Source organism: Virgisporangium ochraceum, assembly GCF_016863655.1.
GTDB classification, from domain to species: Bacteria; Actinomycetota; Actinomycetes; order Mycobacteriales; family Micromonosporaceae; genus Virgisporangium; species Virgisporangium ochraceum.
Window position 1 is genome coordinate 1 of record NZ_BOPH01000086.1, and the last position, 57,671, is coordinate 57,671.

The following is a 57,671-nucleotide window of genomic DNA, read 5'->3' on the forward strand; positions in this document are numbered from 1 at the left end:
GGTTCGGGCACGGTCGGCGTGAGGCGGATGCGGGTCCACGGCCGGCGGCGCTCCTCGAGAAAGCGTCGCAGCAGCATCCGGTGGACGTACGCGTCGACGTGCTCGACGGCGCGTACCCGGTGCCAGTTGGTGTAGACCCGCACCAGCGTCTCCTGGACGACGTCGGCCGCGAGATGCCTGTCGCCGCAGAGCACGTAGGCCATCCGGCGGAGCCGGTCGAGGCTCGCACGGGCGTACTCGACGTACTCGCGTTCCAGGTCCGCTCGCATCCGACCGCCTCCTCGCGGGTGCTCCCCGAGGGGAAATGCGACGAGTGGGTCGCCGGGTTGCACGGCGACCGGCATCAATTCATGTGCGCCTCCACACCAGGCCGCGCACGACCCACAGTCCACCGATGATCACACCACCGACGACCGCGGTCGGCGCGACCGTGATGTCGAGCGCGGCCAGCACGGCGATGATGGCTCCGTACAGGATGGACAGCCCGACGAGGATGCGGGCCGACGTTTCTTTCGTCATGGCCGTCGATCCTGGTTCACCCCGCCGCCGCGCCGTAACCGCCGCCAGACGGGGACGTCCCTCCCCCTACAGTCGGATGCGCGCCGCCCGACCCGCTGGGATGCTGTGCCGATGGTCGACGGGGAAGCCGATGCCGGTGTGCACGAGTGGCACCGCACCGTCCGCGGCTGGCACGTCGCGTTCGCGGTGCTGGCCGCGCTCACGTGCGTCCTGGTGACGACCAACGACGAGCCCGGCGGGTCCCGACGCTACGCCGCGCTCGGCGTGCTTCTGGCGCTGGTCGGGTGGTACGTGGCGGTCGGTGCGCGGGCGCTGCTGCGTGAGCCCGGTCCGGTCGGGCGGTTGTACGTGCTGGGCGCGGTGCCGCTCACCGTCGCGTTGTTCGCGCTCGACCCCGTCGGGTCGATCATGCTGTTCCTGTTGTATCCGCACGTGTGGGCGCTGCTGCCGATGCGGCGGGCGGTGGTGGTGACGGTGGTCGCGGTCGTCTCCACGGGTCTGGTGATGGTCGGCGGCAGCGGATGGTGGCTCGAGGTCTCGGTGACGGCGGTCGTCGGGCTGGTGGTGGCGCTGGCGCTGGGCGTGTGGATCACGCGGGTCATCGAGCAGAGCCGGCAGCGGGCGCAGCTGGTCGCCGAGCTGGAGGCCACACGTGCCGAGCTGGCCGAGGTGAGCCGGCGGGCCGGCGCGATGTCCGAACGCGAACGGCTCGCCCACGACGTGCACGACACGCTGGCGCAGGGCTTCGCCAGCGTGCTGCTGCTCCTGCAGGCCGCGGAGACGGCCTCCGATCTCGACGCCGCCCGTCACCACATCTGCCGCGCGCAGACCACCGCCCGCGAGAACCTGGCCGAGGCGCGGGCACTGATCGCCGACCTGGCCCCGCCCGCGCTGCACGGCGGGTCGCTGCCCGACGCGCTGGCGCAGCTGGTCGAGCGGCTCAGCGGCGACCTCGACGTGCGCCCCGAACTCACGGTGGTCGGCCGGCCCCGGGTCCTGCTGGCCGACCACGACGTGGTGCTGCTGCGGGTCGCGCAGGAGGCGCTGGCCAACGTCCGCCGGCATGCGGGCGCGTCGTGCGTCGACGTATCGCTGCGCTACGAGGAGGAGGCGGTGGTGCTGCGGGTGGCGGACGACGGGCGTGGCTTCGATCCGTCCACTGTGGTCGGTGGGTTCGGGTTGCCGGGCATGCGGTCGCGGGTGGAACAGGTCGGCGGGGCGTTCTCGGTGACACCCGGCGCACCGGCCGGAACCGTCGTGGAGGCGCGGCTGTGAGCGCGGCTGTGAGCGGGGCCGGGGGCGCACCGGGCGGCGCGGCCGGCAGCGCGGACGGCGGCGGGAGCGCTGTGCGGGTGCTGATCGTCGACGATCATCCGGTGGTCCGGGAAGGGCTGCGCGCCGTGCTCGGCGCCGAGTCCGATGTGGAGGTGGTCGCGGAGTGCGGAACCGGTGGTGACGCGGTACGGCTGGCCGCCGAGCTGCGTCCCGACGTGGTGCTCATGGACCTGCGCCTGCCCGACCTCGACGGGGTCGAGGCCACACGGCGCATCGTGGCGGCCGCGTCGGCGCACGTGCTGGTCCTCACCACGTACGACACCGACGGCGACATCGCCCGCGCTGTCGCCGCCGGCGCCACCGGCTACCTGCTGAAGGAGAGCCCCCGCCGGGAGCTGGCCGCGGCGGTGCGCTCGGCGGCGCGGGGCGAGACGGTGCTGGCCGCGACGGTGGCGGCGAAGCTGGTCAGCAGCGTGCGGGCGAGCCGGCCGGCGCTGACCCCGCGGGAACTGGAGGTGCTGCGCTGTATCGCCGACGGCCGGTCGAACCCGGAGACGGGGCGCCTGCTGTTCATCAGCGAGACCACGGTGAAGAGCCACGTCACCCGGATCTTCGAGAAGCTGTCCGTCAACGACCGCACGGCCGCGGTGACGGTCGCCATCGCGCGGGGGATCCTTCCACCGCCCGTGTAGCAAGCGCGACAGATGCCGCGCCTGCGCGCGACCGAGGTCGCGCTGCACCGTGGCGACGCCGGTCCGCGGGCGGCCCTGTGGTCGCACGACGATCTGGTGACGCTGTTCGGTGCCGAGACCAACCGCAGCGGCTGGACCGAGCTCGGTTCCTGGTGTTCGGCGCGGGCGCTGTACACCGACGTCGGCCCGGCGATCGTCGCGGCCGGGCGCGACCTCGTCGCCGGCCTGGAGCGGGTCGACTACGTCCACGGCGACGCCACCGACCTCACCGGCATCGAGCGGGCCGCCGCCGAACGGGTGCTCGACGGACCGCCGGTCGGCCTCGTGGTCCTCGGGCTGGCCGCGTTCCTCGACGACGGCACCCTGGCCCGGGCGCTCGACGCGATGTACGACGCGGCCCCGGCGGGGAGCTGGCTGATCTTCGAAGTGCCGGTCGCGCGATGGCGCCCCGATCCCGCGCAGGAGCCGGAGTCGCGCCCCGATCCCGCGGAGGAGCCGGAGTCGCGCCGCGTCGGGAGCGGAGTTCCGCACCGACGCACCCGTGCCGGACGCGTTCTGGGGAGGAATAGCCACCAAAGCCGCATACACCAAACTCGAAACGCACTCACAGTGCGTTTCTGATCTTGTCCACTTGGCTCTACGCCACCTGGCCGATGTCTCTACGCCCCCCGTCGCAAGAATCAAATCTTGTGCAAGCAGCCGACTACCCGGCGCAACAGGGCGCCGGGTGCGGCACTGCCACCCGGGTGATCGGTACCAGGCATCGCCGCCGAACCGCGCCGACACCCATAGACGTGGGCCAAAGGGGGCGTGGCGGCGTTGCTGGCTGACCAGTTCTTCCTTATCGCACATGAGGACCGCACCGGAAAGTCGCGCCTGCATCCGCGCGCGACGAGCCTGGGACTCGCCGCCGGGTTGCTCGGCGAGCTGATGATGCAGGGTCGGGTCCGTGCCGTCGACGGCGAGCTGTTCGTCGTCAACCCGGAACCGCCCGGAGACGCGCTCGCACACGACGTCCTCGACCTGCTCATCGCCCAACGACACCACCGTGAGCTGCGGACCTGGCTGGCCTTCCTGGCCCAGGACGCCGCGGAGCGGGTGGGCGAACGCCTGATCCGGGCCGGCGTGCTGGAACCGGTGGTGCGCCGGCGCCTGCTCAGCACCACGACCTACTACATGCCGATGAGCTCCGACCAGCGCAACAGGGCCGCGTGGATCCAGGTCCGGTTGGCGAACATCCTGGTGCAGGGCCGCGTCGTGGACATCACCGACCGGGCCCTCGCCGGCCTCGTCGCCGCGACCGGCCTGACCCGGCACGTGCTGTGGGACCTTCCCGTGCACCGGCCCGGACTCGGCCACCTGAACAACGTCGTCGAGTCGCTGCCGACCGACCTGCGCGAACTCGTCGATCACACCGAGGCGGCCGTCGGGTCCGTACTGGCGGCCGGACGCCGATGAACCTACCGCCGTGCTGACGCGTGAACTAGTTACCGTGCGAGGTCGGGGAATCACCCTACGTTCGCGCGGTCGCCACCACCTCATCAGGCGGGGGCGAAACTCCAACATCCATGCCTGGAGGCCAGTGAACATGACGCGACCAGAACCTGCCGCACCCGACATCGTGACGCGGGCACTGGCCCGCGACCGGCTCGGAGTGCCCTCGGTGGTGTTCTTCGGGGTCGCCGGTGCGGCGCCGCTGACCGTCATCCTGGGCGCGGTCACCACGATCTACGCCGTCGTCGGCAGCACCGTGGTGCCGGTGTCGTACCTGATCGCCGCGGCGATCCTGGCGATCTTCACCGTCGGGTTCGTGGCGATGAGCCGGCACATCGTCAACTCCGGCGCCTTCTACTCCTACATCAGCCAGGGCCTGGGCCGGGTGACCGGCGTGGGCGCGGCCTTCGTCGCCCTGCCCGCCTACGCGGTGATGCAGATCGGCCTGTTCGGGCTGTTCGGGGTGGTGGCGTCCGGGATCCTGGAGGCGGCCGGCCTGCATTACGGCTGGTTCCCGTGCGCGCTGGTCGCCTGGTTGCTCGTGTCGATCCTCGGTCTGCTCTGGGTCGACCTCAGCGGCAAGGTGCTCGCCGTCCTGCTCGTCGCCGAGATCACGATCGTGCTGATCTACGACCTCGTGATGATCCTGAACCCGGCCGGCGGCTCGGTCACGTTCGAGACCCTCGCGCCGACCAACGCGCTCACGCCCGAGTTCGCGGCACTGCTCGTGGTCGCGATCGGCGGCTTCGTCGGGTTCGAGGCCACCGTCGTGCTGTCGGAGGAGGCGAAGGACCCCAAGCGGACGATCTCCCGCGCGACCCAGTGGGCGGTGCTCCTGCCCGGCCTGCTGTGCGCGCTGTCGGCGTGGGCGATGTCGGTCAGCACCGGTCCCGACAAGATCGTGCAGTCGGCGCAGACCGACGAGACCGACCTGGTGTTCAACCTGGTCGCCCCCCACCTGCCGGCCATGTTCGTGCAGATCGGCTACATCCTGTTCCTCACCAGTGTCTTCGCCGCGCTGCTGGCCTTCCACGCCGCGGTCGCCCGGTACCAGTTCGCGCTCGGCCGCGAGCGCGTGCTGCCGTCGGCGTGGGGACGCACGCACCCGCGCACCGGCGCGCCGCTGCTCGGCTCGATCACCCAGAGCGTGGTGGCGCTCGGCGTCCTGATCACCTACGCCGCCTTCAAGCTCGACCCGCTGGTGCACCTGTTCGCGTGGCTGACCACCGCCGGCGGACTGGGCGTGCTGATCCTGATGTGGGGCGCGTCGCTCGCGGTCATGGTGTTCTTCCTCCGCAACCGGCTGGAGAACATCTGGCGCGGCCAGGTCGCACCGTTCATCGCGTTCCTGTTCCTCAGCGTCATCCTGCTGGCGACCATCGTCGGCCTCGGCGACCTGCTCGGCGTGCCGGACGACTCGATCTTCAACTGGGTGTTCCCGGCGTCCTACGCGGTCTTCGCGCTGATCGGGTTCGTGTGGGCGCTCGTCATGCGCGCGGCGCGTCCGGAGGTCTACGCCGCGATCGGTCGCGGCGCGGACTTCAGGCCGTCGTCGGCGAATCCGGGACCGGCGGGGAGCGGCGCCCAGCACGCGCTGACCCCGGTGAACGGCAACCGCCCCAACGGGACCCGCGTGAGCGTCGGCCACGAGGGCCGCAAGCCGCTCGGCTACGACATCAAGGAGGTCGTCATCCGCGACGTCGAACCCGTGGACAGCGCCGAGGTGTGCGCGCTCCTCGCCGGCACGATCGGCGAGCAGGCCGTCGCCCGGTGGCTGATGCCCGACGCGCTCGCCCGACGCGAGACCAGCCCCGCGTACTTCGAGATCTTCGTGGACCACGCCGTGCAGCACGGCGAGATCTACGCGACCGTCGACCCGGGCAGCGGCGAGCTCGTCGGTGCCGCCCTGTGGTTCCCGTTCACGCGGCCGATCCCACCCCCGCGCGACTACGACCTGCGGCTCAAGGACGTCTGCGGCCCGTCGTTCGACCGGGTACGCGAGCTCGACGCCGCGCTGGAGGTGCACCACCCGGTCCACCCGCACCACTACCTCGCGTTCCTCGCGGTGCGTCCCGACAAGCAGAACCTGGGCATCGGCAGCGCGCTGCTCGCACGTCACCACGCCCGGACCGACGCCGCGGACATCCCGGTGTACCTGGAGGCCAACGACCTCCGCAACCGCGACCTGTACCTGCGACACGGATACGTCGTCGAATCGATGATCCAGCTCCCTGACGGCGGCCCACCGATCTGGCCGATGTCCCGCTCGCCGCGCTCGCTGCGCCCGACCCAGCAACCGACCCAGCAGCTGGCGATCACGGCGGGAAGCTCGTTCGGCAGGTAGGCCGTTCACAGCGGGCGCCGGCTCCCTACGCCCTCGGGAGCCGGCGCCCGTTCCCGTGCACCCACCGCGACGCGCGCTCCGCGCAGGACGCACCGGGCCAGGCCACGCCACCGGGAGGCGCCGCGCCGCTGGCAGGGGCGGTGCCACCGGCAACGGCGGTGCCACCGGCAACGGCGGTGCCACTGGCAAGGGCCGCACCACTCGCAAAGGCCGCGCCACCAGCAAGGGCCGCGCCACCAGCAAGGGCCGCACTACCAGCAAGGGCCGCACTACCAGCAAGGGCCGCGCCACCCGGCTGCGCCACCCGGCCGCGCCACCGGCGGGGCGCGCCGCCCGCTCGGCCTGTCGACGGCCGCGCGCGCCGGCGTTTCGGGTACGGCCGAGCCCACCCACCACGGCTGGCCGCCGAGGAGCACCGCCCGCGACCGTCCTCCGCCCAGAACGCCGGCACCCACCAGGCAAGATCGCCGTCCGAGGACAGAACGCGAAGCGTGGCTCCAGGTTCGTTCCTCGGACGGCGATCATGACGCCCCGCCCCCATAAACGACGCTCGATCCAGTGCGCCCCGGAGCACCGGAAGCGCACTGGATCGAGCGTCGTCACACTATTAAAGGAAGCTCACAACGACACGACCACCTTGATCGACAGGGCCGGGTCGCCCGAGATCTGGGACTCGGTCCACTTGCAGTCGCGGAGTTTCTTCTGCGCGTAGAGCCTCGTCTGGTCGGCGAAGTTCGGGGACGCGGGATCCGTGGACTCGCTGAACGTCAGGATGCACTTGGCGTCCAGGCCCTGGGCCGTGTAGCCGATCGTCAGCAGGAAGCTGGTGCCGTAGTTGATGACGTAGCCCTTGGTCGTCAGGTCGGTGCCGGGCACCGGGGTTCCGGCGTCGAACACGGGCTCCAGCGAGGTGCCCGGCGCGGGCGAGTACTCGGCCATGTTCGCGATACCGACGTCCTCGGTGGAGCCCGGAACGGGGATGCGGTCGGAGCCCTTCAGCGTGTACTGCACCGCGTCCATCCGCACGTTCAGGGCGAAGCCCAGTGCGCGCATCCGTTGCATCGCCCGGCCCAGGCCTTCGAGCAGGGCGGCCGGGTCGTCGGGTGCGCCGCGCGGGGTGTTGGTCGGGCTCGCCGGGTTGAACGCGACCCCGAACAGCGGACCGGCCTCGTTCAGCGCGCTCATCGAGCCGCCGGTCACCGAGAAGATCGTCTCGCGCCACAGCACCGCGCCGCGGCTCGTGGTCTCGAAACGCTTGTCCCAGGCGGCGAGCACGTCGCAGCCGGGGCGCAGGTCGACCGGCGTGCCGTCGACGTCGATGGGCGTGCCGCCCTGTGCGCGGCAGGCCGACACCGTGGCGGCGGCCAGCTCGTCGGCCGTGTAGTTGCTGCCGGAGAGGATCGCGGTGCCCAGGCCGGCGACGCTGAAGCGGCCCCGCGAGTCGACCGTGCCCGGCTCGCGGCCCTGGATCAGCTTCAGGTTCTGCCTCGTCCGCACCGACAGCGGCGTGCCCTCCGGACCCTGCAGCGGGGAGAACCCGGTCAGCCGCTGCGTCTGATGCGGCACCCAGTGGCTGTCGTTGGAGTTGAAGACATAGTCGCGGCGGGTCGTCTGTGGTTGCTGTGCGAAAGGAATGAGACCGGGTGAGCGCGCGCCCGGCACCGCCAGCCACGCGTTCGAGCTGTCGGAGCCGTTGAGCGCGCCGAGCGGGTGGGCGGCCCACTCCTCGATCGACGACTGCCGCAGGGCGGGTGTCTGCGCCGAGTCGGTGTAGAACGCGTTACCCTTGGCGTCGCTGACGATCGTGTTCACCCACGGGATGCCCTGGTCGCGGGAGATCGCGTCGCGCACGCCGGCGGCGTCCTGCGCCCGCGCGATGGTGAACCACTGCCGGAGCATGCGGTCGTTGTCGAGGTTGGCGTCGTGGTAGGTCATCGCCTGCTCCCTCGTCCAGCCGAAGGACGGGTCCACGAAGGACAGGTCGATCACGGGACCGTACCGCGTCGACCACATCGTGCGGGTCACCGGCACCGGCGCACCGGACCCCGTGTTGACCAGCACCGTGACCTGCTTCCCGGTCATCGCCTCGGCCGCACCGTCGACGTAGTACGTGGTGGGCGAACCCTCGACCAGGTCGACGTAGTAGTAGGTGAAGCGCTGCCCGGTCGCGACGGTGTGCGTCCAGGCGACCTTGTCGGTGAAGCCGATCTGCACGCCCGGGAGTCCGGCGAGCGATCCGCCGTACACGTTCAGCTTGTTCGGGACCGTGAGGTGCGACTCCCAGAACTTCAGCTCGCCCTGCCACGGGAAGTGCGGGTTGGCGACGAGCATGCCCTTGCCGTGCACCGACTTGTCGGCGCCGATGGCCCAGCCGTTGCTGCCGAGGCCGGCCTTGCCGGACTGCTGTGCGTCGAGCTGCTCCAGGGCGTCGGCCGCGGCGGACGGCGGGATCGACAGGGCGGCGGTACCCGGGGGCGACGCGGCGGCGATCAGCGGGACGAGCGGGTTGCCGCTGGCGAGCAGCGCGAGGTCGCGCTGGTAGGCGAGCAGGTCGACGACCGTGATCGGGGCGATCCAGGGCGCGCCGCGGCACCAGCCGGGCACCCGGGCGGCGCCGGTCGTGGCGAGGAAGGCGTTGAAGCCGGCCACGTAGCCGGACGCGAGCTCGCGCTCCTCGGCGGTCAGCCGCGCCTCCTGGGCCCGGGCGAGCTCGACGAGCCCGAGCGCCTTGTAGCCGAAGTCGCTGGCCAGGTTCATGTCGCCGGCACCGGGCCCGTACCAGCGGGACCGTTCGCCGCGGACCTTGACGATCTGGTCGGCCAGGTCGCAGAACCGGTCCTGCGCGAACGCGTAGCCCTGGCCGAAGGTCACGTTGCCGAGCGAGGTGGCGAGCACGTGCGGCACGCCGTAGCTGGTGCGCCGGATGACGGCGGAGTATCCGGCGAACGCCCTCGCCTCGTCGGAGGTCGCCGGGTCGGCCGACGCCGGGCTCGGAAGGATGAGGCTGGAGAAGATCATGGCGGCCGACAGGGCCGCGGCGAGGAAGGCGGAACGGCGCTGAACTGGCCGTCTCTGGTCAGAGGAGGTGCTTCTCTGCACGGCAACTCCGATTTCATCGCGGGAACGGGTTGACGAAGGGTAGGGGAATCAAGACCCTCCGTGCAGAGACTGCCGTGAATGACGATCAACAACATCCGCCAAGTGGCCCGGTTTTTGACCGCTGGCTCACTGACCAGTGGCGGTTCGACGCGAAGCTGCACGTACCCGGGCACCACGGTGGGCGTCTTCTCGCTTGTGGCGCGAAAAACGACGGACGCCGCGCCACGCCGCGGCCTCGAACACGGCGACGACCAGCGCGCAGACGGCCTCGCCGGTGCACTCGGCGCCGGCGACCGCGATGCCGCGTCTGGGGAGGTCGATGCCGCGGTTGCGGCAGAGGGCGTCGAGGGAGTCCGAAATCAGGTGACGGAGTGAGCGCTCGTCGGGTGCGTGGTGCTCGACGAGGAGGCCGCGGCCGGACGCGTCCTGACCCCAGCCGATGCCGGCCCAGGCCTGTTCGCCGGGTGCGGACGCGCGCTCCTGGGCCATGACGCAGTAGAGGCGGTCGCCCCAGCCGCCGGGGGTGCCGACGACGCGGTCGACGATCCGCACGGAGCTGGCCGGCGGCAGCACCGAGCTGAGGTAGATCAGGTTCCGGTCGGCGACCCCGGCCCGCACCAGGGCCGCGTCGAAGGCCGACAGTTCGGTCGGTCCGCGACCGACGGCGCTCGTCACCGGGATGATCATCGATCCTCCTCCGCGCACCGTGCTGGCCGGACGCAAGGCATGTCGCGCATGCGCCCGGCCAGGGCAGGTGACCGCCGCCGTTACGCGGCGGGGAACTCGTACAACCAGAAGGACTGTTCGTCGAGGCGCTCGGTGCGGACCTCGCCGCTGAGGCGGTGCAGCATGAGCGGGACGACGCGGGACATGTGCCGGCTCTGGTCGTTGAAGCGGCACATGTCGAGCGAGATGATGCCGTTCTGGGTCGCGGCCAGGCGGTACATCGCCTCGACCAGTTCGGCGAACGTCGCGGTCGCCGCCTGTGCCTTCGGGTGGATCGCGACGAAGCCGCAGTACCAGATGCGCCGTTCGGCGTAGAGCTCCGGCCAGCGACGCTCGAAGTACGCCGGCGAGATCAGCGGCATCGAGTCGAGGTCGTTGGTGTAGGTCGACATTCCGCACAGGTCGTCGGAGTCGTCGAGGCACAGGTACTTCTGCACCCGTTGGTCGCGCATGACGTCGTCGAACTCGGACCGGTACATGAGGTGGCGCTGCACGGCGTACGCGTTCAGGTCTTTGAACGCCTCGTAGTACAGCGTCCAGGCCTCTTCCAGGAGACTCTCGTGGACTTCGTCGACTACCTTGACATTCATCCCTCAACCCCGATCAGCGGATGAAACCTGAATTGAACCGATGAGCTCCCCGTCACGTAGAGGATATGGTTAGCCACGCTCCGCTAACAACGATGTGTGCCGATCAAATTACTCTGCGCATCGACATCGGCACATATCGTAGCCGGCTAGCGATGTGACACATGGCAATTGGCTAGTCACTGATAGTCGCCAGCGACAGGACCAGCTTGCCGCGGGTGCGGCCGGTGCGGCCGCGGTCGTGCGCCTCGACGACCTTGTCGAACGGGAAGACCTCGTCGACGTGGACGCGGAGGAGGCCGCGCCCGACCAGGTCGGCGAGCCCGCGCAGGCCGGTGACGTCGGGTTCGACGAGGAGCTCGACGCCGTCCTCCCGTGGCCCGGCGACGGAGATGTGGACGCCCCCTTCCCGCAGCCTGATCCCTGACGAGCTGACGAGATCGACCACGATGTCGACGGGGTCCACGGTGGACAGGTCGGTGGTCGTGTAGTCGACGGGATGGTCGACGCCGAGGGTCCGCAGGAAGCCGTGGTTCTCCGCGCGCGCGGTCCCGACGACGAACGCGCCGCGGGCCTTGGCGATCTGCACGGCCAGGTGCCCGACGCCGCCGGCCGCCGCGGTGACCAGCACCCGCTGGCCGGCGGACACCGCCGCGACGTCGACCAGGGCCTGCCACGCGGTGAGGCCGGCGAGCGGGAGCCCGGCGGCCTCGACGAGCGGCATCCCGGCCGGCACGCGCGCGAAGTGCCGCGACGGCCCGGTGACGTACTCGGCGTACGACCCGGCCGGGTGCGGGAACCGCGGCATGCCGAAGACGGCGTCGCCGGGCTTCAGGTGCGTGACGCCGTATCCCACGTCGGCCACGTGGCCGGCGACGTCCCAGCCCAGGCGCAGCGGCGGGCCGTTGTGGAGCGCGGCGATCCAGCCGCCGGCGCTGGCATTCCACTCGACCGGGTTGAGCCCGGCGGCCGCGACCCGCACCAGGATCTCGGTCGGCGCCGGCGACGGGCGGTCGAGCTGCTCCTCGCGGAAGCGGTCGGGTCCGTCGAAGGCGTGCAGGACCATCGCTCTCATACCTCGACGCCTCCCTGGTACACGGCGCGGACGCGCTCCGCGAGAGTGTCCACTTCGGACAGGTCCCCGTCGACGAGAACGAGGTCTGCGATCTTTCCCGGCTCGACCGTTCCCAGGTCTGTTGTTCCCAGTAGTTGCGCGGCTTCCCGGGTTGCGGCGCGCAATGCCTGTGCCGGGGTGAGGCCGCACTCGACCAGCAGCGCCAGCTCGTCGAGGTTCCTGCCGTGCGGGGTGACGCCCGTGTCGGTGCCGAACGCGATGCGCACCCCGGCCTCGATGGCCCGCCGCACCGACTCGCGGTGTGCCCGGATCACCAGGTGCGCCTTCTCGAGCACGTGCTCGGAGATGGCGGCGCCGGCCTCGGCCGCCCGGACCACGCCGTGCGGCGCGATCAGCGTCGGCACCAGCCACGCCTTGTTCTCGACCATCAGCTCGACGGCCTCGTCGTCCAGGAAGATCCCGTGCTCGATGGACCGGACGCCGGCGCGCACGGCGGTCTTGATCCCGTCGGTGGCGGCGGCGTGCGCCATGACCGGGATGCCGGCGGAGGTCGCCTCCTCGACGATGACGGCGACCTCGGCGTCGCGGAAGTGGCCGTGCCGCGGGTCGTCCCGCGCCGACACGACGCCGCCGCTCGTGGCGATCTTGATCACGTCGGCGCCGGCGCGGACGAGCTCACGGACCTTGCGCCGCGCCTCGTCGGTGCCGTCGACCACTCCGGCGGGCCGCCCGGGGTGCGGCACGAAGATCGGTACGTGACAGCCGGAGGCCGCCCACGGGTCTCCGTGGCCGCCGGTCTGGCTGAGCATGCTGATGGCGATCTGCACCCGCGGCCCTTTCACGAGCCCGCGCCGCTGCGCCTCCCGGACGCCGAGGTCGGCGCCACCCGCGTCGCGGACCGTGGTGATCCCCACGTCGAGGGTCTTCCTCATGGAGGTGGCCGCGCGGTAGAACTGCAGCGAGAACGGGTCGTGGAGCCAGCCCAGCGGGTCCAGCCCGTCGATCATGAGGTGCACGTGGCTGTCGATCAGCCCGGGCAGGATCGTCCGTCCGGTGCAGTCGACGGCGTCGTCCCCGTCCAACCCAATGCCGACGGCGACGATCCGATCCCCTTCGACGACGACATCGGCGGGCGCGGGCGGAGCGCCGGTGCCGTCGAACACGGTGCCATTGGTGAAGAGGAGTCGTCGCATCTTCCTCTGCTCTCTTCTACGGGATTTGATCAATACTCTAGACATCGTTCGAGGTCAGGGTTCCGGTCCGACGCCGAAGCCAGGCGGCGGCGACCACCGCAACGGAGCGCGATCGTGCCGAGGACCGCGGATCGGCTGGTGATCGAAAGTGGGGGCGACTTTTCGCGGTTCTGGCGCGGGCGAAACAGCAGAAGGTCGCCACCACTTTCGATCTTGGCTGGCCCGTTGTCGGGGCCGCTCCCGTCGCCACCCCTGTTGATCATCTTCACTGGCGAGAAGGTGAAGTGACACTTCAGGTTTCCGCCAGCAGAGTCGATCATGGGGCTCGGCGGCCGGCGGAACCCTGATCCCGAAAGCTCTTTGGTGAGCGGGTTGCGTTGGGGCTGGACCGTTGCATGCGGCCTGGGCCGTTGCGTGCGGGCCGGGCCGTTGCGTGCGGGCCGGGCCGTTGCGTGCGGGCCGGGCCGTTGCGTGCGGCCTCGGGCTCATGATCGGATAGCAGCGGCATGACAATCGACCATCGCGGCCGTGCGGCCGCTTTCAGTGTCCAGTTGACCCGCGCGCACAACGAGCTGCGCCGCCAGATCAGGTCCCTTCAATCAAACCTGGGCAGCTCCGAGCCCGTTTCCCTGGCGACCCACTGCCTGGCGTTCTGCTCCGCGTTGACCTCCCACCACGAGGGCGAGGACACCGGCATGTTCGCCGAGCTGGCGAAGGCCCGCCCCGACCTCGCCGGAAAGATCGCCAAACTGATCGAGGACCACGAGATGATCGGCACGATCCTCCAACGGGTCGCCGACGTGGCCACGTCCGCCTCGCGCCTCCACTTGCCTGACGGCGCTCCTGCTCCTTCCGACGGTCCTGCGCTGGCGAAGCTGAAGGGTGAGCTCGACGGCCTGGCGGCGATCATGGAGTCGCATTTCCGCTTCGAGGAGCGCACGGTGGGCGCAGCCCTCGACGAGGGCATCACCGACACAGGCTGGACGGGACCGGTATTCCGCCTGGAGTGACCCGCCCGGGAGGAACAGCCCCACAATGACGCGTCGTCGCCCCAGGTGGCTGTCCGGTGTGGTGGAAACACTCACCTCGCTTCCGAGGTACGGCCGTCCCGGATCACGCGGGGCGGGTCTCCTCGGTGCGCCGCCGGACTCGGGACGCCTGTGGCACGAACTTTCCGGCGTTTCCGCGCGCTCTGATCTGGCGGTCTGCGCGCCCTCGATCCCGCGATTCAGCGCCCTGGGTCCGGCTTGTCTGCGCGCCCCTTTTCGTGTGGCCACTCGCGGCAAGACCCGGTGGCCGCTCGCGGCCGGAGGCGGTGGCTTTCAGTGGCCGATGTCGTGGGTGCCGGGCTCGACGAGGGAGCTCTCGTACGCGAAGACCACGATCTGCGTCCTGTCGCGCAGGCCCAGTTTGGTGAGCACGCTGGAGATGTGCGACTTGACCGTGGACGGACCGATCCGCAGCCCGTCGGCGATTTCGGTGTTGGTGGCGCCCCGGGCTACCGCCACCACGACGTCGCGCTCGCGGTCGGTGAGGCGCCGGGCCCGGTCGGCGACCGCGGGGTTGGCGCTCGGCGGCTCCGCGAACCGGCTGATGAGGCGACGGGTGATCGACGGGTCGATCAGCGCACCTCCGTCGGCCACCGTGCGGACGGCGGTGGCGAGCTGCTGGGGCGGGATGTCCTTGAGCACAAAGCCGCTCGCACCGACGCGGAGCGCCTGGTACACGTACTCGTCGGGGTCGAACGTCGTGAGGATGAGCACCCGTACGGGCCAGTCCGCCTCCCGCAGAATCCGGGCGGTGGCCTCCAGCCCGTCGAGGTCGGGCATGCGGATGTCCATGAGAATCACGTCTGGACGGTGCTGCCGGGCGGCGTCGATGGCCTCGTACCCGGTGCCCGCCTCGGCCACCACGTCGATGTCGGCGTGGGTGCGCAGAATCATCGCGAACCCGCCCCTCACCAGTGCCTGGTCATCGACGACGACGACCTTGATGCTCACGCTGTGACTCCGGGGTCCTGGGTTGCTGCCGTTCCGGTGGGGGTGGGAACTCCCGCGGGTGGCCCATGGGCCGCGGACTCCCCCGAGATCGCGGGCGACCCGGTGCCACCGAGCGGGCCCGCACTCCCGAACAGCTCCGTGCCCAGGGACGGCACCGCGCTCCCTGACAGCACCGCGCTCCCTGACGGCACTGCGCTCCCTGACGGCACTGCGCTCCCTGACGGCACCGCTGCCCTGGATGGTGGTGCGCTGGCGGGCGGTATCGCTGCCACGGCGTCGGTCAGGGGAAGGCGCGCGACGACGCGGAAGCCGCCGTCGGGGCGCGGGCCGGTGTCGAGGCTGCCGCCGAGCAGCGTCGCCCGTTCGCGCATCCCGATGATCCCGTGGCCCGGGGGCGACGGCCGCACCGCCGCCACGGCGTCATCGACGACCTCGATGGTGAGCTCCGCTCCGTCGTCCCGGAGCGTGACCTCGGCGTGCGTGCCGCGGCCGCCGTGCTTGAGCACGTTCGTCAGTGCCTCCTGCACGATCCGGTACGTCGACAGCTGCACCCGCATGGGCAGCGGACCTCGTACGCGATCGTCCACGGCGATGTCGAGCCCCGCCGCGCGGACCTGGTCGACCAGCCGGGGCAGGTCGGCGAGACCGGGCTGCGGGCCGACCACGTTGCGCCCGGACTCGGGCCGCAGCACGCCCAGCAGGTGCCGCAGCTCGCTGAGCGCCTGACGACCGGCCCGCTCGACCGCGGCCATCGCCTGACGTGCCGCCTCCGGATCGGTGTCGGCGACGGCCTGTGCCGCCCCGGCCTGCACCGTCATCATGCTGACCTGGTGGGCGACCACGTCGTGCAGCTCGCGGGCGATGTGCGTGCGTTCCTCCGCGATGATCCGGCGCACCTCGTCCTCCTGATGCCTACGCCGCTGAGCCGCGCGCTCGCCGCGCAGCCGCACCTGACGCCCCACGTACCAGATCAGGTACATGACCGAGACGCCGAACCAGATCTCCCCCCAGGCGGTGGACCGGACGAGGCCCTCCGCCACCAGCACGACGGCCACCGCCGCGACGCCGATGAGCCCCGGCCGGATCGCCGCGACGTACCTGCCCACGCTGTAGAGGACGACGACCACGATGAGGCCCAGGTCGTACTCCCCGGTCGGCACCAGCAGTGCCCACCCGACGACCGTGACGCCGAGGACCAGGAGCGGCCTATGCCGACGCAGCCACAGCGCGGTCGCCGCGGCAGCGATCACCAGTACGACCGCGACCGGAAGGTCGGTGACCGCCCGGGTCACCAACGAGTCCTCCGGACCTTCGGTGACCGTGACCGCCAGAGCGAACAGTATGGCCGCGAGTACCGCGTCGGACACCCGTGGCCAGCGCGCGAACGGGCCACGGATGCCGCGGGTGGCCAGTGTCCTCACGTTCGCACCTCCTCGCCGTCGTGTGCCGGGTCCCCACGCTAGGCCAGGTCGGTTGCGGCGTCATCCGCCGCGGGACGGAGGCGCGCACGCCGGTCCCCCGTCTGGAGACGGAGACGAAGCCCCGCCTCGCGCCGGGAGACCGCACGCGACGGACGCCGGACGATGCTCGCCATGGACTCCTTCACCCGACGCCTGGGCACGGCGAGCGCCCGCCGGCCCTGGATCACCATCGCCGCGTGGATCATCGGCGCGATCGTCGTTCTCGGGCTCGCGGGAACGTTCGGTGGCTCGTTCGCCGACGACTTCGTCGCGCCCGGAAGCCAGAGCGAGCACGCGATGCGGTTGCTCGAGGAGCGGTTCCCGGAGGCGACAAACGGCACGGCGCTGGCGGTGTTCGCCGCCCCCGAGGGCGAGCGGCTCGAGCTCCACCGCGCCGCGGTCGACCTCGCGGTACGGCGGATCGCCGATGTCGAACACGTGACCGCGGTGGGAGACCTGACGGTCGCTCCCGACGGGCGGATCGGCTATGCCGAGATCACCTTCGACGCGCCGCCGACCCACCTGGGCACCCACGTCTTCACCGCGATCACCGAGGCGTTGCAACCGGCCAGGCAGGTGGGCCTGACCGCCGAGACCGGAGGCGATGCCGCCTTCATCAACTCCGAGACGCCGACCTCCGGCGCGGAGGCGGTCGGGATCCTCGCCGCGCTCATCGTGCTGGTCGTCGCGTTCGGCGCGATCGTGGCCGCGCTGGCACCGATCGTGCTCGCGCTGGTCGTGGTCGCGGCCGGGCTCGGGGTGATCGCGCTGCTGGCCACGGTGATGGACGTGTCCACCGCGGCGCCGACGACCGCGGCGATGGTGGGGCTCGGGGTCGGCATCGACTACGCCCTGTTCATCGTGGCCCGGTACCGGGAGAACCGGGCGGCGGGACGGGGCAACCGGATCGCGCTCGCTGACGCCATGGGATCGGCGGGTTCGGCGGTCGTGTTCGCGGGCGGGACGATCGTGGTCGCGATGTCGGCGCTCACGTTGACCGGCATGGGGTTCCTCGTCTCGATCGGGTTGAGCACGGCGCTGGTCGTGCTCGGCGCGGTGGCGGCGGCGCTGACGTTGCTGCCCGCGCTGCTCACGTTGCTCGGCGACCGCATCGACCGCGGCCGGTTGCCGCACCGCCTACGTCTTCGTGGTCGGAGGGCGCCTCTCGGCGGCATGACGCCACTTCACGGTGGCGGGACGCCGCTCGGCGCCACGGCAGCGCTTCACGGTGGCGGGACACCGGGCGACGGCACGGCGGCGACGCACGGGTGGGGACGGATGGCCTACGCCGTCTCGCGGCGACCCTGGCCGTACCTCCTCGTCGCGACCGCTTTCCTGCTCCTCCTCGCGGCCCCCACACTCGCGATGCGCACCGGTTTCCCCGACGCCGGCGGCGACTCGACCGACACGGGCCACCGGCGCGCCTACGACCTGCTCGCCGACGGCTTCGGACCCGGGATCAACGGCCCGCTGCTGCTCGTCGTCGACCTGCGTGCGGGTGACACCGACATTCCCGCCCTCACCCGTCGGATCGCCGCCGACCCCGGCATCGCCTCGGTCGGTGACCCGTACTCCTCCCGTACCGGTGACACCGTGGTCCTGCGTCTGGTACCGACCACCGCTCCGGCCGACGCGGCCACGTCGCGGACGCTCGACCGGGTGCGAGACGTCGTTCCCGCCAACGCGTCGGTGTCCGGGCTGACCGCGATGACCACCGACCTCAGCCGGCGCCTCGAACGGATGCTGCCCATCTTCGTCGCGGGGATCCTGGCCGCGTCGTTCGTCCTGCTGCTGCTCGTGTTCCGGTCGGTGGTGGTACCGCTGAAGGCGGTGCTGATGAACCTGCTGTCGATCGGTGCCGCGTACGGGGTCCTGGTCGCGGTGTTCCAGTGGGGATGGCTGCAGGGCGTCATCGGGCTGTCGGAGACCACGGTCATCGCCTCGCCGTTGCCGACGCTCTTCTTCGCCGTCCTCTTCGGGCTGTCGATGGACTACGAGGTGTTCCTGCTGTCGCGGATCCGGGAGGAGTACCGGGCCAGCGGTGACACGGTCGGCTCGGTGGCACGCGGGATCACGGTCACCGGGCGGGTCATCACGTCGGCGGCGCTCATCATGACCGCGGTGTTCCTGGCGTTCGTCGCGAACCCGTCGCCGTTCACCAAGATGGTCGGCCTCGGGTTGGCGACGGCGGTGTTCCTCGACGCGACGGTGGTGCGGCTGGTGCTGGTCCCGGCGCTCATGACCTTGCTGGGCAAGGCGAACTGGTGGCTGCCGGGCTGGCTGGCACGGGTCCTCCCCCGGCTCGACTCGCCCGTGCGCGAGCAGTTCCAACACGACCACGGCGGCGGCGAGCGCGAACTCCGCGAACCACACGATGAGCTTCTGCCAGAGCTATCGCCAGAAGCGTGCCCGACACGGTGATGACGAGCGTCACCGCGGCCTCAGCGGCGTCGGCCTCGTGCGAGCGCAGCGGTCACCGCCGGGGTCGTCGATCATCGACTCAGCGTAGACCCGGATCGAGGGGCGGCCGTGGAGGCCGCGGCCGCCCCTCGAGCGTCAGTAGCGGTAGTGGTCGGGCTTGTACGGGCCGGCCACGTCCACGCCGATGTACTCGGCCTGCACCTTGGTCAGCTCGGTCAACCGGGCGTCGACCGCGTCGAGGTGCAGCCGGGCGACCTTCTCGTCGAGCTCCTTCGGAAGGCGGTGAACCTCGTTGCTGTACTGGTCAGGCTTTGTGTACAGCTCGATCTGGGCGAGCGTCTGGTTCGCGAACGAGTTCGACATGACGAAGCTCGGGTGCCCGGTCGCGTTGCCCAGGTTCATGAGACGCCCCTCGGAGAGCACGATGACGCAGTGTCCGTCCGGGAAGCGCCACTCGTGCACCTGCGGCTTGATCTCGGTCTTCACGATGCCGGGCACCGCCGCGAGACCGGCCATGTCGATCTCGGTGTCGAAGTGGCCGACATTGGCCACGATCGCGTTGTGCTTCATGCGCGCCATGTGCGCGGTCATGATGATGTCGCGGTTGCCGGTCGTGGTGACGAAGATGTCGGCCTTCTCGACGACGTCCTCGACGCGCACGACCGGCAGGCCCTCCATCGTCGCCTGGAGCGCGCAGATCGGGTCGATCTCCGTGACGACCACCCGCGCGCCCTGGCCCCGCAGCGCGTCCGCGGTGCCCTTACCGACGTCGCCGTACCCGCACACCACGGCGAGCTTGCCGCCGAGCATCACGTCGGTCGCGCGGTTCAGACCGTCCACGATGGAGTGTCGGATGCCGTACTTGTTGTCGAACTTGGACTTCGTCACCGAGTCGTTGACGTTGATCGCCGGGAACAGCAGGGTGCCCTCGGCCGCCAGCTTGTACAGCCGCTTGACGCCGTTGGTGGTCTCCTCGCTGACGCCGCGTACCCGGCCGGCGAGCTTCGTGAACCGGCGGTCGTCCCCGGCCAGGCTGCGGCGCAGCAGGTCCAGGACGATGCGGGTCTCCTCCGGGTCGTCGGCGGTCGGCTGGGGCACGACGCCGGCCGCCTCGTACGCCACACCCTGGTGCACCAGGAGGGTGGCGTCGCCGCCGTCGTCGACGATCAGGTCGGGCGTCTCGCCGTCGGGGAACCGGAAGATCTGGTCGGTGCACCACCAGTACTCGTCGAGCGTCTCGCCCTTCCAGGCGAACACCGGGGTACCGGACGGGCTCTCGACCGTCCCGTGTGGACCGACGACCACCGCGGCCGCCGCCTCGTCCTGGGTCGAGAAGATGTTGCAGGACGCCCACCGCACCTGCGCGCCGAGCGCGACGAGGGTCTCGATGAGCACGGCGGTCTGCACGGTCATGTGCAGCGACCCGGCGACGCGGGCCCCGGCGAGCGGCCTGCGGTCGGCGAACTCGCGTCGCACCGCCATCAGGCCCGGCATCTCGTGCTCGGCCAGGCGGATCTGGTGCCGGCCGGAGCCGGCGAGTGTCAGGTCGGCGACAGCGAACTCGACGCCGTTCAGGCGCTGGAGCCTGGTGTGCATGGTTCCTCCTGGGGACGGCATGCGGCCGTCCCGGCCATGCAGGAGGAGAACTGGACCATCCTGCCTCCCGCGAACGAGGAGGCGCCCTTGGATGGGGTCGCATGTCGAGCGTGGCGGACCTCAGGGAGTCCGTTGCAGCGCCTCTCGACCGCGACGGCGCCAGCGAACCGGCACCGCCGCCCAGTATCGGCACGACTACCCGCGCGTGTCAACGCGGTTGGGGATCGTCGTCGGGCGCTGCGGCGGACGTCACCGCTTCGAGTGCGGCCCGGCACTCCGCCACGTACCGCTCGTCGTCCTCGATGTCGGCGCTGCCCCAGGTGTTCGGCTGGTACGTCACGCGTACCGGATCCGCCAACTCCTGACACAGCAACGGTTCCGCGCCGGCTGCCGCCGGTCCCATGTCGGTCCAGCACCGGACGGTCCAGTCGTTGCGGTCGCGCTTGCGCCGCCAGTTCTCCGCGAGCGCGGGCAGCGCCGCCGCGGTGTCGCCGGTGATCCGCCACAGTGTGGCGAGGATCATCTCCGGCCAGCGCGCCGACTCCAGGGCCGCCCGCAGCCGGGGCACCATGGGCGCGGCGTCGGGCCCGATCTCGCCGAGTGCCTTCAGGTCGGTGTGGTCGTAGGCCGGCAGTACCTCGGCCGCCGGCACCCCGACGGCGCGCAACGCGTCGGCCGCGGCGGTGCGGACGGCGGGCTCGTCGTGGGTCAGCAACGGTCGCAGGTCGGCCTCGGCGGCGGCGCCCTCGATGGCGCCGAGTGCGGTTGCCGCGGTGGCGGTGGTCTCCGGGTCGGCGGCGAGCAGGTCCCGCACGAGCGGCGCGGCCGGTCGCGCCGCCGGTCCCATCGCCGCGAGCGCCCGCAACGGGACCCGGAACAGGCTCCTCTGCGGCAGCAACGTGACGACCTCGGGCAGCGCCTCCGCCGCGGCCGGCCCGACGAACGTCAGGTTCCACAGGAGTTCCTGGGCCTCCTCGAGAGCACCGGCCGCGATCGCCCGCTGGATCTGCCGGCGCAGCAACGGAACGAACGGCGCGCCGTCGGCTCCGTAGGCCCGCAACGGCGGACGGCAGTCGACCGGCAGGAGGTCCTCCTCCAACGCGCGGCGGATCAGCGGGAGTGCCCGCGGGTCACCGAGCCGCGCGAGCGTGGTGTTCAGCGCCCACGCAGGTCCGCCGGTGACGCTCCACAACCCGGGCGGCTCGTCGACGAACACCGTGGGCGAGCTCTCGATGAAACGGCTGATGTGGTCGGCGGCCGGTGCCGCGAGCGGCCACGCGTCGTTGGTGAGCAGGTGCAGACCGATCCGCCGGGTGCGGTCCCGCGGCAGCAGCTCGGCGAAGGCGAGCATCAGGTCGCCGTAGTCGCCCCGCCACCGGCTCATGGCGCCCGACGCCGCCCACATCGCGGTCGCGCGTCGGTCGTCGGGACCCTCACGGACGATGCGGGCGAGCAGGTCGTTGCGTACGGCGACCCGGTCGCCCAGCGCCTCACGCAGGTCGCGCAGGTCGATCGCGTCGGTCTCGGTGACCATCGCGTACAGCGTCGACGCGAGATCTCCGCCCGTGCCGTCGGTCAGCCGCAGGTGCTCCGCCAGGGCGGCCATCCGTACATCGGCATGTTTGGATGCGGACACCTGGCCGGCGATCCATGCCGCGAGGTCCGCGGCGTCAACGCCGTCCGCCTCACCCGCCCTTGCGCGCCGGGCGATCGTGCCGAGCGCCGCGACGATCGCCACGCGCACCGAGGCCTTCCGCTCGACCGTCAGCCGTTCCCGCAGCAGCGACACCGTGTCGGCGGCGTGTTCGCGCGACACCAGCAGCACGTCGGGAACCGCCCGCCGGACGCTGCGTCGCCGGTCTGCGAGCAGGCTCACGAACGTCGGGAACCCGCGTGAGACCGCCAACCGCGCCGCGCGCCGTAGCGGGTCGTCATCCTCGACCTCCGCTCCGCCGATGCTGGCCAACAGTTTCAGGACCGCGGCCCGGCCCCGTACGTCGGGCATCGCGGCCGCCTCCAGCAGAAACGGGACCGTGGCGAGTGTGCACGCGTACACGTCGCCCTGATGGTGGATGCCGCCCCACATGCAGTCCTGTGCCCAGGAGCGGACCCGTTTGCGCCGGTCGACCAGCCCGCGGACGACCTCGGGCGCCTCCCGCGCGGGCCCGTACGCGTGCCTCATCGACGCCCAGTCGATCTCATCGAGTCCCGTGAACACCGCGCCATGGATACCACACGCCCGCACCGCTACCGTGCGTCGCATGAAACTGCTGTGGTCGGTCGTGACGCTCGCCGTCGGGGTCACGCTGCTCGCGGTCGGGGTGACCGGCCTCCGCGCGGCCGGCGCCGGAACGCGCTCGGAGTTCGTCCGCGTCGGTGGCGTGCCGGTCGAGGTCGTGGTGCCCACGGGTGACCGCGTGCGCCGGCCCGCCGTGGTCGTCGTCCACGGGTACGCCGGGTCCGGGCGGCTGATGCGGCCGTTCGCCGACACCCTGGTGCGGCGCGGGTACGTGGTGGCCCTGCCCGACCTGGCCGGCCACGCGGCCAACACGCGCCCGCTGACCGGTGGGAACGCCATCGACCGCGAAACCGCCGCGGTCGTCGGGCTCCTGCGCGCGCGTTCGGACGTCGACCCGGCGAAGGTGGCCCTGCTCGGCCACTCGATGGGCGCGGCGGCCGTGGTGCGGGCCGGATCGGCCGACCAGGAGATCCCCGCCACGGTCGCCATCTCGCTGGGCGACGGGGAGGCCGCCGCGGTGCGGCCCGGTCCTCGGCGGCTGCTGCTGGTCGCCGGTGCGCTGGAACCCGGCGGCATCCGGGCCACGACCCGGGAGGCCGGACGCGTCGAGGGCCGACGGGTGGTCACGGTGCCGCTGGTCGAGCACGTCGGGGTGCTGTTCGCCGAGCGGACCCACGACGAGGCCGCCCGGTGGCTCGACGACGCACTCGGGCACCGGCCGGAGCGGGCGGGGGTGGCGGCGGCCGGCCGGGTCGGTGGCGGCGCGCTGGTGCTCGTCGGGGCGCTGCTCGTTCTGGCGACGGCGGTCACCGCGGTGGGACGCCGTGGGCGCCGCCCGGGTCGCTCGGGTCGCTCCGATCGGTCGGGTCGCTCCGGTGGGTCGGGTGCGCCCGGGGCCGACCGGCTGGTGTGGCTCGGCGGTGCCGTGCTGGCCGCTCCGGTGGTGGGCATCGTCGCCGGGCTGGTTCTGGCTCGGGTGCTGCCGGCGCCGGTGTCGGGTTACCTCGTCGGGTATCTCGGTGGTGCAGGAGCGGTGCTCCTGGCGGCCGACCTGGTGCGCCGGCACGCCTTGCGCCAGGACGACAGTGGGCAGGCGACCGGCGGCGCACAGGTACACGTGGGCGGGCAGGGAGGGGCCCGGTCACCGGTACGCGCAGGCGAACGGGAAGGTGCTGGCACACGGGAAGAGGCGGGCACACACGAGGAGGCGGGCGCGCGCTTCCGGTCGTGGGCGGTCGCCGTCGGGGTTGCCGTCGCCGCGACCGTGGCGGTGGTGGTCCCCGTGCATGCCGGGCTGACGGCGATGGCTCCACACGGTGGGCATCTGTTGATGGTGGGGCTGCTCGCCGTCGCCGTCGGGGTGGTCATCGCCGGGGCGCAGACCACCGGCGGTCCACTGTGGACTGTTCTGGTGCTCGTGGTGGTGTGCCTTCCGTTGCCCGTCGCGGCGGGGGTGGGGTTGGCGCCAGGGTTCCTTGTCCTCATCGGGCCGTTGGTGGCCGTCCTGTTCGCGGTGTACTTCGCGGTGGTCGGACTGGCGTGGAGGGTGGGGATCCCGTTGTGGCAGACGGTCGCGGCCGGGGCGCTCCTGGTCGCCTGGCCGGTGGCCACGGCGCTGCCGCTGGGTTGAGCGATCCGGGTCCGGGAAGGGAGGAGGGATGCCGGTGCCGCGGCCCGGCCCACTCGAGGGGGCGGCGGCTTCACGGTCCTATGTGGACGGTGACCGTCGCGTCTCGACGAGCACGGCGATGCCGTCGAGGATGCGGGTCAGGCCGAAGTCGAAGCTCTCCTCCCAACCCATGCCGAAGGTGTTCTCGTCGAGTGCGGCCATCGCCGGGTAGCGGCCCGACGTCATGGCCTGTTCCAGGAAGGGGAACTGCTGCGCCCAGAACTCCTCGTCGGACAGTCCACTCTGGACGGTGACCGCCTCGTACTGGATCCGTTGCCGCGCCTGCCCGACGACGTAGGCGTCGACCATCGTGACGATCGCGATCCGCTCCTGACCCGACAGGCCCAGTCCGTCGAGGCCCTGGACGTAGGTCTCCATGTTCGCGACCGAGTTCGGTCCGAGCACCGGCCGGGTCCAGTTGACCTGCAGCAGCCAGGGATGGTCGAGGTACAGGCGGTAGGTGCCGCGGGCCGCCGCGTCGACGGTCTCGCGCCACGACCGGCCGGCGGCCAGGGCCGGGTCGGGCGCCTCGACCCGGTCGAGCATGAGCGCCAGCAGTTCCGCCTTGCCGGGCACGTAGCGGTAGAGCGACATCGTGCCGACGCCGAGTTCGGTGGCGACGCGACGCATGGAGAGGCCGTCGATGCCGTCGCGGTCGGCGAGGGTGATCGCGGCTTCGACGATCCGGGCGAGGGTCAGGCTCGGCTTGGGGCCGGGAACGGTGCGTGCGGCGCCGCCCCACAGCAGCTCCATGCTGCGGCGGACCTGCTCGGCGGCAGTGGCGGCCGCCGTGGGAGCGGCCGGCGCGGAAGAGGCCGTGGAAGCGGCCGGCGCGGAAGACGCCGTGGGAACGGCGCCAGCGGAGGCCGCAGAGACAGCGGCCGGGTCGGGTGCGGGCATCAGGAGCATCCTACAAACGCATTGTGATCTGGGTACAGCGTACGCTAACCTGCGTACACCGTACCCAGATAGCCGCCACCTCCCCGGAAGGACGTGCCCGTGCCCGCAACCGCTGTCCTCGCGGACGGCCTCCAGAAGCGATACCGCGACACCCACGCGCTCGACGGGCTCGACCTCGCCGTGCCCGCCGGCACGGTCTACGGGCTGCTCGGCCCCAACGGCGCCGGCAAGACCACCGCCGTCCGGATCCTGTGCACGCTGCTGCGACCCGACGGAGGCCGGGCCGAGGTCGCGGGCTTCGACGTGTCGACACAGGCCCGCCTTGTGCGCCGGCGGATCGGGCTCACCGGTCAGCACACCACGGTCGACGACAAGATCACGGCTCGGCAGAACCTGGTGATGTTCGGCCGGCTCTTCCACATCGGCAAGGCGGCGGCCCGTCAGCGCGCCGACGAACTACTCGACCAGTTCGGGCTCGCCGACCACGCCGACAAGGCACCGAAGCAGTTCTCCGGCGGGATGCGCCGGCGCCTCGACCTCGCCACCAGCATGATCCTGGCACCGGCCGTGCTGTTCCTGGACGAGCCGACCACCGGCCTCGACCCGGCCGGCCGCCAGGAGGTGTGGCAGAGCGTCGGCGAGCTGGCCGCGCGCGGCACCACGGTGCTGCTCACCACCCACTACCTCGACGAGGCCGACCGGCTCTGCGAGCGCATCGGCGTGATCGACCGGGGTCGCAACGTGGTCGAGGACTCCCCCGCCGGTCTCAAGCGGCGCATCGGCACCGAGCGGCTCGAGGTGGTCGCCGCCCGGGCCGAGGATCTCACCGAGGTGACGGAACTGCTGGAGAAGACCGCGGACGGGCGACGGTCCACGGTGGACCGGGACGCGCTGGCCGCCAGCGTGTCGGTTCCGGACGGGGTGCCCGTCCTCGTGCAGGTGGCCGCGGAGCTCAGAGCGCGCGGCATCGCGGTGGCCGACCTGGGACTGCGCCGGCCCACTCTCGACGAAGCGTTCCTGCACCTGACCGGAGGCCGGACATGACCATGGTGCTGGAGGACTCGTTCCGGGCCCGGGCGCGCTGGGCCGTCGTCGACTGCTGGACCGTCGTCATACAGGAGCTCACGCACCTGGCCCGGCAACCGTCGACGTTCGCGTGGCAGCTCGGGTTCCCGATCGTCACCGTGCTGCTGTTCGTGTACGTGTTCGGCAGCGCCATGGACGTGTCCGGACAGGGCGCGGGCGCCGGCTACCTCGAGTACGCGATGCCCGGCATGTTCACGATGACGATGGCGTTCGGGTTCATGAACACCGCGTTCGCGGTCGCCATGGCGAAGGAGCAGGGCTTCATCGACCGGTTCCGGTCGATGCCGATGGCGCCGTCGGCCGTGGTGACGGGACGCGGCGCCGCCGACATCCTGCACGCCACGGTCGACCTGATGATCCTGGCGGTCATCGCGGTCGTCCTGGGCTGGCGCCCCGGCGGTGACCCGGCGGCGACCCTCGGCGCGTTCGCGTTGCTGCTGTGGCTGCGGCTGGCGCTCATCTTCGTGGGCATCTGGATCGGGCTGCTGGTGAAGAACACCGAGGCGGCCGGCAACCTGTTCGCGCTCGCCTTCCCGTTCGGCATGATCTCGTCGGTGTTCACGCCGCCGGACCTCATGCCGGCCTGGCTCGGCGCGATCGCGGCGTGGAACCCGGTGTCGTCGACCGCCGACGCGATCCGGGACCTGTTCGCGTCGCCGCCGGTCAGCAGCGGCTACTGGATCCAGGACCACGCGACGGTCGCGGCGGTCGTGTGGCCGGCGGTGATCGTCGCGGTGTTCGTGCCGCTGGCGGTCCGCAGGTACCAGGCCCTCGGCCGCTGACGCGGCCGGGGCCTACCACAAGCAGAAGGGCAGAAGGCTCAGCCGCCGGGCACCCGGCTCAGCGGCTGGGCCACCGCCGGGTCGAGACCCCTGACGATCGCGCGGGCGACCGGTGACGGGTCGGACCCGTCGATCGCGAACCCGTCGGCGACGTGCACCGCCGGCTGCGCCATCATCCGCGGGACCGTGCCCCGGTGCGGCCAGGTCGCCGTGTGGACGACGAACGGGTGGCACAGGAACACGTCGCCGGCCCGGCCGGTGGCGTGCACGACCTTCCGGCACATGACCGACGGCCGCACCCCGGTCAACGCCATCTCCGAGTTCATGCCGGTGTCTCCGGCGGGCGCCAACAGGCTCGGCAGCGCCAGGTGCGACCCGACCGCCAGCCGCGTCGGCGCGTCGTCGTCACCGACGTCGCTGAAGAGGAACAGGGCGAGGAGACCGCGTGCGCGCGAGAACACGTTGGCCCAGTACTCGCCGCCCACGTCGTAGCTGCCCTCGATGTGCCACCCGACGTCGCCCGGGAACTCCTCGGACGGGAACCGCACCGGCACCGTGCCGCCGACCCCCCGCCGCGGGGACCAGCGGCCCGGCCCGACCAACGCGTCGTACGCGGCCCACAGCGCCGGCGCGGTGCCGGCCGCCTCGAACGGCCCGCCCTCCGGGCAGTCGACCCGGACCACCGGACGGGTCCACGTCGCCGGGTCACGCGTGACCCCGTGCGCTCCCAGCCGGTCCCACAGCACTTCACGACACGCGGCCGCGACCTCCGGCGCGAACGCACGACGGACGGCGACGTACCCGTCGCGCTCGAACTGCTCGATGTCCCCGTTGTCCATCGGCACAGTCTGCTGGAGCCCGGGAACGGCCGCGACCCTGAGAGCGCTCTCTTGACCTGGTCTGTACCACTCCCTAAGGTCGACACAGGTCTATCTACGGGTCGCCCGCCCGCGACCCGGGACCAGTGGGAGGTCATCCATGAAGATGATGCGGAGCCTCAGAGTGGCGGCGGTCGCGGTGCTGCTCGCCGGAACGGCCGTCGCGGTGCACGCCGGCGGACCGGCGCAGGCCGCCATCGGCGGGCTCACGTGGTCCGACGAGTTCGACGGCGCGGCCGGGACCGCGCCGAACCAGAGCAGGTGGCGCTACGACATCGGCGGTGGCGGCTGGGGCAACAACGAACTGCAGTACTACACGTCGAGCACGAGCAACGCGGCGCTCAACGGCGCCGGGCAGCTGGTCATCACCGCGCGGCGCGAGAACCCGGCCGGCTACGGCTGCTGGTACGGAAGCTGCCAGTACACGTCGGCGCGGCTGCTCACGTCGGCCACGTTCACCCAGACGTACGGCCGGTTCGAGTCGCGGATGAAGATCCCGCGCGGGAACGGGATCTGGCCGGCGTTCTGGATGCTGGGCAACGACCTCGGCTCGGTCGGCTGGCCCGCCAGCGGCGAGATCGACATCATGGAGAACATCGGCCGCGAGCCGAACACGGTGCACGGCACCATCCACGGCCCCGGATACTCCGGCGCCGAGGGCATCGGCGGCGGGTACACGATCGGCAGCCCGTTCGCCGACGCCTTCCACACGTTCGCGGTCGAGTGGGGACCCGACTTCATCGCCTGGTTCGTCGACGGCGTCCAGTACCAGCGCCGCACCCCCGCCGACCTCGGCGGCGACCGGTGGGTCTTCAACCACCCGTTCTTCATGATCATGAACGTCGCCGTGGGCGGCAACTGGCCGGGCAGCCCCGACGCGTCCACGTCGTTCCCGCAGCAGATGGTCGTCGACTACGTCCGGGTGTACGGCTGGACCTCCGACCCCGGCGGCGGCACCGGATCGATCGTCGGCGCCGGCAGCAACCGGTGCATCGACATCCCGTCGGCGAACCCGGTCGACGGAGCGCGCCTGCAGTTGTGGGACTGCAACGGGACCGGCGCGCAGCGCTGGACGTTCAACGCCGACGGCTCGGTGACCGCCCTCGGCAAGTGCATGGACGTGTCCGGCGGCTCCACCGCCAACGGCGCGGCGATCCAGCTGTGGACGTGCAACGGCACCGGCGCGCAGAAGTTCACCCTCAGCGGCGCCGGCGACCTGGTGAACATCCAGGCGAACAAGTGCGTCGACGTCGCCAACGTGGCCACCGCCAACGGGTCGCCGCTGCACCTGTGGGAGTGCACCGGCGCCAGCAACCAGAAGTGGCGCCGGGCATAGGTTCTCCGGGGGTGGCGACGCACGCGTCGCCACCCCGTCACCGGCGGCGGTAGTCGTCCTCCGCGCCCTGGGAGGTCACGCGCATGGCGTCGCCGGAGCACGTGTAGCTGTCGGAGTCGGCCGCCACGGCGATCCGCTCGTTCGATACGATGCGGCCCGACCGGAAGACCACCTCACGGGCGTCGCTCTGCACCTCGGTGTAGGTCAACGTGCCGTTGGCGGTGGAGTACCGGAAGGTGACCTTGCCGATGTACATCACCTCCGAGGTCACCCCGCCGTACTTGCCCTTGAGCGTCACCCCGCTGCCGTAGTCGGCCTCGCCCGTGCCGTCGGCCCGCAGCCGCAGCACCTCGCCCTTGTCGGTGGTGAGCGCGATCCCGTTCTCCTCGTTCGTGTACGCCGCCTTGACGTTCTGCCACTCGCCGACCACGCAGGTGTCGACGGCGCCCGCCGCCGAGGGTGGCGCGGAGGGTGGCGCGGAGGCGCCGGCCGCCGTGGCCGGGCTGCCGTCGCCGGCGCCGCGCTCGCCGGTGAGCAGGTAGACGATCGTCACCGCGCCGGCGACCACGGTCATCACCATCACGGTGACCATGAGCAGCGGTGCCAGCGACCGGCGCGGCGCCACGGCCGGCCCGTACGCCGGCAATGGTGCGTACGAGGGCGGCGTGTAGGCCGACGGCGGCGTGTACGCCTCGGCCGGCAGGAACGACGGCCCGAGGGGCGCCGGCGGCGGGCCGATCGCACCCTGCGGCGGGCCGGCCGCGCCCGGTGGTGGGCTGGCCTGGCCCGGTGGTGGGCCGGTCAGCGGCGGGGACGGGGGCGCGTCCGGTCCGTGGCCGGAGGGGTGCACCCGGATCGTCTCGCCCGCCTCGTCGTCGGGGTGGAGGGCCGGCCAGCCGCTCATTTGCGCCCCATCCGCAGGTCGAAGCCGCCGAACTTCAGGCGCAGCGCGTCGCCGCCGCAGGTGTACTCGGCCACCTGGAGGTTGAACCCCGTCTTGATGTTCACGGGGGCCTTCTTGCCCTGGCTCAGCACCTCACGCACGTCGTTCTGCACGTTCTGGAACGAGAAGGACTGCCCCACCGTGCGGTACCCGAACGTGACGCGACCGGAGATGAGGTCCTCGCTCTGGACGCCCTCGTACGTGCCCGTCAACGTGATGCCGCTCCCGAAGTCCCACGTTCCGGTGCCCTCGGCCCGCAACTGGAAGATGCCACCGGCGTCGGTGGAGAGGTCGAAGTGCTCGGCCCTGCCCGTCAGCGACGTGACCGCCCAGTCGCCCACCACGCACCGGTCGACCACCGCGCCGGGCGACGCCGACGCCGCCGCGGGCACGACGGTCGCCGGCGCGCTCCGCGCGGCACCGGCCTCGGGAGCGTCGCCGCGGTCGCTGGTGCGGATGAGCACCACACTGACCGACCCGATCACGAGTACGGCGACCATCACGGTGAGGAGGAACAGCGGCGTGTGGACCGGGCCGCGCGCGGGCCGCGCGCTCTCCTCGACGGGCGGCGCGGCCGCCGGGCTCACCGGGTGGTACGCGGCGGCCGGGCTCACCGGCTCCCCCGGATACGACCCGACCCCGCCCGCATAGCCGTTCACGGCAGCATGTCCGGGCTCCACGTGCGGTTCCGGCTCGACGTACGGCGCCGGCTCGACGACCGCGTACGACCGGGTGCCGCGGTACCGCCCGCACCCCGTGCAGCAGCCCCCGGCATCCACCTCGGCGGCTCCGCACCACTGACACGCCTGCATGCGCCCTCCCTGCACCGTCAGGCCCGAGACGGTAGGAGGCGCGCTCCACGGGTCCCATCGAATTGCACTGATGGAACGGGACCGGCGCCGACCGGGCCGCGCACGACGGAACCCCTGCTGGGTAACGCTGTGGGCGGCCCCGCCCGGTCGGCGGATCAGCGAGCCGGTGCGGGAACAGGGGTTCCGGGGCAGTCGGTCATCGGACAGGCTCGAACCCCCGGCGGTCGGGCCGCGCGGTCAGAGGCCGAGCTCGCGGGCGCTCACCTCGCGCATCTCGACCTTGCGGATCTTGCCGGTGACGGTCATCGGGAAGCCGTCGACGATCATCACGTAGCGCGGGATCTTGTAGTGGGCGAGCCGGCCCTGCGTGAACTCCCGCACGGCCGCGACGTCGAGCGGCGGGGCGCCGGCCCTCATCTTGATCCAGGCGCACAGCTCCTCGCCGTACTTCTCGTCGGGGACGCCGATCACCTGGACGTCCTCGATGTCGGGGTGCGTGTAGAGGAACTCCTCGATCTCGCGCGGGTAGATGTTCTCGCCGCCGCGGATCACCATGTCCTTGATCCGACCGACGATGTTGCAGTAGCCGTCGTCGCGCATCACCGCCAGGTCGCCGGTGTGCATCCAGCCGTCGGCGTCGACCGCCTCCGCGGTGCGTTCCTCGTCGTTCCAGTAACCCAGCATCACCGAGTAGCCGCGCGTGCAGAACTCGCCGGGCTGCCCGCGCACGACGGTCGCGCCGCTCACCGGGTCCACTATCTTGATCTCCACGTGCGGCGCCGCGCGTCCGATGGTCTCGGTGCGGCGCTCGAGGTCGTCGTCGACGCGCGTCTGGCACGAGACCGGTGAGGTCTCGGTCATCCCGTAGGCGATCGACACCTCGGCCATGTGCATGTCGTTGACGCAGCGCTTCATCACCTCGACCGGGCACAGCGCGCCGGCCATGATGCCGGTGCGCAGCGACGACAGATCGAAGGATGCGAAGTCCTCGTGGTTCTGCATCGCGATGAACATCGTCGGGACGCCGTACACGGCCGTGCAGCGCTCCTCCTGCACCGCGCGGAGGGTGGCGCCGGGGTCGAACCCGGGAGCCGGGATCACCATCGTGGAGCCGTGCGTGACGCAGCCGAGGTTGGCCATCACCATGCCGAAGCAGTGGTAGAACGGCACCGGGATGCACAGCCGGTCGTGTTCGGTGAAGCTGATCAGCTCGGTGACGAAGTAGCCGTTGTTGAGGATGTTGCGGTGCGACAGCGTCGCGCCCTTGGGGAACCCGGTGGTGCCCGACGTGTACTGGATGTTGATCGCGTCGTCGGGTGCCAGCCCTTCCGGGAGGGCGTGGCCGCGGCCGGCCTCGACCAGGTCGGCCCAGTCCTCCGTGTCGATGTACACGACGCGTTCGAGTGTGGGGCACTCGGCGCGGGTCTGCTCGACCATGCCGCGGTAGTCGCTGGTCTTGAAGCCGCTCGCGGCGAGCAGCAGCCGCAGCCCCGACTGGTTGGCCACGTACGCGAACTCGTGCGTGCGGTACGCGGGGTTGATGTTCACCAGGATCGCGCCGGCCTTCGCGGCGGCGAACTGCGCGATCGTCCACTCGGCGCGGTTCGGTGCCCAGATGCCCACCCGGTCGCCGACCCCGATGCCGTACCCGACAAGCCCTCTCGCCACGTCGTCGACCGCCGCGTCGAACTCGCGCCAGGTCCAGCGGCGGCCGCTGGCGACCTCGACGAGCGCCTCGCGGTCAGGGAAGGCGGCCACCGTGCGCTCGAGGTTGGCGCCGATGGTCTCGTCGAGCAGCGGCTGGGTGGTCTCACCCCGCGCCTCGGACAGCACTCCGGTCATGACGGTCAGGCTACGCCTGGGCGGCGGATCTTCCGATAGCTTGACCGGATCGGTCCGGTCCCGGACCGGATCGGGTCTGGCCGCCGCGTGTCGCCGGTGCTGGGATCGGCTTATGACCAAAGCGCTTCTCGTGATCGACGTGCAGGAGTCCTTCCGGCAGCGGGAGTCCTGGCAGGCTGTCTCGAATCCCGATATCGTGCACGACGTGGCCGAGCTCGTCGCGGCGGCCCGGCGCGCCGGCGACCGGGTCGTCTGGATCCTGCACAGCGAACCGGGCACCGGTACCGTGTTCGACCCCGAGAACGGGTTCATCACCCTCATGGACGGCCTCACCGTCGACGACGGCGAAACCGTGCTCACCAAGACGTCCCGCAACGCCTTCACGACCACCAACCTGCAGCAGTTGCTCACCGGGGCCGGCATCCGCGAGCTGGTCGTGTGCGGCATCCAGACCGAGCAGTGCTGCGAGACCACCGCCCGGGTGGCCGCCGACCTCGGGTACGCCGTCGAGTTCGTCACCGAGGCGACCGCGACGTTCCCGATCCCGCACCCCGACGCGCCGGCCGGCCGCCCGTACGCCGAGGTGCTCGCCGACCCGCGCACGCTCGGCGTCGACGACGTCATCGCCCGCACCGAGTACGCGCTGGCGCACCGTTTCGCCACCCTGCGCACGGTGAAAGAGCTGGCGTCATGACCGCCGGAGCGGAGCGTAGGCGGTCATGACGCGGTCTTGTGCGGGAGTTCGAAGGTAGTGACGCTCGTCGTGTTCCTCCTCGTGCCGCGGCTGCACCTGCTCGACCTGGCCGGGCCGGCGCAGGCGTTCTCCACCGCCGCCGACCTCGGCCACGGGTACGAGCTGCGGTACGTCGCCGAGCATGAGGAGGTGCCGACGGCACAGGGAGTCCCGCTGCGGGCGTCGGTGCAGTGGCCGGCGCTCACGGCCGACGACCTGGTGATCGTCCCGGGGTGGCGGGGCCGGTTCGCCGCGCACGCGCGGCTGTCGAAGGCGACGCGGGCCGCGCTGGTCGCCCACCACGCATCCGGCGGCACGGTCGCCAGCGTCTGCGCGGGTGCGTACGCGCTCGCCCAGGCCGGCCTGCTCGACGGGCGTCGCAGCACCACCCACCACGCCCTCCAGGACGAGCTGGCCGCCCGGTACCCGGCCACGCGGGTCCAGCGCGACGTGCTCTACGTGGTCGACGACCGGGTCGTCACCTCCGCCGGCATCGCCAGCGGCATCGACCTCGCGCTGCACCTGATCGCGGTGCGGCACGGCGCCGCCGACGCGGCGAAGGTGGCGCGGGAGATGGTCGTGTACGCGCGGCGCAACGGCGACGAGCCGCAGCGCAGCGCGATGCTGCGCCACCGCGGCCACCTCAGCGACACGGTGCACCGCGCGCAGGACCTCATCGACGCCCGGTTCGCCGACCGGCTGCCGCTGGCCGAGATCGCCGCGGCGTGCGACGTCAGCCCGCGCACGCTCACCCGGCTGTTCAGCGCCGCAACCGGCATGACGCCGCTGCGGTACCAGCAGACGCTGCGGCTGGAGCGGGCGGAGAACCTCATCGCGCACGGGTCCACTGTGGACGCCGCCGCCCGGTCCACCGGCTTCGACGACGCGCGGATGCTGCGCCGGTTGCGGTCACGCTTGCCTTAGAGCGCACTCCAACTCGTAGCCTCCGACGAACGCTTCGATCGACGACGGAGGGCATTCATGGAGTACCGGTACCTTGGCCGCACCGGGTTGAAGGTCAGCGAGATCTGCCTGGGCGCGATGCACTTCGGCGGCGAGACCGACGAGGAGACGAGCGTGCGCGTCCTCGACGCTTTCGTCGACGCGGGCGGCACGTTCATCGACACCGCCGACGTGTACGGCGGCGGCGCGTCCGAGGAGGTCCTCGGCCGGTGGCTGAAGGGGCGCAACCGCGACGACCTGGTGATCGCCACCAAGGTGTGGGGACGCACGGGTCCCGGCCCCAACGACGTCGGCCTGAGCCGCAAGCACCTCCGCACCGCTGTCGAGGCGAGCCTGCGCCGGCTCGGCACCGACCACCTCGACCTGTACTACACCCACGTCTACGACGACGCCACGCCCCTCGAGGAGACACTGTCCACACTGGACACCCTGGTCACCGAGGGGAAGGTGCGTTACCTCGGCGCGAGCAACGTGCCCGCGTGGCACCTGCAGAAGGCGATCGACGTCGCCGACCGCCACGGCTGGGCCCGCTACGACGCGCTGCAGCCGCTGTACAACCTGCTCGACCGGGAGACCGAGTGGGAGCTGCTCCCGGTATGCCGTAACGAGGGGCTGGGCGTGCTGCCGTGGAGCCCGCTGCGGGCCGGTTGGCTCTCGGGCCGGATCCGGCGCGGCATGGCGGCGCCGCCACCCGGCACGCGGGTGGCGCTGGCGGCCGGACGCGGGCACATCGAGTCGTGGGAGAACTACGCGACCGAGCGCACCTGGCGCGTGCTCGACGAACTGGAGGCGGTGGCCGCCGAGACCGGGCACACCGTGGCCCAGGTGGCGGTGCGCTGGCTCCTGCAGGCGCCGGGCGTCACCGCGCCGATCATCGGACCGCGTACGTTCGAGCACTTCACCGACAACCTCGGCGCGGTCGGCTGGACGCTCACCGCCGAGCAGCAGGCCCGGCTGACCGCGGTGAGCGGGAAGCCGAAGGTCTACCCGTACGACATCCTCGAGACCCTGCTCCAGCAACGTTAGGCGACGGTCACCGGGTGGCGGACGACGGCGCCGAACTGGTAGCCGAGCGTGTTGTACGGCGCCACGTCGGGCTGGGTGGCACCGGTCGCGTCGGTGGCGCGGGCCAGCAGGGTGTGGCCGCCGGGCGTGGCCGGGCGCCAGGTCAGCCGCCACCGCCGCCACCCGGTGTCGACCGCCGGACCGAACAGGTCGGCCCGCCGCCACGACGCGCCTCCGTCGGTGCTCACGTCGACGCGCCGGATGCCGCCGTTGCCCGACCACGCGCGTCCCGTGAGAAGGGTCGTCGTACCGACGGGCAGCTGTGCGTCGGGTGCGAGCTCGAACGCGCTCTTGACCACCTGCCGGGTGAGCGGCGCGCTGCCCTCGGCCGGATGGTCGGGCCCGAAGAAGCGGTAGAACTGGGTGTTCCACGGGGTGAACAGCGGCTCGGCCGACACCTCGATCCGGCCGACCCACTTGATCGAGGAGATCCCGATCCACGACGGGACGACCACCCGCACCGGGAAGCCATGGTCGGGTGGCAGCGGTTCGCCGTTCATCTCGTAGGCCAGCACCACGTCGTGCAGCGCCTTGCGGATCGGGATCGGCCGCCGCACCGGGCCGAGGTCGACCCCGCCGGAGACGAAGTTCGCGTCGAGCCCCGACGGCAGCACGTCGACCGCGTCCGGCCGGAGGCCCGCCAGCCGCAGGACCGTCGACAGCCGCACCCCGCGCCACGTCGCGACCCCGACGGCGCCGAGCTTCCATGCCGTGCCGGACACCGGCTGGCCCTGCTGGGTGGTGAAGAAGCTGCGCCCGTTGCCGGCACACTCGATGAACGCGGTGAGCGTCGTCGACGGCAGCCGGCGCAGCTGCTTCAGGCTGACCGTCACCGGGTTGTCGGCGGTGGGCGAACCGCGCAGTCCGGCGCCGAACAGTTCCAGCCGCCAGGTGTCGCCGTCGATGAGAGGTGTGCCCGTGTGGTTGCGCACGAAGAACCGGTCGATGGGTACGAGGTGACCGACGTCGCGCAGCGCCTCCCACCTCGTCTCGGCGTTGGTGCCGAACACGGTGAACAGTTCCGGTGGCAACGGCTTGACGATGGGCCCGGCCGCGACGGCCGGGCCCTCGCCGCGCGCGGGTGCCGCGGACGCCTCGCCACGCGCCGGCGCCGCCGACGCCGGTACGCCCCCGAGCACGGGAACGGCGGCGAGCCCGAGACCGGCCGACAACCGCAGCGCCGTCCGCCGGGAGATGCCGTCTCCGCGGGCCTGGCCGGCCTCCCACTGCGCCAGCCTGGCGCTGTCGTAGCGGCCCTCGTCGAACGAGCTGGTCATCAGTGCCTCCCGGGCTCGCCATTTCCTATTGGATCGAATTTCCTATTGAATCGATAGGATAGCTAGATTCAGGGACAGTCGCCAAGTGGGGGTATGACATGGGTTCCTTCATCTCCGTCGCCGACCTGGCGGCCCTGCGCGCCGGCGCGCGCCCTCCGGCACTGCGCGCCGGCGCGCGTCCACCGGCCCTGCGCGCCGGCGCGCGCCCTCCGGTCGTGCTCGACGTGCGCTTCGGCGACGGCACCGCCGCCGGGCACATCCCGGGCGCGGTGCACGTCGACCTGTCCACCCAGCTCGCCGGACCGGAGACCGGGCTCAGCGGCCGGCGCCCGCTGCCCGACATCCGCGACCTCGAGTGGCTGGCCCGGTCGTGGGGCATCGACGACGGTGACACGGTGGTCGTGTACGACACCGCCGCCGGCACGAAGGCCGGCCGGGCGTGGTGGGTGCTGCGCTGGGCCGGCCTCGCCGACGTCCGGATCCTCGACGGCGGCCTGGCCGCCTGGACAGCCGCCGGGCTCCCGGTCACCTCGTCGGCGTCGGCGCCGTCACCCGGCTCGGTGACCCTCACCGCCGGCCACCTTCGCGAACTGACCGCCGACGAGGCGGCGGAGTACGCCGCGGCGGGTCGGTTGCTCGACGCCCGCGGAGCGGCCGCCTACGCCGCCGGTCACATTCCCGGCGCGGTGTCGGCACCGACCCGCGACGCCCTCGACGCCGACGGCCTGCTCCTCGACACCGGGGCGCTGCGCCGGCGCTTCGCCGACCTCGGCGTCGACGGCTCGCGGCCGGTCGGCCTGTACTGCGGCGGCGGGGTGGCCGCGGCGCACGCGGCGGCCGTGCTGCACGCGGCGGGCATCGAGACCGCCCTGTTCGTCGGGTCGTTCTCGGCCTGGTCGGCCGATCCGTCCCGCCCCGTGGCGACCGGGAGCCGGCCGGAGTGACCGGGAACCGGCCGCTGGGGTGACCGACGTCGCAGTGGCCTCCCAAAAACCTATCTGAACAGTAGGATATGACCGATGGTTCTGCAGTCAGGAGACACCATGACCGTGCGGTCCGACGATCTGTCCACTGTGGACGAGCTGACGTTCCGGCGCCTGATGGGCCGGCACGCCGCCGGCGTCGTGGTGGTGACCGTGGCGGGCGAGCCGCCGGCCGGGTTCACCGCGACCTCGTTCACGTCGGTCTCGTTGCGCCCCCCGCTGGTGTCGTTCTGCCTGGACCGCCGGGCGTCCAGCTGGCCCGCGGTGGCATCGGCCCGCACCGTCGCCGTGCACGTGCTCTCCGACCGGCAGGAGCGGGTGGCCCGCACGTTCGCGACGAGCGGGATCGACCGGTTCGCCGCCCACGGCGACTGGTACCACGGTCCCGACGGCGTGCCCCTGCTCGGCGGGGTGGTCGCCCACCTGGTCTGCCGCGTGGTGCGACGCGTTCCGGCGGGCGACCACAGCATCGTGCTGGCGACGCCGGTCACCGGTGCACACGGCGACGACGGCGCGGCGCCGCTGCTCTACCAGGCCGGTACGTACAGGGAGATCGCGTGAATGTGGTTGTGGTGTCGGGTCACCCGCGGGCCGGGTCGCGGACGTCCGGGCTGGCCGGGGAGGTCGGCCGGGCGTTCGCGGCGAAGCGCGGCGGGCCCGACCCGGCCGTGGTGCACGTGTCGGCGCTCGGGGCCGACCTGCTCGTCGCCGACGCGCCGGCCACCGCCGACGCGCTGGCCCTGATCCGCGGTGCGGGCCTGCTGGTGGTCGCCACCCCGACGTACAAGGGCGCGTACACGGGGCTTCTCAAGGTACTGCTCGACCACCTACCCGCACGGGCCCTCGACGGGATCCCGGCCGTCACGGTGGTCACCGCGGGCATCGCCCCGCAGGCCGAGGCCGCCGAGGGTCACCTGCACGCCCTGCTGGGCGAGCTCGGCGCCCTGGTGACCACCCCCGGCCTGACCGTCGTGGAGTCCGACCTGTCCGACGCCAGGGCCATCGCCCTGAAGTACGCCTGAGCGCAAGATCTGTCAGGTCGCCGCCGGCCACCGGAACTACGATCGGTGGCCATGCCGGTACGACTGTCGGGCCGACTGGCGGCGATCGTGGACGCGCTTCCGGTCGAGCCGCACCTTCGGGTGCTCGAGATCGGCTGCGGACCGGGAGCCGCGGCCCGGGCCGTGGCGGCGCGGCTCACCACCGGCCACATCCTGGCCACCGACCGGTCGGCGCGGGCCATCGCCCAGGCGCGCACCGCGTGCGCGGTGGAGATCGCCACCGGCCGGCTCAGCCTCCGGCAGGTCGCGGCCGAGGACCTCGCGCTGGAGCCGGGTGAGGAACCGTTCGACCTCGTGTTCGCCGTGCGCGTCGGCGCGCTCGACGGTCGTCACCCCGAGGCGGGACGCGCGGCGCTGCGGCGCATCGCGGCGGTCACCGCGCCCGGCGCGCGGCTGTTCGTCGACGGCCGGGAGACGCCGCTTGCGCCGGACGCCGGACAGTAGCGCCGACGCGGTCCCCAGGAGCAGCAGCACCAGGCCGAGCGCCACGAGCCCGGTGACCGGCGCACCGGTGCGGGCCAGGGAGTCACCCGAGCCGCCGCCGGAACCGGAAGAGCCAGAAGAGCCGGAGGAACCGGACGAGCCGGAAGAGGGGATGTCCTGCACCGGCGGCCCGCCGGTCACCGGCGGCTGCGCCGTGGCCGCGCCACGGGTCACCGGGACGTGCAGCGAGCGGATCGAGCCGTCCGCCGCGACCCCGTACGCCGCGAGCACCGACCCCGTGCCCGGGTCGATGTCCGGCACCCATGCCGAGACGCTGAACGTCCCGTCCTCGTCGACGGTCACCGTCGCGAGCACCTCAGCGGCCGCGGCCACCGACGCGCCCGACGCCGTGAGCACCTCGTGCAGCACGATCTGCACCGACGAGTTCGGCGCGAAGTCCGCGCCGAGGACCGTCACGGTCTCGCCGCCCGGTGCCACGGTGACGTTCGTCGAGCCCTTGCTCGTGGTGAGGTCCGGCGCGCCGGTCGGGCCGGTGTCGGGGAGGTCGGGCCAGTCCGGCCGGCCGGCGGTCGAGCCGACGGCGCCGTCGGAGCGGCGGTCGTGCAGGCCGTGGGCGCGCACGGTCACCTCGTAGTCGGCGTCGATCGGGACGTACATGACGCACTCGGTCGCGGCGGCGCCGACGGCGACGCACCACCCGTTGCCCGAGCCGGTCCGCGCCGAGTAGTAGGCGATGCCGCTGCCCTGGTCGGCGGGCGGCGTCCAGGAGACGACCAGCGAGCTGTACCGCGGGGTCACGGTGACGTCGGTGACCGGGCCGGGCTCGCGGCTCGGCACCGCCTGGTGGGTGGCCGTCGCCGGCGGCGACTCGTCGCCGGCTCCCCGCGCGACGACCGTCACCGTGTACGCGGTGCCGTTGGCGAGCCCGGTCACGGTGCAGCCCAGGCCCGTCGAGACGCACGTCTGCCCGCCGGGTTCGACGGTCACGAGGCTGTCGACGACAGCGGCGCCGGCCGTCGGTTGGGTCCACGAGACGGTCAGCTCGCCGTCGCCGGGCTCCACCCGCACGTCGGCCGGTGCCGCCGGCGCGCCGATCGACGACGCGCCCAGGCCCGGGGTCACCGGGTTGCTCCACGGGCTCGCCAGCGACAGCTTGCCGGCGACCGTCGCGCGGACCGTGAACGCGTACCGCACGCCGTTGGTCAGCCCGGTCACGGTGCAGGTCAGCGCCGTCGTGGTGCAGGTCGCGCCGCCGGGTGACGCGGTGACGGTGTACCCGGCCGCACCCGTCGACGCCGGCCACGACACCGTCGCCGACGAGTCCCCCGCGACCGCGTGCGCGCGGGCCGGGTTCGCCGGCAGGGTGCCGCGCGGCACCAGGCCGGTCACGTAGTCGCTGAGCGCCGACACGCCGGCCTGCCCGGTGGTGACGGCACCGACGACGACCCGGTACGTGCGCCCGTTGGTCAGCCCGGTGATCGTGCAGCTGGTCGCCGTGGCGGCGCGGCACCGGGCGCCGTCGGGGTAGGCGGTGGCGACGTGGTGGTCGATCCCGTCGCCGACCGTCGCCGACGGCGTCCACGACACGTGGATCGCGGCGTTGCCGGCGGTGGCGGTCACCGTGGTCGGCGCACCCGCGAGGCTCGCCGACGGGGTGACCGGCGCGGACGGCGCCGAGGGCGCCGACACCCCGGACTGCCCGACGCCGTACGTGCGCACCGTGAACGTGTACGCGACGCCGTTGGTCAGCCCGGTCACCGCGCAGGTGAGCAGCACCGTCGTGCAGGTGGCGCCGTTCGACGCGGTCACCACGTAGTGGTCGACGCCGGCGCCGGCCTGCACCGGCAGGCTCCACGAGACCACCGACCGGCCGTTGCCGACAGTCGCGGTGACCGACACCGGCGCGCTGGGCGGGCCGGAGACCACCAACGCCGGGGGCGCGCTCGCCGGTGAGGTGCCGCCGGGGCCGGCGGCGGTGACGGTCACCGTGTACAGCTGACCGGGCGCGAGGCCGGTGAGCTGGCAGGTCAACGCGACCGTGGTGCAGTGCGCGCCGCCGGGTGCGGCGGTCGCGGTGTAGCCGGTCAGGCCGGCGCCGAGGCCGGTCGGCGCGGTCCAGGAGACCACCGCGCCGTTCGCGCCCGCGGTGACGGTCACCGCGGCCGGTGCGGCGGGGGGACCGGTGAGCGCGGACCCGCTGGTGGCGGCCACCGACGTGCCGGCGGTGCCGAGCGCGACCACCGACGCGGTGTACGCGGTTCCGTTGACCAGCCCGGTGATGGCGCAGGTCAGCCCGGTCACCTCGCAGCTGGCGCCGCCGGGGCTGAGCGTCACCCGGTAGCCGGTGAGCCCGGCACCGGAGCTGAGCGGCGCCAGCCACGACACGACGGCCCGGCCGTTGCCGGTCACCAGCGACACCGACCGGGGTGCCGACGGCGCGCCGGTGACGACGGCCGGTACCACGGCGGGCGCCGAGACGCCGCCGGAGGAGGCGGCCGTCACCGAGACCGTGTACGGCAGCCCGTCGGTGAGCCCGGTGACCGTGCAGGACGAGCCCGTCGTCGTGCACGTGCCCGGGCCGGCGGTGACGGTGTAGCCGGTGGCACCGGCGACCGGCGTCCAGGAGACGGTCACCTGGCCGGCGCCCGGGGTCGCGACGACGCCGGTCGGCGCGGTCGGCACGAGGCCCGACGGCGTGACGGTCAATGTTGACGAGCTTGCGTCCGAGGCGCCGACCACGCCGTTCGCGACGACCGTGAACGTGTACGCGACCCCGTTGGCGAGCCCGGCGATCAGGCAGCTGGTCGCGCCGCCGGTGACGCAGCCGAAGCCGGGCGGCGTCGACGTCACGGTGTAGCCGGTGACGCCGGCGCCGGTGGTGGCGGGCGCGGTCCACGACACCGTCGCCTGGCCGTTGCCGACGACGGCCGTCAGGCCGGTCGGCGCGCCGGGCGGGCCGGTGATGGTCGGCACGGCGGTCAGGGCCGGCGCCGAGTTTCCCGCCGGACCGGTGGCGACGACGGTGAACGTGTACACGACCCCGTTCGTCAACCCGGTCACCGTGCAGTTGGTGCCGGCGGTGGTGCACGACGCGCCGCCGGGCGTGGCGGTCACCTCGTAGCCGGTGAGGCCGGCGCCGACGCCGGCCGGCGCGGTCCACGAGACGGTGGCCTGGCCGTCGCCGGCGACCACGGTGGTGATCGTCGGCAGGCCGGGAGCGCCGGTGGTCACCGGTGCCGACGGCGCGCTGGCCGCCGACTGGCCGGTGGCGCCAGCGCCGACCGCGTGCACGGTGAACGTGTACGGGGTGCCGTCGGCCAGGCCGGACACCACGCAGGTGTCGCCGGTGGTGGTGCACACGGCCCCTCCGGGCGAGGCGGTCGCGCGGTAGAACGCGATCCCGGCGCCCGGGCTGGCCGGCACGGTCCAGTGCAGGCTGGCGCTGCCGGCACCGGGCGTCGCCGTGACGCCCGTGGGCGCGCCCGGCGGCCCCGGCGTCACCGCGGCCGACGCGACGCTCGCGGCGGAGTCGCCGCTGACGCCGTTCGCCACCACGGTGAACGTCACCGGCACCCCGGGCGTGAGCCCGGTGACCGTGCACGTGGGCAGCGCGCCGGTACAGCTCTGCCCGCTCGACGCGCTCGCCGTGTACCCGGTGACTCCGGCGCCCACCTCCGCGGGCGGGATCCAGGAGAGCACCACGGAGTGGTCCCCCGGCACGCCCGTGACACCCGTCGGCGCGCCCGGCGGGCCGGGCACCACGGCCGGCGGCGGCACGCCCGACACCGACGTACCGGTGCTGCCGATGCCGTTCGTCACCACGGTGAACGTGTGCGGCAGCAACGGGTTGAGCCCGGTCACCGTGCAGGTCAGCGTCACGGTGGTGCACTGCGCCCAACCGGGGGACGCGGTCACGGTGTACGAGGCGACTCCGGCACCGGCGTTGACCGGCGCCGTCCACCGCACCTGTGCGGTGCCCAGTCCCGGTACCACGATCACGCCGGTCGGCGCGCCCGGCGGGCCGGGGGTCACGCTCAGCGCGGTCACCCCGGCCGGAGACGTGCCGGAACCGCCGGACCCCACCGCGACCACGCTGAACGTGTACGCGGTGCCCGACACGAGCCCGGTCACCGCGCAGGTGGTGCCGACGGCGGTGCAGGTGCGGCCGCCGGGCGAGGCGGTCACCGTGTAGGAGGCGATGCCCGGGCCGGCCACGAGCGGCGCGGTCCACTGGACGGTCGCGGTGCCGGCGCCCGGGGTCGCGACGACCGCCGTCGGCGCGCCCGGCGGGCCGGGGGTCACGCCGGTGGCGGTGACCGTGGGCACCGACGGACCGGTGTCGCCGACGCCGACCGCCACCACCGAGAACGTGTACGCGGTGGTGTTCGACAGCCCGGTGACGGTGCAGGTGAGCAGCGCGGTGGTGCACGACGCGCCGCCCGGCGACGCGGTCACCACGTAGTTCACGATGCCGGCGCCGTCGTGCCCCGGCGCGGTCCACGACACGGTCGCCTGGCCGGCGCCGACGACGGCGTCGACCCCGGTGGGCGTCCCCGGCGGGCCGACCTTGACGGCCAGCGACGGTGTTGACGAGATTGACGTGCCACCGGGTCCGACGCCGACCACGACGAACGTGTACGGCTCGCCGGCGTCGAGCCCGGTGACCGTGCACCAGGTGGCGACGGTGACGCACGTCTGCCCGCCCGAGCCGGTGACCAGGTAGCCGGTCAGACCGGCACCGGTGTTGGCGGGCACGGTCCACGACACGGTCGCCTCGTTCGAGCCGGCGTCGACGGTCACGCCGGTCGGTGCCGCCGGCGCGCCGGTGCTCACCGCGGCGCCGCCGACCGCCGGCAGCGAGTCGCCGCCGGGTCCGGTCGCCACGACGGTGATCAGGTACGGGGTGCGGTCGGTCAACCCGGTCACCACGCAGGAGGTGACATTGGTGCCCACCTGGCAGCCGCCGTCGTTCGGCGACAGCACCACCTCGTAGCCGCTGATCCCGGCGCCGGCACCGGCCGGTGCGGTCCAGGAGACGGTGAGCTGCCCGGTGCCCGGGGTCACGGTGACGCCCGTCGGCGGCCCCGGCGCGCCGGTGACGACGCCGAGGGTGGTCGGCAGCGACAGCCCGCCGGGGCCGCCGGCGCGCAGCGTCGCCGTGAAGGAGCCGGCCGGCACGTCGGTGACGGTGCAGGTCAGCGCTCCGTTGGTGGAGCAGGTGTGTCCGCCGGGGTCCAGCGTCACCGTGTAGGCGTCGATGCCCGCGCCGGCGAACGTCGGCGCCACCCAGGAGACGGTGACGTCGTCGCCGGCCACGACCGTCTGCACCCCGGTGGGGAGGCCCGGCGATCCGACGCCGGCGACCGAGACTGCCGGTGCCGAGGAACCGCCGCTGCCGGTGGCGACGACCGTCACCGCATAGGTGCCGGGCGCCACCGCGATGTCGCAGGTGGTGGCCGCGGTCGTGCAGGTGGCGCCGCCGGGCGTGAGCGTCACGGTGTAGCTCGCGACGTCGCCGGTCGCGGCCTGCCAGCTCACGGTCACCGAGTCGGCGTCGGCCGTCGTGGTGATGTCCGTCGGCGCGCCGGGCAGGTCGGCGGTCGGGGTGACCGGCAGCGAGACGTCGCTGAGCGGTGAGCTCCCCGCGCGTCCGAGGGCGACCACGGTGAACGTGTACGCCTGCGCGTTGATCAACCCGTCGATCGCGCACGCGGTCGCGGTGGTCGTGGTGCACGTGGCGCCGCCGGGCGTGGCCGTCACGAGGTAGCCGGTCACACCGGCGCCGGTTCCGGTCGGCGCGGTCCACGACACGGTGACCTGCCCGTTGCCGGCCATCGCGGTGACGCCGGTCGGCGCGTCGGGCGGGCCGCTGGTCACCGGTGCGCTCGGCAGGCTCGGCGTCGACGCCCCGGTGCCGGGCGCGCCCGTGGCGACCACGGTGAACGTGTGCGCAACGCCGTCGGTGAGGCCGGTCACCGCGCAGGTGGTCGTGGCGGTCGTGCAGGTGCGGCTGTCGGGCAGGCTCGTGACCGTGTAGGACGCGACGCCGGCGCCGGTGTTGCCCGGCGCGGTCCACGAGACGGTCACCTCGCCCGGCGTGGTGGTGGCGACGGCGGTGACCGCGGTCGGCGCACCCGGCGGGCCGGGGGTCACGGCCGACGACGGCGCGCTGGCCGCCGAGTCGCCGCTGAGACCGGTCGCCACCACGGTGAACGTGTAGGCGGTGCCCGGGGTGAGCCCGGCGACCACGCAGCTCGTGCCGACCGGCGCGAGGCAGCCGGGGCCACCCGGGCTGGCGGTCACCGCGTAGCCGGTGACGCCGGCGCCGGTGGTGGCCGGTGCGGTCCAGGAGACGGTCGCGGACGCGATACCGGGTGCCGCGGTGACGCCGGTCGGCGCGCCGGGCGGGCCGGGCGTCACGGCCGAGGCGGTCGTGCCCGCGGCGGACGTCCCGTTGCCCGACGCCACCACGGAGACGGTGTACGCCTGCCCGTTGGTCAGGCCGGTGATCACGCAGCTCGTGCCGACGGCCGTGGTGCAGGTCCGCCCGCCGGGGCTCGCCGTGGCGAGGTAGGAGGTGATGCCGCCGCCGGTCTGCGCCGGCGCCGTCCACGAGACGGAGAGCTGGGCGTTGCCGGCGGTGGCGGTCACCCCGGTCGGCGCGCCCGGCGGACCGGGCGTCACCGCGTTCGACGCCGCGCTCGCCGCGGAGCTGCCGCTGCTGCCGGTGCCGACGGCGACCACCGTGAACGTGTACGCGGTGCCGGCGCTCAGCCCGGTGACCGCGCAGCTCGCGCCGGTGGACGTGCAGGTCCGGCCGCCCGGCGAGGCGGTCACGGTGTAGCTCGCGACGCCGGCGCCGGTGACGACCGGCGGCGTCCAGGAGACCATCGCCGCGTTCGCGCCGGCGACCGCCGCCACCAGCGTCGGCGCGCCCGGCGGGCCGGGGGTCACCGCTGTGGTGGTCACCCCGGGAAGCGACGACCCGGTGCTGCCACCGCCGACCGCGACCACCGCGAACGTGTACGGCACCAGGTTGTCGAGATCGGTGACGACGCAGCTCGTGGCGCCGGCCGTGGCCGTGCAGGTCCCGCCGCCGGGGGTCGCGGTGACGTCGTACCGCGCGATGCCGCCGCCAGGGTTGGCCGGCGCGGTCCACGACACCGTGACCCGGTTCGGGCCGGGTGTCGCGGTGACGCCGGTCGGCGCGCCCGGCGGCCCCGGGATCACCGGGTCGCTGACCGCGGCGGGTGACTCGCCGACGCCGACGGCCACCACGGAGAAGGTGTAGCCGGTGCCGCTGGTGAGCCCGGCGACCGTGCAGGTCGTGGTCACGCTGAGACAGGTCGCGCCGCCCGGCGACGCGGTCACCCGGTAGCCCGTGAGGCCGAACGGCAGCACGGTCGGCGCGGTCCACGCCACGGTGACCGAGGCCGCCTTCGCGGTCGTGGTGACGCCCGTCGGCGCGGTCGGCGCCAGCGGTGTCACCGGCGCGCTCGGCGTGCTCGGGTCGGAGTCGCCGAGGTCGCCGAGGCCGACCGACACGACCGCGACCTGGTACTGGGTGCCGTTGTCGACGCCGGTGATCCGGCAGCTGTTCTGGTTCGACAGCAGCACGACGCACGCGTGCGGGCCCGGCAGCGCGGTCGCGACGTAGCCGGCGACGAGGTCGCCGCCGAGCAGCGGCAGGTCCCAGGTGACGTCGAGGAAGCCGTTGCCGGCGCTCACCAGCACGTCGGTCGGCGCGCCGGGCGGGCCGGGGGTGACGGCCGTGCTCGGTACGCTCGCCGGCGAGCTGCCGGTGGTGCCGGCGCCGACCGAGGTCACCGTGAACGTGTACGCGGTGTTGGCGGTCAGCCCGGTGACGGTGCAGGTCGTTGCCCCGCTCGCGGTGCAGGCCTGCCCGCCCGGGCTCGCGACGACCGTGTAGTGGTCGATGCCGGCGCCGGCCGACAGCGGCGGCAGCCACGCGACGACCGCCGACCGGTCGCGCGGCACCGCGGTGACCAGCGTGGGCGTGCCCGGCGGACCGGGGACGACCGGCAGCGACAGCAGGCTCGCCAGCGAGTTCCCGGTGCCCGGCACGCCGGTGGCGACGACCGAGAACGTGTACGCGACGCCGGACGTCAGCCCGGTCACGGCGCACGACGTGCCGGTGGTCGTGCACGTCTTCCCGCCCGGCAGGCTCGTGACGGTGTACCCGGCGATGCCGCCGCCGGTGTTGGCCGGCGCGGTCCACGACACGGTGGCCGCGTTCTGGCCGGGGGTGGCGGTGACGCCGGTCGGTGTACCCGGCGGGCCCGGGGTCACACCGGCAGTGGACGCGCTGGCGGGCGAGGCGCCGACGAGGCTGGTCGCCACGACCGTGAACGTGTACGGGGTCCCGGGCAGCAGCCCGTTGACGGTGCACGAGGTGCCGCTCGTCGCGCAGCCCGCGATGCCCGGCGAGGCGCTGACGAGGTAGCCGGTGATCCCGGCACCGGCGTTGGCCGGCGCGGTCCAGCTGACGGTGGCGGAGGCGCCGCCGGCGGTCGCGGTGACGTCCGTCGGCGCGCCCGGCGGACCCGGGATCACCGGCGCGGTCGGCGCGCTGGGCTGCGACTGTCCGGTCAGCCCGACGCCGTTCGCGACCACGGTGACCGTGTAGCTCTGCCCGACGAGCAGGCCGAGGATGGAGCAGCTGCGCTCGGTCGGCAGCAGGGCGACGCACTGGTTCAGCAGCAGGCCGGGGTCGGCCGTGGCCGTGTAGCCGGCGATGCCACCACCGGGGTTGTCCGGCGCGTCCCACGAGACGTTGATGACGCCGAGCGCGCCGACGGTCACCTTGACGTTGCGCGGCATGCCCGGCGGTCCCGGCACGACCGCCGACGTGGTCGCGGCGGCCGACGACCCGGTGCCGCCGACACCGACCGCGACGACGCCGAACGTGTAGCTGGTGCCGCTGGTCAGCCCGGTCACCGTGCAGGTGATGCCGGTCGTGGTGCAGGTCTTCCCGTCGGGCGTCGAGGTGACCACGTAGCGGTCGATGCCGCCGCCGACGTTGAGCGGGCCGAGCCAGCTCACCTGGGCGGAGGTGGCGCCGGCGACCGCGCCCGCGCCGATCGGCGCGCCGGGCGGGCCTGGCGCGACCGCGACGGTGAGGTTGCTGGCCGGCGACGTTCCGGAGGTGCCGGGCGCGATCGCGACGACGCTGAACGTGTACAGCGTTCCGGGCGTCAGGCCGGTGACGGTGCAGGAGGTGCCGGTCGTCGTGCACGACTGGCCGGAGAGGAGGGCGGTCGCGGTGTAGCGGTCGATGCCGGCGCCGACGTTGGCCGGCGCCGTCCAACTCATCGTGACCGAGTTCGCGCCGGCCGTGGCGGTCGCGTTGGTCGGTGCTCCGGGCGGGTTGTACGGGTCGACGACGGAGACGTTGACCGGGCTCGTGGCGACCGACGTCTCGCCGGACCGGTTCGCCACGACCACGACCGACCAGGTACCGGAGGGAACGGTGGTGATCGTGCAGCCGAGGCCGCTGGTCGTGCAGGTCTTCACGGTGGCGCCGCTGGTGGCGGTGGCGGTGTAGCCGCTGACCCCGATGCTGAGGGAGCCGACCCAGGTGACGCCGATCTGGTTGGTGCCGCCGGTCGCGACCACCAGCGTCGGCGGCAGTGGTGCTGCCTGGATCGTGGCGCCGGGTTCGCCGTCGTCGTCGCCGCTCGCGCTGGCCCGCGGGCCGGGCCGCCCGTCGCGACCGCCGGACGGTGCCCGGCTGCTGGCGGGCGTGGCGACGGCGCTCCCCGCCGGCTTCGTCGACGCGTTCCTGTTCACCTTGCCCGGCGGTGGGCTGGCGGCCCGTGTGGGCCGGCCGGTGGTCCGCGGGGTGGCCGGTCTCTGCGTGCCGGCCTGTCTGCTGGCCGGACCGGCCTGTTTGCCGGCCTGGTTGCTGGCCGGGCCGGCCTGTTTGCCGGCCTGTTTGCCGGCCGGGCCGGTGCGGCTGCCGGCCTGACTGCCGGCCGGGTCGCGGGCGCCGCTGGCGGGTACGGCCGGTGGGTCGACGGGCGCCGGCGTCGCCGCCAGGACGGGCGCCGCGTCGGCCCGGCGCGCCGCTCCGATCGCGAGGAGCGTCACCAGGCCGAGCATCCCCACCCCGGCCACGACCAGGAGAACCCTGGCCCGCCCGTTGCCCATGATGTCGTCCCCCACGTGACACCGAATCGCAATTGCTCCGTCACTCTAAGCAACAGAACTGGCGTCACGTGGGGATTCGACGGTTACGGGCTGCCTTCCCGGGCGAGCCGCTCCCGGTCGTCGTCGACCTGCCCGGTGGCGGCTGTCCCGGCGTCGCCGGTCCCGTCGTCCTTTCCGGCCTCGACCCTTTCGGCGGCGGCCTCGACCGGCGCGGGCGCCGGCCGCGTGAGGCTGAGCACCACCGACCCGGCGAGCACCAGCACCACCACGGCAAGGCTGACCAGCGACGGGATCTCCGGGATCGAGGTACTGATCGTCTTGTGGGCGGCCTGCAGGATCAGCTTGACGCCGATGAAGCCCAGGATGATGGCCAGGCCCTTGGACAGGTAGTGGAACTTGTCGAGCATTCCGGAGAGGAAGAAGTACAGCGCCCGCAGGCCGAGGATCGCGAAGGCGTTCGAGGAGTACACGATGAACGTGTCGTCGCTGACCGCGAGCACCGCCGGCACACTGTCGACGGCGAACACCAGGTCGGCGGCCTCGATCGCGACCACGACCACGAACATCGGGGTGGCCACCCACTTGCCGGCGACCTTCACGAAGAACTTCGCGCCCGAGTACTGCTCCTGCACCGGCACCACCTTGCGCACCAGGCGCACGGCGATGTTCTTCCGCGGGTCGTACTCCTCGTCGTCGTCCTTCATGAGCTTGTAGGCGCTCCAGAGGAGGATCGCCGCGAACACGAACAGCACGACGGTGAACGTGCTGACGATGGCCACGCCGGCCGCGATGAAGATCGCCCGGAACACCAGGGCGCCGATGACCCCGTAGAACAGGGCCCGGTGCTGGTACTCCCGCGGTACCGCGAAGTACCCGAAGATCAGGGCGAAGACGAACAGGTTGTCGACCGACAGGCTCTTCTCGAGCAGCCACGCGGTGGTGAACTCGACGGCCGCCCCCGTGCCGAGGCTCGCCCACACGAGCCCGGCGAACAGGAGTGACACCCCCACCCAGACCGCACTCCACACGGCCGCCTCGCGGAAGCCGATGATGTGTGTCCTCCGGTGCGCGAACAGGTCGATCAACAACATGATCACCACGCTGCCCGCGAACACGGCCCAGAGCCACGCTGGCACGTCGAGCACTGATACCTCCTGGGGGTAGTCGAACGGGTACGTGCTCAATCGTTCCCGTAAACCCCCAGGTAGGACCCGGTCCCTGTCCGGACAAGCAAACCCCGGCAACCTTGCCGGACCCCGGCAACCCCGGCCAGCCGCAGCACCCCTCCGATGTCGGGCCCGATCCTCGCGGTGGTGGCCCGGCCCCTGCGACCGCGCCCTTCGCCCTTCGCCTTTCGCCCTTCGCCGCCCGTCGCCCATCCCCCCATCCCCAGCACTCACCCCTCCCCCGGCCCGGATGCCTCCCCACCCGGTCCCGGGGCCGGACGCCCCCAATCGGGGCAGGGCGGAGTGTCCGGGGGACCGGTGTCACTGCGCGTTGCCGAAGCCCGCCCCTCGCGAGGGCGCGGTGACCACTTGATCGTCGTTTGAGGAACGAACCCGCAGCCTGACCTCACGTTCGTTCCTGGTGCCTGAGTAGTGGGCGGTTGTCGAGTATGTGCCGGGAGAGAAAGTGCTGTCCGGGACGCGTTTTGTCTCCCCGGTTGCCGCCGACAGGCGCCCGGCACCCGGGGGTTGTCGATCGAGGAAGACGAGGGCGTCTCGGGGCACCATCCGTCCTCGATCGACACCGGTGGACACGCCAGCCACACGACCGCCAACCGCCACCGGTCGAGGGATCGACGGGCCGAGATCGCGGTCCTTACTCCCCGTGACAACCCGTCGATACCCGTTCGACCGTTTCGCGCCGCTGTCAACCGGACAAGATCAGCTTTCCAGGAACCACAGTGAAGCCTGACTTCACTCCTGTTCCTGGAAAGCTGATCTTGTTGGTTCGATCGACCCGGACCCGGTTCCGCTAACGTCACGCAGCGTGAGATCTCTCGGGGATGGCGCGGGCCGGAACAACCTGTGCATCGCAGCAGGCCAGAAGGGCGGTGCGAGTACCTGAACAGCTACCGTTCGTGGTAACTGTTCACCTGGTTGTGGTGGCTGTTCGTCGGACACTTGTGGTCGCTGTGCCGCCAAAGGTGTCCGGCGGGGCCGGAGGCGACCGTGTCAGCCAGTGTCGGCCGGCGTCGATCGAGGAGGTCATGGCGATGTTGGACTTCCGTACACGTCATGGCATGTCCGGAAGTCCAAGATCGGGCCGGGAGGACACAGCCACCGGCGCCCACCACCGCCTGAATAGTTATCGTTCCCGGAACAGCAAACAAGGCGGCCGGCCCAGGGCCGTGCGGGCAGGTCCGGGACGACGGACGGTAAAGGCTCAGCCGAAATGCCGGCTTTGACCGGCCGTCGCCCGCACACGAAGCTGCGACTCGAGACACTGGCCGCCGCCCGCAACACCCGCGCCGCCGTCGCGCGCGTCCACGCGCGCTGATCCCGCGGGACGGGGTCAGGCGCGCGGGAGCGCAGAAAGGTTCAGCGCAAGGGACCCGGGCTCAGTCCAGCGGGACCTCGGGCCAGTTCAGGAGCTTCGCCGCCGTCACCGCGGCCTGCACCGTGAAGCGGTTGGCCGGGTCGGTCGGGTCCCTGCCGATCAGGTGGGTCACCCTCGCCAGGCGGTAGGTCACGGCCCGCACCGAGAGGTGCAGCCTCGCCGCGGCCTCCGTGGCCACGCACCCGCTCTGGTAATACGCGTCGAGGGTCTCCAGCAGTTGACCCGGACCGCCGCGCGCATCGAGCAGCGGCGCCAGCGTGCCGCGGATCAGGTCGTGCACCGCGGGACGGTCGCGCAGGAGCACCCGGTACACAGCCAGCTCACCGGCGTCGACCACGGGATGGACCAGGCCCAGGCGGTCGGCGATCTCCAGCGCGTACCTCGCCTCGTCGTGGCTGGCCCGCACCGCGGCCGCACCGGTGCGTGGGGTGCTCACCGCCCCCCGCCAGCCGCCTCCGGAGTAGTGGCCGTCGAGGACCGAGCCCACCGCCCGGGACACCAGGTCGACGGCGTCGGCGTCGGGGGCGGCGAACACGCACACGAGGTCACCGTCGTGCAGGTCGACCAGCGGTTGGGCGTCACCGTAACGGCCCTGCAGCGCGCGCTCGACGCGCAGCGGGAGCCCGGCGGCGGCCGGGTCGGTGAAGTGTGCCCGCACCACCAGCACCGAGACGGGGCCGCTGAGTACCAGGCCGAGGTCGGCCGCCGGGCCCGCCGCGTCGACCGCCTGCGGACCGCCGGCGAGCAGGCTCTCCAGCACCTCCCGCTTGGTCGACTCGCGCAGCCGGCCGAGGTCGGCCAGGGCCAGCTGGTAGCCCTCCACCAGGGCCGCGACCCCGTCGTCGGCGGCACGCAACATGCTCAATGCGGCGGCCCGCACCTGGCCGGCGTCGCCGCGGCTGACCTCGGGCACGTCGCGCCACAACCGCCAGCCGGCGGACAGGTACAGGTCCACCAGCGCGCGCATCGCGATTCCCTGGGTCGCCGCCCGGCGCCCGGCCGCGACACACGCCGCCAGCTCCGGGCGCCGCAGCCTCCGCCCGGCGGCCGTCGCCGCCACCACCGCGGGCAGGAACCCGCCGAGCAGCTGCGCGTCGATCCCACCGGCGTCACGCGCCGCCGCCCGGCCCACCTGCTCCAGGTCACCCACCAGGCAACTATGCCGTGCGCCAGGCCCGCACGGGTGCATCCGCGCGGATCGACCAGCGTCCGGCCGCCGTCGGGTACGCCCGGGTGGTCAACGCCCGCCCGGACCCGTCGAACGCCTCGACCATCGAACCGTCGACCAGGATCCGGGGCCGGCCGCCGCCGGGCGCGAGGTCGAGCACGGTCCGTTCGGCGCCGTCGTCAACATGGATCAACATGACCCGACCGGACCCGGTGAGCTCGGCATCGAACGAGTCCGCGTGGAACGGCGTGTGGGTAGGGAGCGCCGCACCCCGGAGACCGGTGAGCTCGGGCACGGGGTGCGTGCTCACGCGGTCACCCTGAATGTGCAGCTCGCGGCAGAACGTGAGCGACCCGGCCCAGCCCGCGACCTGCTCCGGCGGGCGGTCGAGCTCCCACGCCCAGCCCCACATGAGGACGCGGTCGGCGAGCGGGAGCACCTGCGGGGCGTAGAAGCAGGGACCGGTGTCGAGGAGCCCACCGGTGCGGGGTACGAACCGGGGTCCCGCCACGAGGTCGCCGACGAGGTACCGGACCCCGGCGAGGTGGCTGCCCGCGCGCCACAGCGACACGATCAGCACCCACCGGTCGCCGAGCCGCACCAGGTTCGGGCACTCCCAGATCTCCGCCGGCGCGATCGCCGCGGCCACCGGGTCGTCGGCGGTGAGGAGGGACCCGAGCGGCGTCCACCGGGTGAGGTCGTCGCAGCCGTACACGAGGACCCGGGCGGGTCCCCGACCCTCGTTGTGGCCGGCACCCTGGATCGCGTAGCGATGACCGTCAACATTGACGAGAAACGGGTCGCGCACGTCGGTGATCGTGGGGTCGTCGGGCTGGCCGATCACCGGGGTGCGGTCCTGGTGCCACTCGCGCATCGACCGGTCGCTGCGCGCGAGCACGACCTCGGCGCGGTGCCCGGAGTCGCGCACGGCGCTGTAGACCGCCGTGGGCACGCCGGCGTCGTCGACGACGCAGCCGCTCCAGCACCCGTGGCCGTCGACCTCGCCCGGCCGGTTGTGCAGGGCCACCGGCTCCTCCCGCCACCGGAGGAGGTCGGTCGAACTCATGTGACCCCAGCGGATGGCGCGGTGGGTGGCCTCGTCGGGGTTGTACTGGAAGAAGACGTGGTACCGCCCGTCGACGAACGACAGGCCGTTGGGGTCGTTGATCCACCCGTGGCGGGGCCGGCCGTGCAACCGCGGAAACCTCGCCCCATTCGCCTCGGCGCTGGCCTGGCCGGTCGCGTCGGGCATCCGTCCACCGTAGCCTTGCCGGATGGCGGACGCGCTGCTGCTTCCCGGGCGCGGATACGGTCCCACCACCGGCCTGCTCTGGTACGCCGGCGACGTGCCGGTCCGCCGGGGCGCGACGTTGCACCGTCATTCATGGGCCGGCGCCGTACCGGATCCGTTCGCACCGGCCACGGAGGGCTGGGTCGCCGGGCAGGTGGCGCCGCTGCTCGACGGGCGTCCGCTGGTCATCGGCAAGTCGCTCGGGTCGCACGCCGCGGCCCTTGCCGCCGACCGGGCGCTGCCGGCGATCTGGCTGACCCCGTTGCTCACCGCGCCCTGGATCGTGGCGGCCCTCGGGCGGGCGCCCGCTCCGTTCCTTCTCGTCGGCGGCACCGCCGACACGCTGTGGGACGGCGCGGTGGCGCGCCGGCTGACCCCGCACGTCCTGGAGGTCACCGACGCCGACCACGGCTTGTCGGTGCCGGGCCCGGCCGTGGCGTCGGTGAACGTGCTGGCCCGGGTGGTCGACGCGATGGACGCGTTCCTCGACGGGGTTCCGTGGCCGTCCCGGTCCTCCCCTCGCAGTGGTGACCGGCGCATAACCACCTGAAACCGCACAAAGGACGAGACGCCCGCACGATCGACCCGGGTGGAGGGATCCCACCGGGCCCGCGGTGCGTACGTGTATGGAGGATCGCCGATCATGGGGTGAGTCGGGGGTTGAACATGGCGTCCACGCCGGCCGGGCCGGATCTCGGGCCGCATACCGGGTTTCCGGCGCATACCGGTTCTTCGGCCTATACCGGGTTTCCGGGGGATTCCGGGTTTCCGGGGCGTTCGGGTGAGCCGACGGATTCCGGTTTTCCCGGCACCGGGGACTCGGCCGGGGTCTCCGAGACCGGGGAGCCGCAGACCCGGGATCCCTCCTCCGCGTCGATCGTGCCGCAGTACCGGGAGCCGGACGGTACGCAGGAGATGTCGATGCTCCCGGACCCTCCGCGGCGGCGCTTTCCGCTCGGCGGGGTCCTGGTGGGCGCGGCACTCGTGGTGCTGGTCGCGCTGGTGAGCGTCACGTTCGCCCGGTTCATCGACCCGCCCACCCGGGACGCCGGTGCCACCCGGGGGGAGCCCGCGACCCCACCCGGGCCCGAGCGCCTCGTCACCGGTCCCCTCGGCGGGACGACGGAGGCCGAGTTCCAGCTGGCCGCGGGCGTCACCGCGGTGGTGGTGCGCGCCGCCGACCTGGGCAACGACCTGTACCGCGCGTCCACCCCGGACGGGTCGGGCTTCATCCCGCGCGTGTCCCGCGAGGGCGACGTGGTCAAGTTGCGCCTCGTCAATGTTGTCGACAACGGCACCTCCGACACCGTGACGATGGAACTCAACCAGCGGGTCAAGTGGCGCGTCACGCTCGTGGGCGGGTCGGAGTCGGCGAGCGTCGACCTGCGTTCGACGTCCGTCGCCGGGGTCGACTTCACCGGTGGGGTGGCGCGCATCGAACTGTGGCTGCCGAAGCCGCAGGGCTCGGTGGCGGTGCGGATGCTGGGCGGGGCCGAGGACTTCGCGGTGCACACGCCCATGGGCGTCCCGGTGCGGGTCGTGCTGACGAAGGGTGCTGCATCGGTCACGGTCGACGGGGTGCGGCGCACAGGGGTGGTCGCCGGCACCCGTCTCATACCCACCGGATGGGACACGGCCCGCGACCGCTACACGATCGACGCCGTCGCGGGTCTCGCAACGTTGACGGTCAGCCGTTGACGGTCAGCCGTTGACGGGGCCGGCCAGGATCCGGGCGTCGAGGCCGCTGATCGCGGCGGCGTAGCGGGCGTCGGCGGGGTCGCCCCGTCTCAGGAGGGCTCGACGCAACGCCCACGCGAGCGGGAGGTCGCCGGCGACGGCGCATGCGGCGAGCAGCCGGGGGCCGTCGGACGCGTCGCCGTCGAGGGTCACGGTCCGAATGGCGGCGAGCAGGGTCCGCGCGTCGTCCGAGGTGGCGGGTACGGGGCCCGCCGCGTCGCGGGAAGGGCCTGCCGTGGTGGGTGCGGCGGCTATCACGGCCCGGGCGGCGGCGAGGTCGTCGAGGTCGGTGAGGAGGTCGCGGACGCGGTCGGCCGGGTCGGGGGCGTCGTCGGGCCAGCGGGCGGCGGCGGCGCGTACCGGGGCCTCGGATCCCCGGCGCCCGACCAGCGCCATGGCAGCCGCCGTCGAGAGGCGGAGGTCGTCGTGGGTCAGCAGAGTGGTGACCGCGACAGCGTCGAGCCGGTGCTCGGGGCGGCACCAGAACGGCCGCAGGGCCAGCACCCGCACGTCGACCGGCCGTGCCCCGTCGGTGTAGACGGTGGCCAGTGCCCGGTACGCCCGGTCGGCCACCGGACCGTCGGCGGTGCGCAGGCACTCCACGACGGCGTCCGCGACGGTATCGGCGCCCGCCAGCACGAGCCGGTCGTCGTCGAGGACGGCGAGGGTTGCGGGCAGGTCGGCGGCGGTCCCGTGTTCGGCCACAGTGGACAGTGCGCCGGCCACCGTCTCCGCCGAGGGACCGGTGAGCGTCGCGCGTGCCGTTGCCAGGTCGGCGATCTCGGCCAGGCGGTGGCGGACCTCGTCCGCCGGGTACGGCGCGTCGCCGGGCCAGCCGGCTACGACGTCGGCCACGCGGGTGGCCACCTCCGGGGACGGGTCGCCGTCGAGGAGGTACCGCGCGGCCGCGACGGCGAGGGGCACCGCGGGGTGGCGCAGCAGTCCCGCCACCTCCTCGTGGTGGCGCGGTCCCAGGGTCCCCACCGCCTCCACCCGGACCTCGACGGGAAGCCGTTCGTCGGTGGCCATGCCGGCGAGCCACGCGTCGACGTGCGAGCGGGTCGCCGGGTCGGCGTCGGCCAGGCGGACCTCGACCGGCCAGAACGCGTGCCGATCGAGCAGGTCATCGGCAGCCATCGCTTCGACCACGGTCATGACGAGCGGTAGCTCGGAGGAGTCGCCGACGTGGGTCAGGGCGCCCAGCGCGCTGCGCCAGCCCGACAGGAGCAGCGGCTGGTCGGTCAGCGGG

Annotated in this window: 41 protein-coding genes and 1 pseudogene (1 of these 42 running past the window's edge); 20 read left to right on the top strand and 22 right to left on the bottom strand. The window is 72.8% G+C overall.

All coding sequences use genetic code 11. The annotated features are described in order from the left end of the window. Together Voc01_RS30355 and Voc01_RS30360 are read right to left on the bottom strand one after the other, a co-directional pair. Nucleotides 1-269 (bottom strand): sigma factor (locus tag Voc01_RS30355; RefSeq protein ID WP_275423766.1); only part of this gene is annotated, 269 nt, incomplete at its 3' end. Between the two features lie 79 nt (nucleotides 270-348). After that, nucleotides 349-519, bottom strand: coding sequence for a hypothetical protein (locus Voc01_RS30360; RefSeq protein WP_203931030.1), 171 nt, complete (start codon nucleotides 517-519; stop codon nucleotides 349-351). Nucleotides 520-630: 111 nt separating this feature from the next. Here Voc01_RS30360 and Voc01_RS30365 point away from each other — a divergent pair, with 111 nt between their 5' ends. From Voc01_RS30365 to Voc01_RS53315, 5 genes are all read left to right on the top strand, one after another. Then, entirely contained in the window at nucleotides 631-1,794 is a 1,164-nt protein-coding gene (locus tag Voc01_RS30365) for a sensor histidine kinase (RefSeq protein ID WP_203931031.1), read from the top strand. Between the two features lie 71 nt (nucleotides 1,795-1,865). After that, nucleotides 1,866-2,486, top strand: coding sequence for a response regulator (locus Voc01_RS30370; RefSeq protein WP_203931110.1), 621 nt, complete (start codon nucleotides 1,866-1,868; stop codon nucleotides 2,484-2,486). Nucleotides 2,487-2,498: 12 nt separating this feature from the next. After that, nucleotides 2,499-3,107, top strand: a complete 609-nt coding sequence (locus tag Voc01_RS30375) for an SAM-dependent methyltransferase (protein WP_203931032.1) — start codon at nucleotides 2,499-2,501, stop codon at nucleotides 3,105-3,107. Nucleotides 3,108-3,305: 198 nt separating this feature from the next. Further along, a complete protein-coding gene (locus Voc01_RS30380; RefSeq protein WP_203931033.1) occupies nucleotides 3,306-3,944 on the top strand; it encodes a GOLPH3/VPS74 family protein in 639 nt (212 codons plus the stop codon). A 130-nt stretch (nucleotides 3,945-4,074) separates the two neighbouring features. Beyond that, nucleotides 4,075-6,324: a GNAT family N-acetyltransferase gene (locus Voc01_RS53315; RefSeq protein ID WP_239160584.1), complete on the top strand. Its 2,250-nt coding sequence runs from the start codon at nucleotides 4,075-4,077 to the stop codon at nucleotides 6,322-6,324. Nucleotides 6,325-6,942: 618 nt separating this feature from the next. On the opposite strand, the gene Voc01_RS30390 is transcribed toward Voc01_RS53315, so the two are convergent. The 5 genes from Voc01_RS30390 to Voc01_RS30410 form a co-directional block, all read right to left on the bottom strand. Further along, nucleotides 6,943-9,342 (bottom strand): penicillin acylase family protein, encoded by a 2,400-nt coding sequence (locus Voc01_RS30390; RefSeq protein ID WP_203931034.1) that lies wholly within the window; start codon nucleotides 9,340-9,342, stop codon nucleotides 6,943-6,945. A 207-nt stretch (nucleotides 9,343-9,549) separates the two neighbouring features. Next, the gene (locus Voc01_RS30395) at nucleotides 9,550-10,110 is read right to left on the bottom strand and encodes a pyruvoyl-dependent arginine decarboxylase (protein WP_203931035.1); all 561 of its coding nucleotides are present in this window, start codon (nucleotides 10,108-10,110) and stop codon (nucleotides 9,550-9,552) included. An 80-nt stretch (nucleotides 10,111-10,190) separates the two neighbouring features. After that, nucleotides 10,191-10,739, bottom strand: coding sequence for a hypothetical protein (locus Voc01_RS30400; RefSeq protein WP_203931036.1), 549 nt, complete (start codon nucleotides 10,737-10,739; stop codon nucleotides 10,191-10,193). Between the two features lie 172 nt (nucleotides 10,740-10,911). Continuing rightward, nucleotides 10,912-11,811, bottom strand: a complete 900-nt coding sequence (locus Voc01_RS30405; RefSeq protein ID WP_203931037.1) for an NADP-dependent oxidoreductase — start codon at nucleotides 11,809-11,811, stop codon at nucleotides 10,912-10,914. Further along, a complete protein-coding gene (locus Voc01_RS30410) occupies nucleotides 11,808-13,004 on the bottom strand; it encodes a metal-dependent hydrolase family protein (RefSeq protein ID WP_203931038.1) in 1,197 nt (398 codons plus the stop codon). Before Voc01_RS30410 ends, Voc01_RS30405 begins: the two co-directional genes overlap by 4 nt. A 506-nt stretch (nucleotides 13,005-13,510) precedes the next feature. Here Voc01_RS30410 and Voc01_RS30415 point away from each other — a divergent pair. Next, nucleotides 13,511-14,014: a hemerythrin domain-containing protein gene (locus Voc01_RS30415; RefSeq protein ID WP_203931039.1), complete on the top strand. Its 504-nt coding sequence runs from the start codon at nucleotides 13,511-13,513 to the stop codon at nucleotides 14,012-14,014. Nucleotides 14,015-14,326: 312 nt separating this feature from the next. Here the strand turns inward: Voc01_RS30415 and Voc01_RS30420 are convergent, their stop codons facing one another. Together Voc01_RS30420 and Voc01_RS30425 are read right to left on the bottom strand one after the other, a co-directional pair. Next, nucleotides 14,327-15,004, bottom strand: coding sequence for a response regulator transcription factor (locus Voc01_RS30420; RefSeq protein ID WP_203931040.1), 678 nt, complete (start codon nucleotides 15,002-15,004; stop codon nucleotides 14,327-14,329). Next, on the bottom strand, nucleotides 15,001-16,425 hold the full coding sequence (locus tag Voc01_RS30425) for a sensor histidine kinase (RefSeq protein ID WP_203931041.1): 1,425 nt from the start codon (nucleotides 16,423-16,425) through the stop codon (nucleotides 15,001-15,003). The genes Voc01_RS30420 and Voc01_RS30425 overlap by 4 nt, the downstream gene beginning before the upstream one ends. 171 nt (nucleotides 16,426-16,596) lie before the next feature. Between Voc01_RS30425 and Voc01_RS30430 the strand changes: the two genes are divergently transcribed. Next, on the top strand, nucleotides 16,597-18,885 hold the full coding sequence (locus Voc01_RS30430; RefSeq protein WP_203931042.1) for an MMPL family transporter: 2,289 nt from the start codon (nucleotides 16,597-16,599) through the stop codon (nucleotides 18,883-18,885). 135 nt (nucleotides 18,886-19,020) lie between these two features. On the opposite strand, the gene ahcY is transcribed toward Voc01_RS30430, so the two are convergent. Beyond that, nucleotides 19,021-20,481 carry an adenosylhomocysteinase gene (ahcY, locus tag Voc01_RS30435; protein WP_203931043.1) on the bottom strand — a complete coding sequence of 487 codons (1,461 nt, stop codon included), beginning with the start codon at nucleotides 20,479-20,481 and terminating at the stop codon, nucleotides 19,021-19,023. A 208-nt stretch (nucleotides 20,482-20,689) separates the two neighbouring features. Next, nucleotides 20,690-22,699 (bottom strand): HEAT repeat domain-containing protein, encoded by a 2,010-nt coding sequence (locus tag Voc01_RS30440; protein WP_203931044.1) that lies wholly within the window; start codon nucleotides 22,697-22,699, stop codon nucleotides 20,690-20,692. Nucleotides 22,700-22,742: 43 nt separating this feature from the next. On the opposite strand from Voc01_RS30440, the gene Voc01_RS30445 reads away from it, so the two are divergent. Beyond that, complete coding sequence (locus tag Voc01_RS30445) at nucleotides 22,743-24,350, top strand: alpha/beta hydrolase (protein ID WP_203931045.1); 1,608 nt, start codon at nucleotides 22,743-22,745, stop codon at nucleotides 24,348-24,350. 78 nt (nucleotides 24,351-24,428) lie between these two features. Here the strand turns inward: Voc01_RS30445 and Voc01_RS30450 are convergent, their stop codons facing one another. Then, complete coding sequence (locus Voc01_RS30450) at nucleotides 24,429-25,289, bottom strand: TetR/AcrR family transcriptional regulator (RefSeq protein WP_203931046.1); 861 nt, start codon at nucleotides 25,287-25,289, stop codon at nucleotides 24,429-24,431. A 99-nt stretch (nucleotides 25,290-25,388) separates the two neighbouring features. Between Voc01_RS30450 and Voc01_RS30455 the strand changes: the two genes are divergently transcribed. Together Voc01_RS30455 and Voc01_RS30460 are read left to right on the top strand one after the other, a co-directional pair. Continuing rightward, nucleotides 25,389-26,333, top strand: a complete 945-nt coding sequence (locus Voc01_RS30455) for an ATP-binding cassette domain-containing protein (protein ID WP_203931047.1) — start codon at nucleotides 25,389-25,391, stop codon at nucleotides 26,331-26,333. Then, nucleotides 26,330-27,157, top strand: coding sequence for an ABC transporter permease (locus Voc01_RS30460; protein ID WP_203931048.1), 828 nt, complete (start codon nucleotides 26,330-26,332; stop codon nucleotides 27,155-27,157). The genes Voc01_RS30455 and Voc01_RS30460 overlap by 4 nt, the downstream gene beginning before the upstream one ends. 38 nt (nucleotides 27,158-27,195) lie before the next feature. Here Voc01_RS30460 and Voc01_RS30465 read toward each other — a convergent pair whose 3' ends face one another. Further along, the gene (locus tag Voc01_RS30465) at nucleotides 27,196-27,996 is read right to left on the bottom strand and encodes a phytanoyl-CoA dioxygenase family protein (protein WP_203931049.1); all 801 of its coding nucleotides are present in this window, start codon (nucleotides 27,994-27,996) and stop codon (nucleotides 27,196-27,198) included. 148 nt (nucleotides 27,997-28,144) lie between these two features. Here Voc01_RS30465 and Voc01_RS30470 point away from each other — a divergent pair, with 148 nt between their 5' ends. Then, complete coding sequence (locus Voc01_RS30470) at nucleotides 28,145-29,371, top strand: glycoside hydrolase family 16 protein (RefSeq protein ID WP_203931111.1); 1,227 nt, start codon at nucleotides 28,145-28,147, stop codon at nucleotides 29,369-29,371. A 37-nt stretch (nucleotides 29,372-29,408) separates the two neighbouring features. Here the strand turns inward: Voc01_RS30470 and Voc01_RS30475 are convergent, their stop codons facing one another. The 3 genes from Voc01_RS30475 to Voc01_RS30485 form a co-directional block, all read right to left on the bottom strand. Next, complete coding sequence (locus Voc01_RS30475; RefSeq protein ID WP_203931050.1) at nucleotides 29,409-30,275, bottom strand: hypothetical protein; 867 nt, start codon at nucleotides 30,273-30,275, stop codon at nucleotides 29,409-29,411. Next, nucleotides 30,272-31,126, bottom strand: a complete 855-nt coding sequence (locus Voc01_RS30480; RefSeq protein WP_203931051.1) for a hypothetical protein — start codon at nucleotides 31,124-31,126, stop codon at nucleotides 30,272-30,274. The genes Voc01_RS30475 and Voc01_RS30480 overlap by 4 nt, the downstream gene beginning before the upstream one ends. A gap of 237 nt (nucleotides 31,127-31,363) precedes the next feature. Next, entirely contained in the window at nucleotides 31,364-32,968 is a 1,605-nt protein-coding gene (locus Voc01_RS30485) for an AMP-binding protein (RefSeq protein WP_203931052.1), read from the bottom strand. A 112-nt stretch (nucleotides 32,969-33,080) separates the two neighbouring features. Here Voc01_RS30485 and Voc01_RS30490 point away from each other — a divergent pair, with 112 nt between their 5' ends. Genes Voc01_RS30490 through Voc01_RS30500 form a run of 3 tightly spaced genes read left to right on the top strand, consistent with a single transcriptional unit; the run spans nucleotide 33,081 to nucleotide 35,690 of the window. Beyond that, nucleotides 33,081-33,662 (top strand): isochorismatase family protein, encoded by a 582-nt coding sequence (locus Voc01_RS30490; RefSeq protein ID WP_203931053.1) that lies wholly within the window; start codon nucleotides 33,081-33,083, stop codon nucleotides 33,660-33,662. A 57-nt stretch (nucleotides 33,663-33,719) separates the two neighbouring features. Then, a complete protein-coding gene (locus Voc01_RS30495; protein WP_203931054.1) occupies nucleotides 33,720-34,625 on the top strand; it encodes a GlxA family transcriptional regulator in 906 nt (301 codons plus the stop codon). Nucleotides 34,626-34,682: 57 nt separating this feature from the next. Further along, nucleotides 34,683-35,690 carry an aldo/keto reductase gene (locus Voc01_RS30500; protein ID WP_203931055.1) on the top strand — a complete coding sequence of 336 codons (1,008 nt, stop codon included), beginning with the start codon at nucleotides 34,683-34,685 and terminating at the stop codon, nucleotides 35,688-35,690. Here Voc01_RS30500 and Voc01_RS30505 read toward each other — a convergent pair. Then, a complete protein-coding gene (locus tag Voc01_RS30505) occupies nucleotides 35,687-37,006 on the bottom strand; it encodes a sulfite oxidase (RefSeq protein ID WP_203931056.1) in 1,320 nt (439 codons plus the stop codon). The two genes, Voc01_RS30500 and Voc01_RS30505, sit on opposite strands and share 4 nt — an antisense overlap. A gap of 98 nt (nucleotides 37,007-37,104) precedes the next feature. Between Voc01_RS30505 and Voc01_RS30510 the strand changes: the two genes are divergently transcribed. The 4 genes from Voc01_RS30510 to Voc01_RS53320 all read left to right on the top strand — a co-directional run bounded on the left by Voc01_RS30510 (nucleotide 37,105) and on the right by Voc01_RS53320 (nucleotide 39,494). Next, nucleotides 37,105-37,950 (top strand): sulfurtransferase, encoded by an 846-nt coding sequence (locus Voc01_RS30510; RefSeq protein WP_203931057.1) that lies wholly within the window; start codon nucleotides 37,105-37,107, stop codon nucleotides 37,948-37,950. A gap of 75 nt (nucleotides 37,951-38,025) precedes the next feature. Further along, nucleotides 38,026-38,550, top strand: coding sequence for a flavin reductase family protein (locus Voc01_RS30515; protein ID WP_307781596.1), 525 nt, complete (start codon nucleotides 38,026-38,028; stop codon nucleotides 38,548-38,550). After that, nucleotides 38,547-39,011, top strand: coding sequence for an NADPH-dependent FMN reductase (locus Voc01_RS30520; protein WP_203931058.1), 465 nt, complete (start codon nucleotides 38,547-38,549; stop codon nucleotides 39,009-39,011). Before Voc01_RS30515 ends, Voc01_RS30520 begins: the two co-directional genes overlap by 4 nt. Nucleotides 39,012-39,062: 51 nt before the next feature. Further along, the gene (locus Voc01_RS53320) at nucleotides 39,063-39,494 is read left to right on the top strand and encodes an SAM-dependent methyltransferase (RefSeq protein WP_239160590.1); all 432 of its coding nucleotides are present in this window, start codon (nucleotides 39,063-39,065) and stop codon (nucleotides 39,492-39,494) included. A gap of 861 nt (nucleotides 39,495-40,355) precedes the next feature. Here the strand turns inward: Voc01_RS53320 and Voc01_RS53325 are convergent. The 4 genes and pseudogenes from Voc01_RS53325 to Voc01_RS30540 form a co-directional block, all read right to left on the bottom strand. Next, nucleotides 40,356-49,664, bottom strand: a pseudogene (locus Voc01_RS53325) (fibronectin type III domain-containing protein); the annotation flags it as partial. Nucleotides 49,665-49,747: 83 nt separating this feature from the next. Beyond that, on the bottom strand, nucleotides 49,748-50,809 hold the full coding sequence (locus Voc01_RS30530) for a TerC family protein (RefSeq protein ID WP_239160585.1): 1,062 nt from the start codon (nucleotides 50,807-50,809) through the stop codon (nucleotides 49,748-49,750). Nucleotides 50,810-52,227: 1,418 nt separating this feature from the next. Further along, on the bottom strand, nucleotides 52,228-53,376 hold the full coding sequence (locus Voc01_RS30535) for a PucR family transcriptional regulator (protein WP_203931061.1): 1,149 nt from the start codon (nucleotides 53,374-53,376) through the stop codon (nucleotides 52,228-52,230). Between the two features lie 7 nt (nucleotides 53,377-53,383). Beyond that, the gene (locus Voc01_RS30540) at nucleotides 53,384-54,646 is read right to left on the bottom strand and encodes a glycoside hydrolase family 32 protein (protein WP_203931062.1); all 1,263 of its coding nucleotides are present in this window, start codon (nucleotides 54,644-54,646) and stop codon (nucleotides 53,384-53,386) included. A gap of 22 nt (nucleotides 54,647-54,668) precedes the next feature. Between Voc01_RS30540 and Voc01_RS30545 the strand changes: the two genes are divergently transcribed. Beyond that, nucleotides 54,669-55,235 (top strand): alpha/beta hydrolase, encoded by a 567-nt coding sequence (locus Voc01_RS30545; protein WP_203931063.1) that lies wholly within the window; start codon nucleotides 54,669-54,671, stop codon nucleotides 55,233-55,235. 371 nt (nucleotides 55,236-55,606) lie between these two features. Further along, entirely contained in the window at nucleotides 55,607-56,383 is a 777-nt protein-coding gene (locus tag Voc01_RS30550) for a hypothetical protein (RefSeq protein ID WP_203931064.1), read from the top strand. 3 nt (nucleotides 56,384-56,386) lie between these two features. Here Voc01_RS30550 and Voc01_RS30555 read toward each other — a convergent pair whose 3' ends face one another. Further along, nucleotides 56,387-57,671, bottom strand: the 3' portion of a protein-coding gene (locus tag Voc01_RS30555; RefSeq protein ID WP_203931065.1) for a hypothetical protein. The gene runs 317 nt beyond the window's last position; only the last 1,285 of its 1,602 coding nucleotides appear in the window; its start codon lies off the right edge, out of view; the stop codon is at nucleotides 56,387-56,389.

What these genes read in the sequence shown, in the direction of transcription:
- Voc01_RS30395 (WP_203931035.1), bottom strand. Translation starts at nt 10,110, where the DNA reads ATGATCATCCCGGTGACGAGCGCCGTCGGTCGCGGACCGACCGAACTG.
- Voc01_RS30475 (WP_203931050.1), bottom strand. Translation starts at nt 30,275, where the DNA reads ATGAGCGGCTGGCCGGCCCTCCACCCCGACGACGAGGCGGGCGAGACG.
- Voc01_RS30510 (WP_203931057.1), top strand. Translation starts at nt 37,105, where the DNA reads ATGGGTTCCTTCATCTCCGTCGCCGACCTGGCGGCCCTGCGCGCCGGC.
- Voc01_RS30365 (WP_203931031.1), top strand. Translation starts at nt 631, where the DNA reads ATGGTCGACGGGGAAGCCGATGCCGGTGTGCACGAGTGGCACCGCACC.
- ahcY (WP_203931043.1), bottom strand. Translation starts at nt 20,481, where the DNA reads ATGCACACCAGGCTCCAGCGCCTGAACGGCGTCGAGTTCGCTGTCGCC.
- Voc01_RS30445 (WP_203931045.1), top strand. Translation starts at nt 22,743, where the DNA reads ATGAAACTGCTGTGGTCGGTCGTGACGCTCGCCGTCGGGGTCACGCTG.
- Voc01_RS53320 (WP_239160590.1), top strand. Translation starts at nt 39,063, where the DNA reads ATGCCGGTACGACTGTCGGGCCGACTGGCGGCGATCGTGGACGCGCTT.
- Voc01_RS30540 (WP_203931062.1), bottom strand. Translation starts at nt 54,646, where the DNA reads ATGCCCGACGCGACCGGCCAGGCCAGCGCCGAGGCGAATGGGGCGAGG.
- Voc01_RS30545 (WP_203931063.1), top strand. Translation starts at nt 54,669, where the DNA reads ATGGCGGACGCGCTGCTGCTTCCCGGGCGCGGATACGGTCCCACCACC.
- Voc01_RS30485 (WP_203931052.1), bottom strand. Translation starts at nt 32,968, where the DNA reads ATGACCGGAGTGCTGTCCGAGGCGCGGGGTGAGACCACCCAGCCGCTG.
- Voc01_RS30465 (WP_203931049.1), bottom strand. Translation starts at nt 27,996, where the DNA reads ATGGACAACGGGGACATCGAGCAGTTCGAGCGCGACGGGTACGTCGCC.
- Voc01_RS53315 (WP_239160584.1), top strand. Translation starts at nt 4,075, where the DNA reads ATGACGCGACCAGAACCTGCCGCACCCGACATCGTGACGCGGGCACTG.
- Voc01_RS30415 (WP_203931039.1), top strand. Translation starts at nt 13,511, where the DNA reads ATGACAATCGACCATCGCGGCCGTGCGGCCGCTTTCAGTGTCCAGTTG.
- Voc01_RS30400 (WP_203931036.1), bottom strand. Translation starts at nt 10,739, where the DNA reads ATGAATGTCAAGGTAGTCGACGAAGTCCACGAGAGTCTCCTGGAAGAG.
- Voc01_RS30460 (WP_203931048.1), top strand. Translation starts at nt 26,330, where the DNA reads ATGACCATGGTGCTGGAGGACTCGTTCCGGGCCCGGGCGCGCTGGGCC.
- Voc01_RS30375 (WP_203931032.1), top strand. Translation starts at nt 2,499, where the DNA reads ATGCCGCGCCTGCGCGCGACCGAGGTCGCGCTGCACCGTGGCGACGCC.
- Voc01_RS30490 (WP_203931053.1), top strand. Translation starts at nt 33,081, where the DNA reads ATGACCAAAGCGCTTCTCGTGATCGACGTGCAGGAGTCCTTCCGGCAG.
- Voc01_RS30505 (WP_203931056.1), bottom strand. Translation starts at nt 37,006, where the DNA reads ATGACCAGCTCGTTCGACGAGGGCCGCTACGACAGCGCCAGGCTGGCG.
- Voc01_RS30550 (WP_203931064.1), top strand. Translation starts at nt 55,607, where the DNA reads ATGCTCCCGGACCCTCCGCGGCGGCGCTTTCCGCTCGGCGGGGTCCTG.
- Voc01_RS30480 (WP_203931051.1), bottom strand. Translation starts at nt 31,126, where the DNA reads ATGCAGGCGTGTCAGTGGTGCGGAGCCGCCGAGGTGGATGCCGGGGGC.
- Voc01_RS30470 (WP_203931111.1), top strand. Translation starts at nt 28,145, where the DNA reads ATGCGGAGCCTCAGAGTGGCGGCGGTCGCGGTGCTGCTCGCCGGAACG.
- Voc01_RS30405 (WP_203931037.1), bottom strand. Translation starts at nt 11,811, where the DNA reads ATGAGAGCGATGGTCCTGCACGCCTTCGACGGACCCGACCGCTTCCGC.
- Voc01_RS30390 (WP_203931034.1), bottom strand. Translation starts at nt 9,342, where the DNA reads ATGATCTTCTCCAGCCTCATCCTTCCGAGCCCGGCGTCGGCCGACCCG.
- Voc01_RS30450 (WP_203931046.1), bottom strand. Translation starts at nt 25,289, where the DNA reads ATGCCCGCACCCGACCCGGCCGCTGTCTCTGCGGCCTCCGCTGGCGCC.
- Voc01_RS30430 (WP_203931042.1), top strand. Translation starts at nt 16,597, where the DNA reads ATGGACTCCTTCACCCGACGCCTGGGCACGGCGAGCGCCCGCCGGCCC.
- Voc01_RS30410 (WP_203931038.1), bottom strand. Translation starts at nt 13,004, where the DNA reads ATGCGACGACTCCTCTTCACCAATGGCACCGTGTTCGACGGCACCGGC.
- Voc01_RS30515 (WP_307781596.1), top strand. Translation starts at nt 38,026, where the DNA reads ATGGTTCTGCAGTCAGGAGACACCATGACCGTGCGGTCCGACGATCTG.
- Voc01_RS30360 (WP_203931030.1), bottom strand. Translation starts at nt 519, where the DNA reads ATGACGAAAGAAACGTCGGCCCGCATCCTCGTCGGGCTGTCCATCCTG.
- Voc01_RS30500 (WP_203931055.1), top strand. Translation starts at nt 34,683, where the DNA reads ATGGAGTACCGGTACCTTGGCCGCACCGGGTTGAAGGTCAGCGAGATC.